Here is a 57,671-nt window from a genome sequence, read left to right on the forward strand (position 1 = left end):
ATAGTTTGAAGGAAGAAAACGACATTTATTCTAAAAACTGTTTTGAAATATGCTTCATGGGCTTAGAAACATTATAACAGTTAGGACATTCCCATTCTTTTGTTTTAGATTCTGCTATAAAAACATATACACCATCTAAAATTAATAAATCAGTAGCAATTAGATCTGGTAAATCAAGTAATTTTGTGATATTATAAGGTTGCATTTGGTCAAGCTCCTTTCTCTTTTTTTAAGTTGTGGTTACTTAAATAATTAGAGAAAGCTTGCCAAATGCATTTTTATTTTTTAAATTTACATATTTTTCTTCACAACATTAGTCAGAGACCCTCTTATTTTTTAAATAGATTAGTAATACTTTGCCAAATACTTTTCAACTTATCTTGCCAAGATTGCTTATCATGCTGAGACTGAATCAAAAAAGCCTTTAACTGTTCTTCTTCTTGGGGAGTGATATTTCTATTCACCTGTTTAAAATTTTCTGGAACAAAACTAACTTCCTCCCATTTCTCAATATTCAACTTTTTAACAATTTTATCACTACGCTTAATAACTTTAATTCCTCTACTTAACTGATAAATTACTTCAACTCGATTGGAATCTTTACTATGATAAATTTGCTCGACTTCAATTGCTTCTTTACTACCTTTTAGTTTATCTGTCATTTTTCGTTTTAACTCCTTTTGAAATAATTATCTTATGTATCCTAACTTACTATCTATTAAACACTAGCAAGATCAGTTTCAATATTATCAACTCTCCTAGCTAACTTATAAAAAGCTTACCAAATTACCTCTCTTAATCCCCTGCTTAAAGATCTTTTTTATTTCTTCTTTAATTAAATTATATTAAATAATTATCTATATGTAAATTAACATGAAGTTAGTTACCACTTACAATAATCTACCTAACACTAAGTTCAGCTAACCAAAAGAAAACAGACCCCCATCTATCAAGATAAGAGTCTGCTAATAATTAAATATTTTGTTTTAAAATATCACGTCTTACTTATTAACTCTTTAAAGTCTATTAAAGAAATATTTTTTCTAAATAAATTAGTAACAAATTGAACCAATTCTATTAATAATGTACTTCCTCCAGAGACTAATATTATTAACCCCCATTCTCCCCTACTTAATACAGTAGTATTAAATATTTCTTGTAAGAATGGTAGATGTAATACTAAATAATGCATCCCAAAGGAGAAAGCAACTGCTCCTAATAGATATATATTACTTAAGGGATTAATTCGTAGTAGACTATGCTCTTCTGAACGACAACTAAAGACAAAGAATAATTGGGCCATTACTAAGTTCGTAAAAGCTAAGGTTCTAGCTTTTAGCAACGAATCAGTAAATCTAATTCCAAATAAAAATACCAATACTGTTCCTAAAGCAATCAATACTCCTCGTGCACCTATTTTCCATTTTAGTCCATGAGCAAAGACACTCTCCTCTTTATCCCTTGGTTGCCTCTCCATGATATCATCATCAGCTGGGTCTACTCCTAGTGCTAAAGCTGGTAAACCATCAGTTACTAGATTGACCCACAAGATTTGAATTGGAAGCAATGGTAAAGGCAATCCTAACAATGAAGTTAAAAACATAGCCAATATCTCTCCAATGTTACAGGATAACAGATAACGAATGAACTTACGAATGTTATCATAAATTGCTCTACCTTCTTCTATTGCTGCTACAATTGTAGCAAAGTTATCATCAGCCAAGATCAATGCAGAAGCTTCTTTAGTAACATCAGTTCCTTTCTCACCCATTGCAATCCCAATGTCTGCTTCCTTAACTGCTGGAGCATCATTGACACCATCGCCAGTCATTGCTACTACATGACCCTTTTCTTGCAATATCTTTACAATTCGCAGTTTATCTTCTGGAGCCACACGAGCAAAGACAGCTATATCATCTATCTGCTCTTTTAGTTTTTGATCACTCATTTGAGAAAGTTCTTTTCCTGTTACTACCTGATCTCCCTTATTTAATAATTCTAACTGTTTTGCTATCGCCACTGCTGTATTCTTATGGTCACCAGTCACCATTTTAGGAATAATTCCAGCTTTCTTACAATCTATGATTGCACTCTTAACTTCATCTCGAGGAGGATCAATCATACCTACTAACCCTACAAAAATAATATTATTTTCATACTTCTCTAAATTGTTTTGATCTATATTACTACCTAATTTACGATAACCAACTGCTAATACTCTAAGTGCTTGATTAGCTAAGCCTTCATTTTGCCTAATTATCTTATTCTTAATCCTGGAAGTTAATTTTTTAACTTGACCATCTTCTATATAATTGCTGCATCGTTCTAATAAAACATCAGGAGCACCTTTAATAAACAGTTCATACTCCCCTCTTTTTTTACCAATAATAGACATTCTTTTGCGACTAGAACTGAATGGAACTTCTAACACCTTAGAAAATTCAGCTCTTAAATCTTCTTTTTTTAGTCCAACTTTATCCGCTGCTAGAAGTAAAGCTGCTTCTGTAGGATCACCAACCACTTCTTTTTTAGATTCTTCCCCTAAAACATAATCTTTCACTTCATTAATTTTTCCTGACAACGAACTCCCTCTTTTTAGCCTCGCATTATTGCAAATAGTACCAATCTCTAATATCCTCTTTAACCGTGGATTATCAAATCCTTCTACCTGGCAATTAAATAATTGATCAATAGTATATATTTGTTGAACGGTCATTTCATTTTTAGTTAGTGTTCCTGTTTTATCAGAACAGATTACAGTTGCACAACCTAGAGTCTCAACCGCTGGTAACTTTCTAATTATTGCATTTCTTTTAATCATTCTCTGTACACCAATTGCTAATGATAATGTTACAATTGCTGGTAAACCTTCAGGAATAGCTGCCACTGCTAAACTTACTCCTGCTAAGAACATCTTATAAATTGACTCACCTTTGATAACTCCTAAACCTACAACCGCTACACAAGCAATAAAACAGATTAGCACCAACCACTGCCCTAAGTCATTTAACCTTTCTTGTAATGGGGTTTTATTATCTTCAGATTGTTGTAGTAAATCTGCTATCTTACCCATTTCAGTATCAGTACCAGTTGCTGTAACAATCGCTTCAGCTCGCCCTTTAGTGACTATAGTTCCCATATGAATCATATTCTTTCTATCTCCAACTGCTACTTTTCCTTGTAAAGTAGTATTCTCCTTATTTACTGCCATTGATTCTCCAGTAAGTGATGCTTCATTAACCTTCAAGTTATTTTCTTTAATAATTCTTGCATCAGCAGGGATTTTATCTCCCATTTCTACTAAAATTATATCTCCTGGAACCAATTCTTGAGATGGAACCTCTTCAATTGAACCTTCCCGTAAAACTTTTGCTTGAGGTGCTGACAACTCTTTTAAAGCTTGCAATGATCTTTCCGCTCTAACTTCTTGGACAAACCCCATAATCGCATTTAGGATAACAATTGCTAAAATAGCAATTGCATCATCAAATTCTCCTAAAAACCCTGAAATAATAATTGCCCCGATCAAAACCAAGACCATGAAGTCTTTAAACTGTTCCAAAAAAAGACTCAAAACAGAGTAACCACTATTATCTGGAATCTTATTTAAACCAATTGTTTTTAATCTTTCCTCTACCTGGTTAGAATCCAAACCACTGTCTAGATAATTTATTCCAAATTTATTTTTTATTTGTTGAATTGTTATATTGTATAGGCTGTTGTTTGTCATTTATATCCCTCCTAATTATTTTAGATTTAACTAGTCTACTATAATTATCATTATTCAGTTTTTTTTCAAAAAATAACCTCCTAATTAATAAAAACATTTCATATCTGAAATTATAATTGAAAAAAAATAACTATCATGTTAGTATGAGGATAAGAAATTTAGGAAGGAGCTGTTACTATGGCATTAGATGGTATTACTTTAGCAGCAGTAAAGTCTGAACTTAGTAAAAAATTGATTAAAGGTAGAATTGATAAAATATATCAACCACAAAAGCACTTATTAACAATTAGACTTAGACAACCAGGAGAGAATATTAAACTCTTGATCTCTGCTAATCCACAAGAACCACGAATTCACATTACTGACCAGGAATTTGACAACCCTTTACAACCGCCTACTTTTTGTATGTTGCTTAGAAAGCATATACAATCCGGTAGGATCAAAGAAATTAAACAACCAGATTTTGAACGCATTTTAGAGATTACAATTCAATATAAAAATAATAACGGTGAATTAGAGGATAAAATCTTAGTTATAGAACTGATGGGACGACATAGTAATATAATATTACTAAAAGAAGATCGCCAAATTCTTGATAGTATCAAAAGAATAACATCAAATATGAGTCGCTATCGTGAAATACTTCCAGGCAAGAAATATCTACCACCTCCTGGACAAGACAAAAAAAATCCATTAACTACAAACCAACAAGAGTTCAAATCTGTTTTAGAAGAAAAGACGGGCCAACCCATCTATAAAACAATAATGAAGAGTTATCGTGGCATCGGGCCAACAATGGCAACCGAAATTGCTCATCGTAGTCCAGTAAATGAATACGATGATTTAACCAGTTATGCTCAAATTGAAGAACTTTGGCCCAGTTTTAGTGAAATTTTTGAGAAAGTTGGTACTGAAGAGTTTGAACCTACACTTATTTTAGATGAAGCAGGTAACTTTGAAGCCTATGCTGCCTTAGAGCTACAACAATTTGATGATCTAACTAAAGAAGAATTTAATTCCATCAATCAATTACTTAACTTTTATTTCGTAAACAGAATAACCCGAAAGAAGATCAATAATTTAACAAGAAAGATGGAGAATACCATTGAAAAAAATAAAGAAAATGCTTATAAGAAATATAGGCGAGTTAATGGTCAGCTCAAAGGAGCTTATAATGCAGATAAGTACCAATTAAAAGGGGAACTGATTACTGCTAATATTTATCAGTTAGAAAAAGGAATGAAAAAAGTTAAATTACAGAACTATTACTCAGAAAACAATGAAGAGCTGACAATTCAATTAGATCCTGAATTAAGTCCTGCTGAGAATGCTCAATATTATTTTAAAAAGTATGAAAAAGCAAAGAGAAGTATTAAATACCTCAAAAATGAAGTCAGAAAAGCTAAAAATGAAATTAATTATTTAAAACAAGTAGAAACTAATATTGAACAAGCAGAAACACTTACAGAGCTAAAAGAAATTTATCAAGAATTGGTTGACGAGGATTATATTAAAGAACAAAAATCAAATCAAAATAAAAAAGATAAGAAACTGCCTCCATTAAAATTTAAATCAACAGAAGGTCATGATATTTTAGTCGGTAGAAATAATCGCCAAAATGATAAGTTAACTAAAAAAATGGCCAATAATCAAGACCTGTGGTTTCACGTCAAAGAGATTCCTGGTTCTCATGTAATAGTTAGAAATCATACTAGAGACGAAATCCCTGAAGATACAATTCTAGAAGCAGCTCAAATCGCTGCTTTTTATAGTAAAGGAAGAGAATCTAGTAATGTCCCTGTTGATTATACTCAAGTTAAACATGTCAACAAACCAAAAGGGGCCAAACCAGGCATGGTTTACTATGAAAATCAGACTACTTTATATGTTGATCCTGATCAAGAATTAGTTGAGAGTTTGGAAGTAACTGATTAAAAAAGTTGCCTCCAGCAACTCAGTTTAAGTCTAAGATTGAGTTTAAGTAAAACAAACAAATATAAACTAGTAAAAGTTATTCACAACCTCTAAAAAGCATAATTTCCTTAATGATAAAAAAATAACAGGTAGGCTTCTAAGCCTACCTGTCAAAATCCATCTTCATTTCTAAACGCTCTTCTTCTTTTTCAATCTCCCACATATCAGATAAATCAATCTCAGACCAAATTGATTCCTCAATATTAATATGTAACTGCTCAACATCATTATCTAAAGCCAAATTAGAAGCATAAGCTAACAGTTGCTCTACTATTTGAGCTGGCAATTCTTCTTGAGCATAAATATAAACTGATCTCCCATTAAATAAGACTACCACTTCAAAATCATCGACTTTCACTTGGTGCACATATGGGCCAACATAATTTAAGAGCTCCTTTTGACCAGCTTTAAATGATTTTAACCAAGTATAATCCATTGCCCATGGACAACCAACTACTACATTTAAATCTTCTGGTCGCTCAGAAATAGTCAACTCTCCAACCTTTTCAACTTCTACCGTCTCTCTTTGAGCAACTATGTTAACTGATAATTGAGGCTCTTCTCTAATTTCTTTTAATCCTACTTTCTTATAAAGTCCTTTCGATTTATCAGTGTTAGGCCAGGTAATATAACCTTCATAACCTAACCCTTTCATAATAATAGCTGTATAGCGTACTAATTCTATTCCAAACTTTCTCCTCCTAAAATCATCATGTATCTCCAATCTAACTAAATAAACATATTCATCTGTAGATTCAGGTAAAATCAATTCGGCGTAACCAATCACAGCATCATCTAGTACAGCTACAAACATTCTGCCATTGACCTCTTTAATTAACTCAGCATGAAATTCACTTAAATCTTCATCTTTCCACCACAATTTAGGAGTAGTATCCTGATACATCTCATAAATTTTAGAGATATCATCCTCAGTTGCTTCACGTAACAATACCCTTCCCTCATTGGCATAAACATATTGTTGCATCAGCTCACCTCTTTTCATTAAATTAATATCTATTCTAAGCTTGATTAACTACTAGAAAAAAATAGTTTCCTTTAATATTCTTTCTAGATTAATCGCTTTTCACCTTCTTTTTCAGGAAAATTATTCAATCTACAAATATATTATATACACTTTCCTTGAAATTTATGTATAGAATAAAAAATGACTTACGCTCATAGTCTAAGGTTAAGTTTAAGTCTAAGTAAAAATTAAAACTTTATTCTTATATTTTTACTTAGACATTTAATGCTTGACTTAAGCTTAAACTCAACCTCAAACTTAAAAGGCCCCATCTCTGGGGCCAACAACCTTAAATATCTCTACTGCCTGGCTTATCTATCTTTAATCCTCTTGCACACATCGGACAGTCATCAGGCTCATAAGTCTTCACATCCACAGCCAACATTGCTTCAGTAGGAACCCCAAAATCAACCTGACCATTACTTCGATCTACTAAAGTACCTACCGCTGCCAGTTCAGCACCATTCTGTTCAATTACCTCAATTACTTCCCGTACAGACTTACCAGTCGTCAAGACATCATCCACCACTAAAATTTTATCATTAGGATTAATCTTAAATCCTCTTCGCAGAACCATCTCACCTTCTTCACGTTCAGTAAAGATAGTCTTTTGCTCCATTGCTAAACCAACCGCATAGGCAAGAGTAACCCCTCCCATCGCCGGGCCAACGACTAGATCTATATCTAACTCAGCAAATTTAGCAGCTAATCCCTCAGCTAACTTCTGAGCATGAATCGGATGCTGTAACACTTGAGCACACTGTAAATATTGATCACTGTGCAACCCTGAACTTAATTTAAAATGCCCTTCTTGTAAAACCCCAGTCTCTTTAAAAATCTCGATTACTTGTTCCTCTTTCATTTAACATCCCCCCCGCTTGATAGTTGACAGTTTACAGTGTACAGTTGACAGTTAAAATCAAAAATCTAACCCTTTATAATTAAGAGATATTAACTATCAGTTATATATAAACTGCCACTTAAAAGTTTAAGTTTAAGGCTAAGTCTAAGTTTAAGTAAAACCTAAGCCCTTATGCTTTTAACGGTTGGCTTAAACTTAAACTCAACCTCAACCTTAGACTTAAGCTATTTTTTTATGCTCTTTAACTATTCACTATTCACTATTCACTATTCATTATTAACTATTCACTGCTCTTTACTGCTTTCCCTACAATCTCATTTATATCTTGATAATCATGCTCGATTAAATACTCCTCTAGCCCCTTTAAAATCTCCATCGTAACTTCTGGATTGACAAAGTTAGCCGTGCCAACTGAGATAGCGTTGGCCCCTGCTAAAAAGAACTCAATTGCATCCTCAACAGTCGAAATACCTCCCATTCCAATCAGCGGAATGTCAACTGCCTGGGCTACTTGATAGACCATCCTGACTGCTACCGGTTTGATTGCTGGCCCTGATAGACCACCAACCTTATTAGCTAAAATAGGCTCTTGGCGTTCAATATCAATCTTCATTCCCAACAAAGTATTGATTAAAGAGATGATATCCGTTCCTGCTTCCTCTACAGCCTGAGCAATTTCAGTTATATCAACCACATTAGGAGATAATTTAGTGATCAACGGCAATGAAGTCTCTGCTCGAACTGCTTGGACCACTGAAGCTGCCATATCAGCCTCCGTACCAAATGCTAAACCACCTTTTTTAACATTAGGACAAGAGATATTAATCTCGATTGCACCGATCTCTGTCTCAGCCAACTTAGCAGCTAGTTTAGCATAATCCTCAACGGTATTTCCTGAAATATTAACAATCGTCTTAAACTCCTTATCCTTAATCCCAGGTAAAGTCTGCTCTATAAAGTGATCGACTCCAGGATTTTGCAGCCCAATAGCATTCAACATTCCAGCAGGTGTCTCGGCAATTCGAGGAGTAGGATTACCCTTTTTAGGTTGTAAGGTAGTTCCTTTGACCATTACTCCACCTAACTTATCTAAGTCAACATAATTCTTATATTCTAAACCAAAACCAAAGGTACCAGAGGCAGTCGTAACTGGATTTTGTAACTTTAACCCATTCAAATCAACTGCTAAATTTACCTTACTCATCAAAGATCACCTCCCGCAATGGAAAGACTGGGCCAGCTGTACAGGCCTGTTTATAAGTCCAACCATCCTTACCCTCTATCTTGACTTGACAAACACAGGATAGACATGCACCTGTACCACAACCCATTCGCTCTTCTAAGGAAGCTTGTCCAGGAACATTAAAGTCAATTGCCCAATCTCTAATAACCTTCATCATCGGTGTTGGCCCGCAGGTATAAATATAATCCATCTCCTGTTCTAATTCCTCTAAATAATCGGTTACGAAACCTTGCTTTCCTAAACTACCATCCATCGTGGCAACCTTCAGTTCAAGGTCAAATTCTTGAAAACTATCCAAATCTATTACTTCTTCTGCAGTCTCTGCTCCTAATAGTAAGATAACTTCCTTATTCGCTTCTATTAACTTATTGACCAGCGGGTACAAAGGAGCAATTCCAACTCCCCCTCCAATAACCAATACTCTGTTAGTATCTTCAGAAATACTAAATCCAGTTCCTAAGGGTCCCATAATATCTAATTGATCTCCTGGTTTTAAGTTAGATAATACCTTTGTCCCCCGGCCTACAACTCGATAGACAAGCGTTATCGTCTCTTCTTCGTGATTGATCCGATTGATGCTGATCGGCCTTCTTAATAATGGGTCAGAATTTCTCTCTTCAGCTATCCACTTAATATGTACAAATTGTCCAATTTTAGCCTGGGCTACTATCTCTGGTGCTTTAATTACCAACTTGAAATATCCTGGGCCAATCTTCTGCTGCTCAACAATCTCTCTAATTACTCGTTGTGCCATTGAGCTCCCCCCTTTTTTTTAGTTTACAGTTGACAATGTACAGTTGACAGTTAGAATTCAAAACCTTAAAACTCAAAACCTATAAAGATTTTTATGTTTATAAATTTAGCATGGTTTGATTTTAGATTTTTTCTCTCTACTGTCAACTGTAAACTGTACACTATACACTGCTTTTACACGTAGTCTTGTAATGCTTGAACAGTTGCCTCTGCACCTGTTTCTTTATTCTCCTGTAAGACTCGCAAGATTGCTTTCGTTGTGTCAAGTGAAGTCAAGCAAGGAATTCCCATCTCTACTGCATTCCTTCTAATCTGGAATCCATCCCTCGCTGGGACTTTACCTTTAGTCAGCGTATTAACCACTAAATCAACTTCATCTGCTTCTATCATATCAATTACATGTGGAGAACCTTCTGATACTTTCTTAACTTCCTCCACCTCTACTCCTACTTCTTGTAATACCTCAGCTGTTCCAGCAGTAGCTACAATCTCAAAACCGAGTTCAGCAAAATCTTTAATATAAGATATTGCTTCCTCTTTGTCCTTATCAGCAATCGTAGCTAAAATTCTACCTTCTTCAGGAATATCTATATCTGCTGCTACAAACCCTTTATATAGTGCCTTATTATAATCATGATCTAACCCTAAAACTTCACCTGTTGACTTCATCTCTGGCCCTAAGTTAGTATCGACCTTTCTTAATTTAGAGAAGGAGAAGACAGGTATCTTAACTGCTACATGATCCTGTTTTGGTAATAGACCTGTTGGATAACCTAAATCTTTTAACTTCTCCCCTAACATCGCTTTAGTTGCTAAATTAACCATCGGTATTCCTGTCACCTTACTCAAATAAGGAATTGTTCTACTTGAACGTGGATTGACCTCAATCACATAAATCTCGCCATCATGAAGAACATATTGAATATTAACCAATCCTTTGACATCTAGTGCTTGGGCCAACTTTCTTGTATACTCCTCTAGCTTGGCCTCTTGCTCAGCAGTCAATGTCTGAGCTGGATAGACAGCAATACTATCACCTGAATGGACACCAGCTCGCTCAATATGCTCCATAATCCCTGGAATAATTATCTCTTCTGCATCAGAAATAGCATCAACTTCGATCTCTTTTCCAATCATATACTTATCAACCAAGATTGGACGATCTGGCGAAACCTTGACTGCATTCTCCATATATTCTGCTAACTCTTGCTCATCATAGACAACCTCCATTGCTCTACCACCTAAGACATAGGAAGGACGTACTAAGACAGGATAACCTATTTCGTTAGCTATCTTAGCTGCTTCATCCATTGAAGTAGCTACATCACCGATTGGAGTAGGGATTTCTAACTCATTTAATAAGTTAATAAATTTGTCTCTATCTTCAGCAATATCGATTGCTTTGACTGATGTTCCTAGAATATTGACCCCTTCTTCTGCTAATGGCTTAGCTAGATTGACAGAAGTCTGCCCTCCAAACTGAACTACAACCCCTTCTGGTTGCTCTAAGTCAACGATATTCATTACATCTTCTTTAGCCAATGGCTCAAAGTACAACCTATCTGAAGTATCAAAGTCAGTACTTACCGTTTCTGGATTATTATTAACAATAATTGATTCATATCCTTTTTCATGTAATGCCCAAGCAGAGTGAACACTACAATAATCAAATTCTATCCCCTGACCAATTCGAATTGGCCCTGAACCAAGGACTAATACCTTCTTTTCATCCGTTACCTCTGATTCATTAGTTCGCTCATAAGTTGAATAATAATAAGGGGTCTCTGCTTCAAACTCAGCTGCACAAGTATCTACCATCTTATAAGCAGTCTCTATCCCATGCTCTTTGCGGAATTGATTAACTTCTTGCTCTGATTTATCGGTCAAGATTCCAATCTCCCTATCAGAAAATCCAAATCGCTTAACCTCTCTAATCAACTCTGGAGTTAAACCTTCCCCTTCCAATCTCCTCTCTAAGTCAATAATATTCTTCATCTTGACCAAGAAGAAGGTATTAATCTCTGTCAGTTGATGAATCTTTTCAATACTCCAATCTCGACCAAGTGCTTCAGCAATTACGAAAATTCTTCGATCATCTGCTACCTTTAACTTCTCTGTTAACTGTTCATCACTCCAACTTTCTACTTCCTCATGCTTCAATCCAGAAGCTCCCACTTCCAAAGAACGAACTGCTTTCAATAAAGAGGCTTCTATCGTTCGTTCAATCGCCATTACCTCTCCTGTTGCCTTCATCTGAGTTCCTAATTCTCGCTCTGCATAATGGAATTTATCAAAAGGCCAACGTGGAATCTTAGCTACTACATAATCAAGAGCAGGCTCAAAACAAGCTGTCGTCTTCTTAGTAATTGCATTTTCAATCTCATCTAGAGTATATCCCAAAGCAATCTTTGCTGACACCTTAGCAATTGGATAACCTGTCGCCTTAGAAGCTAAAGCACTAGAACGACTAACCCGTGGATTAACCTCAATAATATTATAATTAAAGCTCTCTGGGTCTAAAGCAAACTGAACATTACAACCGCCTTCAATCCCTAAAGCTCTAATAATCTTTAAAGAAGAAGAGCGTAACATCTGATACTCCTTATCAGTTAAGGTCTGACTAGGAGCAAAGACGATACTATCACCCGTATGAATCCCCACTGGATCGAAGTTCTCCATATTACAGACAGTAATACAATTGTTATTAGCATCTCTCATTACTTCATATTCAACTTCTTTCCATCCTTTAATACTCTTTTCAATCAAAATCTGTCCAATCAAACTATGCTTAAAACCACGTGCTGCAATCTCATCTAACTGGTCTGGATTATTGGCAACTCCACCACCAGTTCCTCCCATAGTATAACCTGGTCTTACAATTACTGGATAACCAATCTTGTTAGCAATCTTTTTGGCCTCACCAATTGTAGTTGCAGTCCGACTGGTCAAGATCGGCTCTCCAATCTCATCCATCAAGGCCTTAAATGTATCCCGATCCTCAGCCCGCTGAATCGTATCTAAAGGTGTTCCTAACAACTCTATCCCTAACTCTTCTAAAATACCATCCTCAGATAGATCAATCGCTAAATTCAACCCTGTCTGACCACCTAGAGTCGGTAATAAACCATCAGGTCTTTCTTTCTTTAAAATTTCTTTTATATATTTAACAGTCAACGGCTCAATATAGACTCTATCGGCCATATTCCGATCGGTCATAATTGTAGCAGGATTACTATTAATTAAGACTACTTCTAATCCTTCTTCCTTCAAAGCCCGACAAGCCTGACTTCCTGAATAATCAAATTCTGCTGCTTGTCCAATAATAATTGGCCCTGATCCAATAACCATTACCTTCTTTAAATCTTCTCTCTTTGGCATAATTAACCCCCTCAAAAAATCAGTTGCTAGTTAATAATTGATAATTGATAGTTAACTTCAAAATTCAAAACCTAACAAAGATTTTAACTGTAAATTGTCAATTGTCAACTGTCAATTGTTTTATAAGCTTTTCTCCATCAGTTCTATAAAGTGATCGAATAAATAGTGAGAATCTTCAGGTCCTGGTGCCGCCTCTGGATGATACTGGACAGAAAAGACCGGTAATTCTTTATGCTTCAATCCTTCTACTGTCTGATCATTAGCATTGATATGGGTTACTTCTAAATTTAATCCCTCTAATGATTCATCCTTTAAAGCAAAACCGTGATTTTGAGAAGTAATATAAACTCGATTTGTCTTTAAATCTTTAACTGGGTGATTGACACCTCGATGACCAAACTTCAATTTATAAGTATCTGCTCCACAGGCCAACCCTATGATCTGGTGACCTAAACAAATCCCAAAGATTGGAACTTCGCCCATCAATTCTTTAACTGTCTCTACCACATAAGGTGCATCCTTTGGATCTCCTGGCCCATTAGAAACCATAATTCCATCAGGATTAAAATCTAAAATCTCTTCTGCAGAAGTATCCGCAGGTACCACAGTTACTTCACAATCTCGCCCTGTTAAAGAACGAATTATATTCTTCTTCGCCCCACAATCGATCAAAACTACCTTATAATCTCCGTCTCCTACTTCATAAATCTCATCAGGAGTTACTTGGCTTACTAAATCTCGACCTGATAAACCAGGAGCTGCTTTTGCTTCTGCAATCAATTCTTCTTCTGATTTATCAGCAGTAGTAATAACCCCTTTCATTGTACCTTCAGTTCTTAATCTCTTCGTCAAAGCCCTAGTATCAATCCCTGATATTCCCACAATTCCAATTCTCTTTAAATACTCATCTATCTTCTCTTTGGCCCGCCAATTACTAGGTTGATTACAAAACTCCCTAACTACAAACCCATTAACATGAGAAGTATAAGATTCAACATCTTCATTCGTAACTCCATAATTTCCGATCATTGGATAAGTCATTGTTACAATCTCACCTTTATAAGAAGCATCGGTCAAAATCTCCTCATAACCAGTCATTCCAGTATTGAAGACAATCTCACCTTCAGCTTTATCCTCAACTCCAAAAGCTTGCCCTTTAAAAACGGTTCCATCTTCTAAAACCAACTTTGCTTCTCGCATTTGATAACCCCCTTCAGTTTAATAGCAGTGTACAGTTTACGGTTTACAGTTGACAGTTAAAGACCTTAAAACCTTAAAATTAAAATAACTCTAACTCTGTAGTATAATCCTTTTTAGAAATTTTAATTTTTTAAGCTTTTGATTTTTTCTATCTACTGTACACTGTTCATTGTACACTGTAAACTTATTTTTATACTACCCCCAAGCCAATTTGTCTGCTCCAGCTAAGGCTTGATTGATCGCTTCTTTCATCCCAACTACTGCTTCTTCAGCAGCCTGCTGGTAGTCGTTACTATATTGTTCTTCTTGATAAGCAAAGATAATTCCTCGTGAAGAATTGACAACAGCTCCATAGCCATCTTGGTTAAAAGCAGGTAAAACATCATCTGCTCCTCCACCCTGAGCACCATAGCCAGGTACTAAAAAGTAATTTTGAGGCATTAATTCTCTTAACCTCTCAGCTTCTTGAGGATAAGTAGCTCCCACTACAACTCCTACTGAACTATAACCTCGCTGCCCAATCAAATCCTCTCCCCACTCGACTACCAACTCAGCCAGTCTTTGATAAAGTTTAGCTCCTGTATTTAACTCTAGATCCTGTAACTCACCTGCAGAAGGATTAGAGGTCTTAACCAAGATAAAGATCCCCTTTAGATACTCTTCACAATTCTTTAGAAAAGGGCCAATCCCATCATGACCCAAATAAGGAGTTACAGTTAAAGCATCAGACCTTGCCTTCAATTTTTTATCTTCCCCGATCTCTTGCTGACCTAAATAAGCATCAGCATAAGCTTGAGCAGTTGAACCAATATCATTTCTCTTACCATCTGTTAAGACCAATAAATCCTGCTTCTTAGCATAATCAACCGTCTTCTCAAAAGCTTCAATTCCTGCTGAACCATACATTTCATAGAATGCTAACTGTGGCTTAACAACCGGAGCATGCTCCTTTATTGCATCAATAATCCCACAGTTAAATTCAAATAATGACCACGCAGCAGCCTCTATTGTCTCACCGCATCTCTCTACTGCTTCTTTCTTAATCTCTTCAGGAATCCTATCCAATCGAGGATCAAGCCCTACACAGACATGACTCTGCTTTTGATCTATTTTCCCCATTAATCTATCTGCAAAATTCATTATAACTAACTCCTTTACTTGTTATTAGTTATTAGTAACTTGTAATTTATGACTTGTGACTAATTTACTAATCACGATAAACTACCTCTCCATTAACGATTGTCAGTGCTGCTTTACCTCTCAATTCAGTTTGAGCAAATGGCGTATTCTTCCCCTTAGAAATAAATTCTTGAGGCTCTACTACCCACTCTTGCTCTAAATCTATTACAGTTAAATTGGCTTTAGCTCCTACTGCTAAATTCCCACCTGTCAAATTCAATCGCTGAGCAGGATTGATAGTCAACTTAGCCAATGCATCTTCCAAACTCAAAATACCAGGCTCTACTAACTCCGTCAATACCACTCCTAAAGCTGTTTCAATTCCTGAAATTCCAAAAGGAGCATAATCATATTCTACTCTCTTTTCCTCTATAGTATGAGGAGCATGGTCAGTAGCTATAATATCAATCGTTCCATCAGCCAACCCTTCTTTAATCGCTGCTACATCTGCTGCACTCCTTAAGGGAGGATTAACCTTAGTATTGGTATCAAATGAAGTAATCAATTCATCTGTTAGGGCAAAGTGATGGGGAGCTGCTTCACAACTTACATCGACCCCTCTACTCTTAGCCTGCCGAACCAATTCAACCGCTCCTGCAGTACTGATATGGGCAATATGTACTTTAGTTCCTAGCTCCTCCGCCAATAATATATCCCGAGCTACCATCACTTCTTCTGCACTAGCAGGAATCGGATTCAACCCTGTTATAGTTGAATAATAACCTTCATTAACTACACCATCTCCTGCTAAATTATCATCTTCACAGTGAGAAATCACTGTCAAATCAAAGTCCTGAGCATACTTTAGGGCCAACCTCATTAATTCCGCATTCATTACTGAATTGCCATCATCAGAGATAGCAACTACTCCTTCTTCATACATTAAACCAATCTCAGCTAACTCTTTCCCTTGGCTTCCTTTAGTAATTGCTCCGATCTGATAGACGTCAACTGCTGCTTCTTGTTTTGCCTTTGCTAGAACAGATTTAACCAATGATTGATTATCTATTACAGGATCGGTATTAGGCATCGCAGCAACTGCAGTAAAACCACCTTTAGCTGCAGCTTCAGTTCCAGTTTTGATAGTTTCTTTATGTCCAAAACCTGGCTCTCTTAAGTGAACATGAATATCTATTAAACCAGGACTAATTATCTTACCCTCGACATCAACAACCTTAGCATCAGCTACTTCTAAGTCAACTCCAATCTCTGCTATCTCTCCATCTATAATTAAAAGATCTGCTTGCTTTCTCTTACTCTCTGCTGGCTTAACAACTTCTCCACCTTTAAGTAATAGCTTTTTCATCTTTACTTCCTCCCCTAATTAAAAGGTATAATAAAGCCATCCTGACAGCTACCCCATTCGTTACCTGCTCTTCAATTACTGCTTGATTACTATCAGCCAGCTCTGCTGAAATCTCAATTCCCCGATTGATTGGCCCAGGATGCATTAGTGTTACATTATCACGGGCCAACTCTAAATGCTCCTTACGCAACCCATAAAATTTCACATACTCCCTAATTGTAGGAAAGAATCCTTTATCCTGCCTTTCTCGTTGAATTCTTAATAAATTAATCACATCTACATCTTTAACTCCTTCTTCTAAATCTGTATAGACTTCTACTCCTAACCTTTCAACCTCGACTGGTAATAAAGTCTTAGGTGCTATAACCCTTACTTCAGCTCCTAATTTATTCAACCCCCAGATATTAGAACGAGCGACCCGACTATGTTTAATATCTCCTACAATTGCAATCTTTTGGCCCGCAATCTTATCCCTTTTCTCCATAATCGTATACATATCTAATAAGGCTTGGGTCGGATGCTCATGAACACCATCACCAGCATTTAAAACAGGAATATTGATCTCTTCTGCCAATAACTTTGCTGCTCCTGGAATTCCATGCCTAATCACTACTGCATCTGCACCTAATGCTTGTAAAGTCTTAGCAGTATCAAGCAGACTCTCTCCTTTAACCACACTACTTTTCTTGACAGATAGTCCCATACTATCTGCACTCAGTCTTTTAGCAGCCAAACTGAATGATGAACTTGTTCTAGTACTTGGCTCATAAAAAAGATTAACCACTAATTTTCCTTGTAACGTCGGCACCTTCTTAATCGGTCTTGCTAAAACATCCTTCATAGATTTAGCTGTTTCCAAAATCAATTCAATCTCATCTTTACTTAACTCTTCTAAACCCAACAAACTTCTTCGCTCCCAGACCACCTTTAGCCACCTCCATTTTGTCAGTGTACAGTTTACGGTTTACAGTTGACAGTTAAAGACTTTAAAAACTGTACATTGTATTGTAATAAAGATTCGCTTTAACCACATATAAAACCGAGATTTAGCTTAATTTAATCCGTCTGATTCGGTAATAAGCGATTCAATACTATACCTACAATTGCACCCAGACCCATTCCTTGTAACTCTAAAACTTCAATCACATTAGCCGCTCTACTGACTGTTGCTATCCCATCAAGTTGTAAGAAGTTTACTACTTCTACGAAGTTAATACTAAATGAAATACCACTGATTCCAATCACTAAGATAGTCGATACAATTACTAAGTTACGATTATTACTTAAATCTACTTGATTCTCAATCAAAGTTCTTAAGCCGATTGCTGCAATCATTCCAAATAATAAGATTACAATTCCACCCATTACTGCTACAGGAATTGTCTGAATAATTGCTCCTACCTTCTGCACAAAACTGACTGCTATTACAATTACCGCAGCTAATTGAATGATTACTGGATTATGCACACCCGTAATTGCTAAGACTCCTATATTCTCACCATAAGTTGTATTAGGAGGACCTCCTGTTAATGAGGCAAATAAAGTAGCTACACCATCTCCTAACAAAGTTCGATGTAGACCAGGCTCTGTTAAGAAGTCTTTATCTGCAGTTTTAGCCAAAGCTAGAACATCCCCTAAATGCTCAACCATTGTTACTACTGCTACCGGTGCAATCAAAGCAATCGCTGAAATACCAGCTCCAATAGATTCAACCTCTAAAGCAGAAGTAAACTGAGGTAAAGCTAACCATTCTGCTTCAATAACTGGAGTAAGATCAACAATTCCGGTTATTAATCCAAGTAAATATCCACTCACAATCCCTATCAAAATTGGAATAACCTTAAACATACCCTTTCCTAAAACACTGACTGCTATCGTCACTGCTAAAGTAAAGATAGCTACTGGTAAGTGCTCAGTTGCCATATCCTTAGCAGTCGGGGCCAATCCTAGCCCAATCGTCATAATTACCGGGCCAACTACAACAGGTGGTAGATATTCATCAATAAAATCTACCCCTATCTTCTTAATCACACCTGCCATGACAATATAAATAATCCCTGCTACTAGACATCCCAATAAAGCTGCTGGTAAGCCATAACCTTCTTTTGCAGCAATGATTGGCCCGATGAAAGCAAAAGAAGAACCTAAGTAAGCTGGAACCTTTCTTTTCGTTATTAAGTGAAAGATTAATGTTCCACAACCGGAGGTAAATAAAGCAACTGCTGGATTTAAACCTGTCAAGCTCGGAACTAAGACTGTAGCTCCAAACATAGCAAATAAGTGCTGGATCGCTAAAACTATCATTTTACTAAAACCTAAATTATGTTCTTCAATCCTTTTAATCATTACTATTCCCCCTTAGCTAATAATTTATCATCTATATTAAGTTAATTGATAACCTAAGTTTAAGATTAAGTTTAAGATTAAGTTTAAGCCAACCATTAAAAACAGAAGGGGTTAGCTTTAGACTCAGACTTGAACTTAAACTTATTTATATACAAAAAGACCTCCCTTAGCCCAATTAGGCATAAAGGAGGTCAATAAACCCATAGAAGAATATCTATGTAGATCCACTAACTCCCTTTATTAGCCTCACAGGACTAACTTAAAAGGGATTTTTTATTTAATTTTTACCGACATACTCTTTTAAAGTTACAAGATCTTCTCCATCAACTTCTTCTAAATCAACACTGATAACCTCTTGCTTAGAAGTTGGTAAATTCTTACCAACATAATCAGCTCTAATTGGAAGCTCACGATGGCCTCGGTCAATCAAAATAGCCAATTGAATATTTTGCGGACGCCCTAAGTCCATTAAAGCATCTAAGGCAGAACGAACTGTTCGACCTGTATATAAAACATCATCTACAAGAATAATCTTTTTATCTGTAATATCGAATGGAATCTTGGTCTGATGGACAATTGGTTGATTGGCTATAGTAGTTAAATCATCTCGATAGAGTGTAATATCTAGAGTACCTGTCTTTACTTCTTCTCCTTCTATTTCTTGTAACTTAGCAGCAATTCTATTAGCTAATGGTACTCCTCGAGTTCTAATCCCAATCACCACTATATCATCAAGCCCTTCATTCTTCTCAATAATCTCATGAGAAATTCTCGTTAAGGCTCTCCTAATTCCATCTTGATCGATTAACTCTTTTTTTTCCTTTAGCTCCACTCCCGCTCCTCTCCTCTCCTTGCTCAAGTTCTAATAGAAAACTTATTCAACAAATTTTATTGATAAACAAAAAAACTCCTTTTCCAGCAAGGAGTTTGACTAAATTTATTTAGGAGTCAATAGATAAACTAATCCCTACCTAATGACTAAATTCCCCTTACTAGTCTCGCTGGACTAATTTAAAGGTCTTCAGATTCAGTTGTCATTAAAATCCTATCAGATAACTCCTAACTTGTCAAGAAATTTTATTAATTAGTTCTTATCATCTAATTTAGAGACTATTCTTTCCATATCATCCCAAATAGGTGCTGCAAATTCCTGCCACTCCTCTGTTCGAGGATGATAAAACCCTAATTTAGTTGAGTGTAGCAGTTGGCGGTTGGCCCCTAACTCATTTTCAACAGATCCATATAGTTGATCTCCAACTACTGGATGGCCCATATAATCCATATGTAATCTAATCTGATGAGTTCGACCGGTCTTGATCTCTACTTCTACTAAAGTATAATTTTGATATCTAGTCAGCACCTTAAACTTTGAAACTGCTTTCTTACTATTTTTACTGGTCACTGCCATCTTCTTTCTATCCTTAGGATCACGTCCAATAGCTGCATCTATCTTACCTTGATTGTATTTAACTTGCCCTTCTACCAATGCTTGGTATATCTTTTTGGTCTCTCTTCTTTCAAACTGTCGTACCAAATTAACGTGAGCTGTATCATTCTTAGCAGCTACAATTGCTCCTGACGTATCTTTATCTAAACGATGAACAATTCCAGGCCTAATCTCCCCATTGATTCCAGATAAATTATCACAATGATATAATAAAGCATGTACTAAAGTACCAGTTTGATAGTGAGGTGTCGGGTGCACTACTAAATCAGGCTGTTTATTGATTACTATTAAGTCCTGATCTTGATAAATAACTTCTAGCGGAATATCCTCAGCCTGTAACTCAACCTCTTTTGTTTGAGGGAAAGATAACTTTATCTCATCCCCTATTTGTACTTGGTAACTCTTCTTAACCTCTTTACCATTAACAGTAATCTGATTATCTTTTATTAACTCTTGGATGTAACTTCTTGATAAATCTTTATTTTGATTAGTTAAAAATTTATCAATCCGCAAATCAGCTTGATCAGCATTAACCTTAAAATCTCGTGTCTTAGACATAATACCACTCCATCTAATTCAAATATTATTTACCTTCAATTATCAATACCCAATAACTGAAAATAGAAACTGTCAGAACAATTGCCACATCTGCAACATTGAAGACAGGCCAGACTCTAAAATCAAAAAAATCAACAACATAACCCAATCTAACTCGATCAATTAAATTTCCTAATGCACCACCAATTCCTACTCCTAAAATAATACGATTAAACCTATTATCTACAGGCAATTCATTATAAAAGACAATCAATAAAATTATAGCTAATATAGTAACTATAATTAAAAAAGTTAATCGCCCCTGTAAAATTCCAAAAGCAGCCCCTTGATTGCGAATATAAGTTAAATGAAATATATCTTCAATTATTGGAATTGATTGATGTAAATTTAAATTTTCCATAATCAAGTACTTTGTACCCTGATCTAAAATCACCACTAAAATTAAACTAATTAAGACAGCCATTTCATTCACTCCAACCTTTAAAATTATTATTTCTTATCTAGTCTAAACTTATTATATTTTAGCATACTTGATATAAAAAAACAAGGAAGTAAGCAAGTGCCTACTCCCTATCATCCTTCCTTCTTTGACCTGTTAAGTGGGATTCTTCATCCTCAAACTGCTCTGTAAAATCACTTGCTTCTTGATCAATAATATCTTCACCCCAACCTACCAAACCTACTTCTTCATCGGCATTCAGGTAGCTATCATCATCATTATGTGCCCCAAGCAGATCTGATGGGGTATTTGAAGTTCCATATTGGGCCAACTCTTGCCAAGTATCCTCACCATCATAGATTACACTATCCTCATAATCCAAATTCATCTGCATCCTACCATGTAACTCTCCTAATAAGTCCTCTTCCATCGGTCGATCCGCATCATCGGGCACTCTTTCAACCTTTGCTTTACATTGATAACAAAAAGTACTATAGGGCATTACCTCCAAACGTTCCGGATCAATCTCTTGGTGGCAAGCATCACATAAACCATAATCCCCAGTTTCAATCTTTTCTAAAGCATCATCTATCATCTTAAGAATTATTCGATCATTATCCTTTAATCCTAAGTCCTTACTACGATCAAAGGTATCAGTTCCTCCATCAGCAGGGTGATTATCATAATTTGATAATTCTCCAGTCGAATCTCGCAGCTTATGATCCAATCCTTCATAACCTCTATTATCAAAATGATCTACTTCCTCTAATAATGCTTCCTTTTCCTCCATTAATTTCTGCTTATAATGACTTAAATTTTCCATTTCTCCCCCGCCTTAATTAATAATAGTAGTAACTTCATCTAACTCTTTTTGCGGTCTAACCTCTTCTTTATCACCTTCAGGATAACCAATTGTTACAAAGGCAAGTGGCACTAACTCTGCTGGCAACTCTAATACTTCTTTTACTTGTTGTTCATCAAAAGCTCCAACCCAACAACTTCCTAAATCATAGCCTTCAGCTGCTAATAACATATTTTCAATAGCAGCAGAGGTATCTTGCAGGGCATATAACTCTTCTCCTCGCTGACCATACTTAGCAGCTGATAAATCTGGATTAGTACAGATCACAACTACTACTGGTGCTTGAGTCATCCATTCCTGTCCATAAGCAATTTCAGTTAACTTTTCAATTTTAGCCTGATTTTTAACTACAAAAAATTCCCAAGGTTGAATATTTCCTGCACTCGGTGCCAAATGAGCTGCTTCTAATATCTTTTCTAGAGTTTCTTCTGGAACTTCTTTAGGTTTGTAAGCTCTAACACTTGCTCGATCCTTAATTGTTTGGATTACATCTTTAGTCATCTTAATACCTCCTTTACAAATGTTGTTGAACTATTCTAACCAGGTGTGCTATATACTCTCCAATCAAGGGAAGATTTAAATCAGCTAATCTATATAAAATTGACAAAAAGATTGCTCCTAGTAAAGTCAATCCAATTGCAATCCCAAACCCCCGGGCCAACCCAGCTACAAAATTAAAGTAGATCAATCGCTTAGGCGAATTAAACAATTCTATATATTCAGCCATCTGCATCTTTTCTGCATTTAGAATAAACTTCTCAATCAATCTTTCTAATCTATCGATGCTTCCTTCGTCTACTCTTTCTTTATCTTTAATTTCTTGGATTAAATCCCTAGAAGAATCTTCGTTCATTAATCTTCCCCCTTACTAAATATTAATTTATCCTAAAAGTAAGTTTAAAATACAAAAAAAAATAAAGTTGCCTGATGGCAACTCAGTTTAAGTCTAAGATTGAGTTTAAGTAAAACCAACAAATACAAACTGATAAAAGCTATCCAAAACCTCTAAAAATCATATTTTCCTAAAAAAAAGTTGCCTGACGGCAACTTTAGATTAAGTTTAAGGTTGAACTTAAGTCAACTCTTAAAGATATAATGTTTTAACTCTTATTCAACCTCAAACTTAGGCTCAAACTCAAAACTACTCTGTTTCAGGTTCATTTTTCAAAGCAATTAAAATCGGAACAAGTATAGCAGCTCCTATTCCTCCAGCAAAACCATTGTTATAAAGGTTCATTCCTCCATGTAGGCTACCTACATTCATTACCATTGACATGTGTACAATTCCTGCTAAAATTCCACACTTCCAACCAAATTCACCTGCTATTGGTGCTAAAGTTGTTCCAAAGAGCGCAGCCAATAAAGCTCCAGTGGAGTTAACTTCCCAAACTTGAAATAAAGTTGCTAAATAAACTCCTATAAATAATGGAACTATATTCTTAGCATGCTTTCCAAAAGCACCAAAACCAACGATTGTTAAAATACCACCGATTATTGGCCCGTTAATTTCACCTCCGACCAAAATTACATAACCAGTTGACATCAAACCAATAAGTCCCATATTTATTAAACTTAAACCAAAATTATGCGATGTAACAAAATCAGCTACTAATTGTCCTGGTACTTTTAAAACATCATCATATCCTTCTAAAGAACGACCATTAAATAAATACCCTAAAACAATCATTGAGATAAACATAATACCAAAATAAATACTGAGTTCAAAATTATAACCTTCAGCTGCAATCATTGTCGTAGGATTTTCAAAGCCAAACGCTCTAAAAAACGCCATAAATAAAGTACCTGTAACTCCCGCTGTAAAACCAATATTATAAAGGTTAAATCCTTGATGAAACTTGATTACATGATTAGCTAAAGGTGGTACAATAAAACCAGCCAAAATCCCACAAAAGATCCCTACAGCAATACCAGTTGTAGTCGGTAAATCATATCCAAAACTAACCTGACTAACTAATGGACCTAATGCAGTACCAAACAAAGCTGGTAAAATAAACTTACCAAAGCTTTCCTTTTGTACTCTTGAATAAAAATAAACCCCAATGAATATTGGCCAAATATTATAGATGTTCTTACCAAAGAAAGCAAATCCACCTACTGTCAATACAGCAGCCACTATCGTTCCATTCATCTTTATATCACTAATTTTAGCTAGATAAATAGAAACAATCATTAATAAACCGCTATTAAAGAAAGCTGCACCTACATTACCTATTTCCATATAGTCAGAGACTAATATACTAGGAGATACAGTCAACCTTTGAAAACCAACCCAAATTTCTTGTGGTGTGTTAAATAATAAACTTGATAACATCACTACAACAGCATAAGCCAACATTGTCACAAACTTACTTCTTTCCGTCTCTTCTAATTGCTTAGGAATTACTCCTTGTCTGACCCCTCCATCTGCTTGAAGATCTAAATCTACTGATTTTTGCATACCCACTCTACTCCCCTCTCATAATTTTATTTTATAAGCTCAATTATCTTTTTATTTTGTTCTACTCAGCTAATCAATTTTTATAAACCCCCTGACAAGTTTATAAAAATACTACTATAATTATATCAGTTAGCTAAAAAAATAAAAGAGCTTATTAATAATACTAAAATTCATATAATTCTGCGATATTATAATTAATACAATTTCAATATTGATAAAATTCAGATAATTCTAACGATAAAAATAAGTCCACTCTTTATATTATATTATATTAAATCAGTTTTATTATTGTTAAAATTCAGACAATTGAAAAAACAATGTTTTTATTTATTATACCTCTTTACCCTCTGCTTTGAGCTTTAGATATTTCTCATAAGCTTTTTTTATCTTTAAAAAATCCTTCCAAACTGGTAACTTCTTATTTTCATCCCATAATAAAGCAGCCGGATGAAAAGTAGGTAATAAATAGTAACTCCTTCGCTTAACCCATTGTCCTCTCATTCTGGTAATCTTAGCCTTAGGATTTAACAAACCTCTAGTAGCAGTAGAGCCTAAAGGAACTAAGATTTTAGGATCAACAAACTTTATCTCTTGAGCCAAAATCCATAAGCAAGTCTTCATTTCTGTCTCAGTTGGTTTTCTATTCTCAGGAGGACGACATTTAACTATATTACTAATATATACTTCATCCCTATCTATCCCTGCCTCAGTCAAAATCCTATTTAATAATTGACCTGCTCGCCCAACAAAAGGAATCCCTTGTCGGTCTTCATCAGCACCTGGCCCTTCTCCAACAAACATTAAATCTGCCTGGCGATTACCAACCCCAAAGACAACTTGCTTACACCCCGCTCTTAACCTGCAGCGTTGACAATTAAGTGCTATATCTTTTATCTCCTGTAATGACTCAAATTTATGTTCTGATTGTGACAATAACTGCTGTTTAGAATTAAATAGCATTTAATTTCCTCCTACAATCAAGCTAAGAAACTGGGGTACGGTTGTAATAAATTGTAAAGTTCAGCCTGCTTTTTATCTAAATTTTCGCCTAATAGCTCACCTCCCTCAACTACTTTATCTTCCTCATCTAATAAAAAATCTAATTTATTATATAATTGAACAAATTCTTCTTTTTCATTTAATAACTTATGCTGATAAAACAGCTTTCCTATCTTCAATAGTGAATTAATATTCTCTTTATTTAATTGAGCTAATTTTTCTTCTTTCTTATTTAATGATTTATTAAATCTTTCTTGTTGACCTTCTAATTCTTTCTTTAGGTCAGTTTGAAACTCAGCCAATTCATTCAACTTTAAATTCATCTCATTAATTCTTTCTCGCAAAGCAAAAATTCTACTCTGTAATTGGCTACAAATTTGTAAGTTATTAAGTACTAAAATCAAACTTTTTTTTATCTCAGCCGTTAATCGATCATCATATTTCAAAATCATTTTAGAGTAATTTCTAATTACTAAACAACCTAATGTCAAAAACAAATTTTTTATATCACAATCACTAATTTTTAGCTCCCTATATTTACCTACTACAGACATTATATCAACTCCCTTATTAAAATTCAAGGAGTTTCATAGAAAAAATTTTTATTGCTAGTTGTTATAGAAGAATCTTGTAATATATGTAAAACAACTATAAGCAAACTTTAATTATGAAACTCCTTGAACCAAGACACTTTATTAAATAAATTCAACAATTACACTCCAAAGACCTGCCAAAGAATCATCTTAACTAATTTAAAAAGAAAGCAGGTTTATTCTCATAAAAAACGAAGTTTATTAATTAGATAGCTTAAGGAGTGAAAACTATGACAAAAATTAAAGAAACATCAACACTAAAACAGTATAACTTAAATTATAGCAAAAAGTCAAATTTAATTGATGAAAAATCGAAAAAAAATTTAGTAGAAAATGCAACAGCTTCTGAATTAATAAATAAATTAAATTTAGAAAATAATAAATTAAATAAAGCTATCATCACGGAGTTATTAAAATTAAATTTACCTCTCAAAAAAGAGTTAGTTTCAGAATTAAATCAATTTTTAACTCAATTTGCAGAGTCAAATAATGAAAGTTTAACAGATAAGATTAAAACATTTCTGTTGTTGAAAGAACTTGAACTTCCTCTCAATATTAAATTTTATGATCTATTCAAAGAACAGACCAACTTAACAGCTAATTTAAAAGATAGCTTTGAAAAATTATTAATCCAATTAAATGAAACTGACTTAGATTTTGATTCTTTAGGGAAAGAGTTTAATAATTCAGAGAAAAGTATTGAAGCAATAATTGAAGATCTAAATTTCAATCCCACTCCAGAAGAAAAAGAATTATTATTGGAAATGAATAAATTCAATATAGAATTAACTGAAAATAATTTAACTACTATTAAAAATAATCTACAAGAAAATTCTACAGACCAATTATTGAAAAGAATGCTCTTTAGTAAAAATTTAGAAGATTTTTCAACTGATAATTTAACTAAACTAGTTCAGCAAATAGATTGGTCTCCTGATGATAATTTAATTGCTGGTTTTGAAAAGTTGATCAATTTAATGACTACTAGTCAAGCTGATATAAATTTCTCAAATATAATATCCCCAAACTTTAAAATAATACTCAAAGAAAACCCGGAATTATTGATAACATTAAAAGAAAATTTACCACAAGAACTTTATAATGACTTACAACAAGAGCTCAACTTATCTACAACAGAAGAAGTTAATATCTTAAGAGAAGAAACAAAAAATCTATTAGAAGAAACAGTCATTACTTCCGATAATCTAAGTTCTAAAAAGATATCAAATACAATTAATAAGCTTTCTTTAAATGATAATCAAACAACTAATTTATTGAAATTTCTATTTCAATTTAATCAATCTTCTCCAAAAGATATATCTGAAGGAGAAAAATTGCTTAAACAACTAACTAGCTTACAGGCTCTTAATCATTCAAATGATAATTTTTCAATCTTTTTACCATTGTTATTTCAAAATGATTTGAATTTAGCTCATATTAAAATCACTAAAGAAGCTAAAAAGGAAGCTAAAGAAGATAAAAATAATAATAGTAACCCTTTAAATTTTTCTATCAATTTTCAAACTGAACAACTTGGTCTAATTAAAGCAACCATCAAAATCAAAAATAAAAAAATTTGGGCCCAATTTAAGAGTGATCAAGCTAAAACTGTAGATTTAATTAATCAGCACTTAGATAAGTTCAAGACTAAATTGGAAGCTAATAACTATCAAGTAAGAGCACTAACTTGTAACTTAGCCACTGATAACTCAACTACATCCCAACAATTAAAATTAACAACTATCGATTTAAAAATCTAGGAGTGTGAATATAATGAGTTCTAATCAAAAAAATAGCTCAGAAGAAAAAGAAGCAGTAGCATTAAAATATGACCCACAACAAGATTCAGCTCCAACCTTAATCGCTAAAGGACGAAAAGATTTGGCCCAACAGATAATTAAACAGGCTAAAGAAGCTGATATCCCAATTACAGAAGATCAAGACCTTGTTAAAATCTTATTACAATTGAACTTAGGAGAAGAGATTCCTGAAGAATTATACCGAGTTGTAGCCGAAATACTCAGTTTTATTTATGATTTAGAAGATTTAGCATAATCACAATATTGAATTATTGGACACTCTGAACAGTTAGGATTTCTAGCTTTACATAGATTACGACCATGAAATATAAGCCAATGGTGAGCATCAGACCATAAATCTTTAGGGATAACCTCCATTAAGTCTTGCTCTACTTGATCTACTTTATCACTAGCAGCCAAACCAATCCGGTTTGACACCCTAAATACATGGGTATCAACTGCAATTGCATCTACCCCAAATACTGCACTTGCTACTACATTAGCTGTCTTACGCCCTACCCCTGATAGCTTCATTAACTCTTTTCTAGTCTGGGGAATCTGCCCTTCATAGTTGTCAAGTAACATCTGGCAGGTCTTAATAATATACTTACTCTTATTACGATACAGACCTACTCCCCTAATTTCAGTTGCTAATTCTTCTGGTGTTAAATTAGCAAAATCCTCTGGAGTCTGATACTTATTAAATAATTGTGCAGTAACCTTATTAACCTGTTTATCCGTTGATTGAGCAGATAGGATAACTGCAATTAATAATTCAAAAGGGTTGTTATAATTTAGTTCAGTCTCAGGTGCTGGATATTTTTCCTTTAAGATCTCTAATATCTCACAAGTTTCCTCAGTAGACTTTAATTCTTTCATTATTGTCTCCTTTCAGAGATAAAAAGAAGGCTATCATATGATAACCTTCTTTTATCTAATATTTTCATTTAGCATTTATTTAAAATTCTTCAACCAAATTAGCCATTTCTAAAGCTCCAACAGCAGCTTCCCAACCTTTGTTTCCAGCTTTAGTACCTGCTCGTTCAATAGCTTGTTCAATAGTATCAGTAGTGATTACCCCAAACATAACCGGTAACTCATCTTCTAAACTGACCTTAGCAATTCCTTTAGAAACTTCAGAACAGACATAATCAAAATGAGGTGTAGCTCCTCTAATTACAGCACCTAAACAGATAACAGCATCATACTTATCATTTTTAGCCATCTTTTTAGCAACCAATGGAATCTCAAAAGCTCCTGGAACCCATGCCACTTCAATATCATCCTCTTTAACACCATGCCGCTTTAATGCATCTAGAGCTCCACTCAATAACTTAGTAGAGATAAATTCATTAAACCTCCCCAATACAACTCCAAACTTTAACCCTTCTCCTAATAATTTTCCTTCATAAACTTTTCCTACTTTTTGCATCTTATTACCTCCTCTAGTTTATAAATCTATTTTAAAAATTATTCTCTAACATATGTCCTAACTTCTCTTTTTTCGTCTCTAAATAATGTTTATTTACTACGTTCGGTTCAACTTGATGTGGTACCCTCTTAGTTACCTCTAAACCATAACCTTCTAAACCTACTATTTTACGAGGGTTATTTGTCATCAACTGAATCTTAGTTAAACCTAGATCTGATAAAATTTGTGCTCCGACTCCATAATCCCTCATATCATCATCAAAACCAAGCTCTCGATTTGCTTCAACTGTATCCTTACCTTCATCTTGTAATTGATATGCCTTTAATTTATTAGCTAGGCCAATTCCTCTACCTTCTTGCCTCATATAAAGGACAACCCCTACTCCTTCGTCCTCAATCCTTTTTAAAGCCACTCCTAGCTGATCACGACAATCACATCTTAAAGATCCTAATACATCTCCTGTTAAACATTCTGAATGAACTCTAACTAAAACCTCTTCTGCATCTTCAATATCTCCTTTAATAATAGCTACATGGCATTTATCATCAACATCAGTCTCATATCCTATTGCTTCAAAATCACCAAACTTGCTCGGTAATTCAATCTCGGCTACACGATGAACTAAATTGTCTTTCTTAACTTTATATTCAATTAAATCTTTAATAGTAATCATCTTCAAATCATGTTCTTGAGCAAACTCCTTTAACTCTGGAACTCGAGCCATAGTACCATCATCGGACATAATCTCACAGATAACACCAGCAGGATATAAACCAGCCAATTTAGCTAAGTCTACTGCTGCTTCTGTATGACCAGCTCTTCTTAAAACTCCACCATCTTTAGCCTCTAAAGGAAAAATATGTCCAGGTCGAGCAAAATCAGTTGGTTTTGCTTCAGGATTGACGACCTCTTCAACAGTTTTGGCCCGCTCAAAAGCAGAGATTCCTGTTGTAGTATCTTTATGATCAATAGAAACTGTAAAAGCAGTCTCATGACTGTCAGTATTATTCTTTACCATTTGAGATAGTTCTAATTCTTCTACTCGCTCTTTTGTAGTCGGTAAACAAATAAGTCCCTTCCCATGAGTTGCCATGAAATTGATACTTTGTGGTGTTACTTTTTCAGCAGCCATCAATAAATCGCCTTCATTTTCTCGATCTTCATCATCAACAACTATAATCATCTTTCCTTCTTTAATATCTCCAATCGCTGCTTCAATTGAATGAAAATCCATTTCAATCACTCCTTAAGTTATTTGATATTTAATAGTAAACTGCACTTATGCAAATAAAAATCCTTTATCTTTTAACATATTAATATCTATATTAGAATCAGAACCTTCTTCCTCTTCTTCACTAAACTCCATCATCCTTTCCACATACTTCCCTATTAAATCAACTTCTAAATTAACCTTATTACCTACATTCTTTTTTCCTAAAATTGTAATTTGGGCAGTATGAGGGATTAAAGAAATATCAAACGTATTAGCTTCTAATTGAGCTACAGTCAAACTGACTCCGTCAATAGTAATAGAACCTTTAGGTATAATATATCTCAATAATTCCTTAGGAGGTGCTATAGTTACTACTACAGCATTATCTTCTCTCTTTTTTGCTCTAATACTCCCTACCCCATCTATATGACCTGAAACAAGGTGTCCTCCTAAACGATCTCCAACTCGCAATGCACGCTCTAAATTAACTTCATGCCCTATCTTCAAGTCTGCTAAACTAGAATTTCTTAACGTTTCAGGCATCACATCAACTGTAAACTCATTCTCTTTAAAGTCAGTTACAGTTAAACAGACACCATTTGTAGCAATACTATCTCCTAACTTTACATCTCCTAAAACCTTGTTAGCTTGAATAGTTAAAGCAATTGAATTGCTTCCATGTTCAATCTTTTTAATCTTTCCAATTTCCTCAACAATTCCAGTAAACATGCTTAACCTCCTTTTATACACCTAGTTCCTTATATTTAGGATAGCCTATTATTAAAAAATCATCACCACTTCTTTTAATCTTCGACTCTTCAATGCTAATCCCTGCTTTAATTTTATCCACTCCTGTACCAGCTACTACAGGTACTGCATCTTTTCCACCAATGATTTTAGGAGCAATAAAGTAATATAATTTATCAACAAGCTCAGCTTCCAAGAAGGAAGTATTTACCTGGCTTCCTCCTTCAACTAATACACTTATAATTTCTCTGTTTCCTAACTCCTTTAATAATTCTTCTAAATCAACCCTGTTTTCAGTCTCTACTTCAATTATCTCTACCCCAGCTTCTTGCAACTTTATTTTTTTAGATTGATCAGCTTTTTTTGTAGTAGCAATTATTGTAGGTGCTGAAGAGTTTTGAGTAACTAACTTAGCATCTAGTGGAATCTTTAATTCTTCATCTAACACAATTCTGGCAGGATCTTCACCACCTTCAGGAAGTCTAGTTGTTAATCGTGGATTGTCTGCTAAAACTGTACCTATTCCAACTAAAATTCCATCAACTCGATCCCTCAAACGATGAACAAATTCTCTAGATTCTTCTCCTGTGATCCATTTAGAATCTCCTTTTTTAGTAGCAATCCTTCCATCTAAAGTCATAGCATTCTTCAAGATCACAAATGGAGTATTGGTCTCCATATATTTGATATAATCTTCATTTAATTGGGCAGCTTCTTCTTTTAACAGACCTACTTCAGTCTCTACACCAGCAGCTTTTAACATCTCAATACCCTTACCTGCTACTTTAGGATTTGGATCTTGCATAGCTATAACCACCTTTTTGATCCCAGATTCAATAATAAATTTAGCACAAGGTGGTGTTTTGCCATAATGGGAACATGGTTCTAAAGTAACATACATTGTAGCTCCTTTAGCTTCTTGATCAACCTTCTTAAGTACATTAACCTCTGCATGAAGACTACCAGCATAATGGTGATAACCTGTTCCTATTATTTCCCCATCTTTGACAATTACTGCTCCAACTAAAGGGTTAGGGCTCGTTCTACCTACTGCTTTTTTAGCTAAATTTAACGCTACTTTCATATACTTCTCTTTTCCCACTACTTTCACCTTCCATTCCAATTTATGATCAATTAACAACTAATCCATTAATTTTGAATAATAAAAAAAGTTCTCAGAATTAAACTCCGAGAACTTTACATATCGAGTAGTAAGAATACTAAATCTAATCCTTCTTCTCACATCCAGACTATACTGTCGGTTTTGGAATCACACCAAATCAACTCATTGAGCTCGCGGACTATAACCGCCGGTTAGGAATTTCACCTGTTCCCGAAGAAGCTATTCTATTTTCCAATCTTATTATACTACGAATCCAAAAAGAAATCAACTAAAATTTAAGCTAAATTTGGTAATTAAAAAATTATCAGTTACTAGCTTTAATCTCTTTGATTGCTTGTCCTCTATCTTCAACTCCAAAAACTGCTGAACCTGCTACCAAAATGTTGGCCCCAGCCTTAACAGCATCTACTGCTGTCGTATTAGGTTTAATTCCTCCATCAACTTGAATATCAACTTCTAAACCTCGTTCTTCAATCTGAGCTCTTAACTGCTCAATTTTAGGTAATACTTCAGGAATAAAGCTCTGCCCACCAAAACCAGGATTAACTGTCATCAATAATACCATATCTAATTCATCGAGTACATATTCTAAAACAGACAAAGGAGTAGCTGGATTTAAGGCAACTGCTGCTTTGGCCCCTTCTTGTTTTATATTCTGGATTGTTCGATGTAAATGAGGGCAGGCTTCAGCATGAACAGTAATAATATCTGCTCCTGCTTTAGCAAAATCAGATATATAATGATCTGGATTTTCAATCATTAAATGGACATCTAATACTTGAGTTGTCTTATCTTGAATTCCATCTAAAACCAACGGGCCAATCGTAATATTAGGTACAAAATGACCATCCATTACATCAATATGTAAATATTCTGCTTCTTGTACAGTCTTGATCTCTTCTTCTAACTTGCTAAAATCTGCTGATAAAATTGATGGTGCTACTTTAATCATTTTAAATTCACCAACCCCTTTTTTTATTTTCAACTTCCTCTAAAAACTGCAAATAATTTTGATAACGATGTGTTGCAATCTCTTCGACTGCTACTGCTTCTTTAACTGCACACTGTGGTTCATGACTATGTGAACAAGGGCTAAACTTACATTGACCTAAATAATTGATAAATTCAGGAAAGAAATACTGTAACTTTTCAGTAGTAATAAAACTCAAATCAAGTGAACTAAAACCTGGAGTATCTGCTACCCAGCCTTGATTATCTAAGCTCAACAACTCAACATGTCTAGTTGTATGTCTACCTCTTTTTATCCTCTGACTTACTTCCCCTACTTTCAATTCTAAACCTGGTTGAATAGCATTTAACAAACTTGATTTACCTACTCCAGAAGGCCCTGCAAAGACAGATACATTATCTTTTAATACCTCTTTTAAAGCATTTAGACCTAGCTCTTCTTTAACACTTGTATAAATCACCCTATAGCCAACTTTTTGGTACGGAAGAAGGCGTTTCTTAGCCACTTCTAAAGATGCTAATTCAACTTTATTAATACAGATAGTTACTTCTAAATCAGCTACCTCTGCTAATACTAATAAGCGGTCTAATAATTTAAAATCTAAATCTGGCTCTAAAATAGCAAAAGTAATAATTACTTGATCAATGTTAGCAATTACAGGGCGAAATAAAGAATTCTTTCTCTCCAGCCTTTCTTCTACAACTCCACTCCCATCATCCAATAGATCAAACTTAACTAAATCACCAGTAACCACATCACAGTCTTCCTTCTTTAACCTCCCTCTAATCGTACAGCGATATACTTCCTTGCTTTCAAAATCATGTACAAAAAAATAGCCACCTAGTGCTTTTAAAACTCTTCCTTCTCTCATAACCACTCTCCCTTTTATGAATTAATTTAATCCATAGAGCTTAAGTTTAAGGCTAAGTCTGAGTCAAACATTGAAGAATAAACATTTCTTACTCAGCCTTAAACTTGAACTCAAACTCAAGCTATACTGTTCTTTCATAAACTACATTACCATCAAAATAAACTCTAATCCTTGCTGAACCTACAGTTATTACTTCCTCGCTAATTACATCACCAGCTTGGTGATCTTCCTCATAAACTACCCGTCTACCATTATTATCTTCAACCACAATCCTTACTTCACGATCAGGACCAGGTTGTATTGTAGTTCTAACTTCTGAAGTCTTTACCTCAGCCCCTTCAACATTTCTAATCCCTGAACTTACAATCAAATCTACTGTTGCTCCTTCTGTCAATTCCTCTCCAATTTCAGGATCTTGAGCTATAACTCTACCTTGACGATAATTCAAGCTCTCTCTTTCAATCACTCTTCCAATAATTAAATTTTGATCCTGTAATTTTTGTTCAGCCTCTTCTTGACGTAATCCAACTACTTCAGGAACAATTACTTGTTCAGGTTCTTTACCTTGACTGATCACTAAATCAACCTCAGTATCCATTTTCACCTCTTCTTCAGCCTCAGGATCTTGAGAAATAATCTCATCTTCAGGAATTTGATCACTATACTCATAATCCAGTTCTCCTACTTCTAGATTAAGCCGATTTAATTCAACTCTAGCTTCTCGTAAGGTGCTCCCAACTAGATCTGGAGCTTCAACCATTTGTGCTCCTTTACTGGTTACCACACTGATTACTCGATTTTCTTTAACCATCCTGTTAGGTTCAGGACTTTGTGAAATAATATGATCTTCAGCAATTTCATTGCTATAACTCTCATAATATACTTCTAAATTTAATCCCAACTCCTCTAATTGCTCCCGGGCCAAATCAACATGCTCACCCCTTAAGTTAGGCACTTCAACATCATCAACAGCCATATACCGGTCTAATAAATAATAACCTAAACCAACTACAGCTAAAAATAATACTAATATAATCCCTAATCCAGCTATTACTTTCTTTTTACTAGATCTTTTTGAATTTTTATTGGGTTCTTTATCTTTTTCTGTACTCATCTCTTTTGATCCTCCAGAATCTATTTTAATTACTTCTTGTTTATTAACCCCTCGCCGGTCAGCTTTAGAAATAACTTTAGTCTCTTGTTCTTCCTGCTTAGAAATGACCATTGTCTTTTGATTAGCAGTCTCTTGTTGGAGGTCAAGTTGATAGCTAACCTCCCTTAAATCTTTTAACATTTCAACAGCCGAATTATATCTTTCAGCAGGATCTTTTGCAATAGCCTTGAGAATAATATCAGCTAATTGTTGGGGCAAAGCAGGGTTGATCTCTTGAGGAAAAGTAGGCTCTTGCTCAATATGTTTCAACGCTACAGAAACAGAATTTTCCCCCTTAAAAGGAACCTCCGCTGTAACTAACTCATATAGAACAATCCCTAATGAATAAATATCAGATCTCATAGTAACCTTACTTCCCTTAGCTTGCTCTGGAGAAAGATAATGAGCCGACCCTACAATTGATTCAGTTTGAACTACAGTTGCTGAAGTTATTGCTTGAGCAATTCCAAAATCAGTTACTTTAGCTTTACCTTCAGAAGTCAATAAGATATTATGAGGTTTAATATCACAATGGACAATATTATTTCGATGTGCCGTAATCAAAGCTTGGCAGACCTCTTGTGCTATCTTAACTGCTTCTTCAAGTGGTAATTTTCCACTTTGTTTAACTTTTTCTTTTAAATTCTGTCCCTCTACATGCTCCATTATTATATACTGAAAATCTCCATCTTTAGCTATATCATAGATGTTAACTATATTTTGATGAGAAAAGCTAGCAACTGCCTGAGCTTCATGCCTAAACCTCTCTACAGCAGCTACATCATCAGCAAATTGAGGCTGTAAAATCTTAACCGCCACTTCTCTACTTAATAATTTATCCTGAGCCAAATAAACAACAGCCATTCCACCCGTGCCAATTTTTTCAAGTAATTCATATCTATTATTGAGCACTTTTCCAATCATAATGTCACCTCAAAATCTTTAACTTAATTCTACTGCATAAATAATTACAGTAATATTATCGCGACCGCCTGCTTGATTAGCTAGCTCAACTAATGTTTCAGCCCCCTGCTGTAGGTTACTCTGTTTGGCTAACACCTCTATTATTTGTTCTTCAGAAAGCATATTAGTCAATCCATCCGAACAAAGCAAAATTAAATCATCCTCTTCTAAGTTTACTTCAACCAAATCAAAATTTACATCTTCGTCTACTCCTAAAGCATTCGTCAACATATTTTTCTGGGGATGGTCTTCTGCCTCTTCTGAAGTAATAATCTTCTTCCTGATTAATTCTTCAACCATAGAGTGATCTTGAGTAATCTGAGACAGATCGCCATTTCTAAACAAATAAGCTCTACTATCGCCAATATGACCAATTGTTAATATTCTATCCTTGATAACCCCTAAAGTCAAGGTGGTTCCCATTCCATAATATTCCTCTTTCTCCTCACTTTTATGATAAATCTTTTGATTAGCCTGAGAGATTAAGCTTCTCATATTCTGTACTAGATTATCAACGCTAAATTGGTAGCTTTTAATCACTTCTATTGTTAAGGAACTGGCCAATTCACCACAATTATGACCACCCATACCATCTGCTACAGCCAACAGACTAAAATCTTCTTTAAGTAATACTAAGTAATCATCCTCATTTTCAACTCTAACCTTACCACGATCCGAAACTGCTCCATAATTCAAACTCATCACCTCTTTACTCCAGATTCAAAGAAAACTTTAATTTAACATTGCCAATGCTAATTATATCTTGATCAAACAGCTTCTTCTTTTTAACTAATTGATTGTTGACCCATAAACCATTCGTACTGTTTAAGTCTTTAATTAAATAGTAATGTTTTTTAGTAATTATTTGAGCATGCACCCTCGAAACACTAAGATCAGCTAAGACAATCTCATTCGTTTCTTGACGACCAATATTAGTTTCTATTGAATCAATAATAAATTCCTGTTGTTTGGACTCTTCATTAAGTAGTTTAAGAGAACATTTTCTACGAGAAACAGGGATTATTTTACGAGTAGAGTCTACTTCTTGATAATTATCATCCTTAAACTGTTCACTAGAGGTAAATATTTTAGTTCCATCATCTTTAGTATCTTGAATATTAGTATCAGTTTCATCTTTTATTCTTTCTTCCGAAAAAACAGCTTTAATCTTTTTACTTAATTTAGTTCGCAACCCCATATTCTTTTAATCCTCCTTGGCTTTCAATTGTCCACAAGCAGCATCAATATCCGCTCCACGCTCTCTTCTGACTGTCACAGCAATATTTTCCTTTTCTAATTCCATCTTAAAAGAGCTAATTGCTTCTTGACGAGGTTTGCTATACCCGATTTGTTCCACCTGATTAATTGGAATTAAATTAACATGGGCCAACATCCCAGTTAATAACGAAGCTAACTTCTGGGCTAAGTCCTTTGAATCATTGACCCCTCGTACTAAGGCATACTCAAAACTGACTCTTCGCCCAGTCTGCTTGGTATAATAATCACATGCTGCTAATAAGTCATCTAATGGATAACGTTGATTAATTGGCATCATCTGGCTCCGTAACTGATCAGTAGGAGCATGTAATGAAATAGCTAAGGTCAATTGGAGCTTTTCATCTGCTAACTGCTTAATCTCAGGAACCAAACCACAAGTAGATAAAGTAATCCTCCTACTACCAATATTAAGTCCAGCATCATGATTCATTAAATTGATAGCTTTTAAAACCTGGTCATAATTGGCTAATGGCTCTCCCATCCCCATCAAGACTACATTACTAATTCGCTCCTTTGTTAATCTTTCTACCATTAGAATTTGATTGACAATCTCTCCGGCAGTTAAATTACGACTTAACCCTTGTAGGCCTGTAGCACAGAAATTACATCCCATTGCACATCCAACCTGACTGGAAATACAAAGACTCCTTCTCCCATCCTGATTAGGCAGATAAACAGTCTCAATCTTTTCTCCATCTGTTAGTTGAAAAAGAAATTTTTCTGTTTTATCCTTAGAGTGTTGGCGATTAAGTACTGTAAACTCTTCTAGTTCAGCTACTTGTTGTAGCTGCTTTCTTAAATCCTTAGGTAGATTCTTCATTTCAGCAATCTTGCTTACTTTTTGATTATAAATCCAATTAAAGATCTGTTTAGCTCTAAAACTAGGCTGCTTTAAATCTACCATCAACTCCTCTAACTCTTCCATTGTCTTTCCAACTAATGCTATTGTATCTGTCATCACTTACTTCCCCTCATTTAATATTATAGTCATCCAACTTTAAAATAGAAATATTGAACCTAATTTTTCACTAATTTAGCTATAAAAAACCCTTCTAATAGCTCTTGATCAGGTAACAGTTGCAAATATCCATCACTTAAATAATCCTCTAATCCTAATTCTACCATCTGTTCTGTTAGATCAAACACTGAAAAAGAGGTGAATTCTTCTAAAAACTTAGCAATTACTTCTTGATTTTCTTGTTCAGTAAAGGTACAGGTACTGTAAACTAACTCCCCTCCAACTTTAAGAAATTTGGCTGCATTAGCTAATAACTCTAACTGTAACTGCTGTAACTCTTTTAAATCCTGAGGTTTTTTCTGCCATCTAATCTCTGGTTTTTTGGCCATAATTCCCAATCCAGAGCAAGGAGCATCAATCAATACCTGATCTACTTCTTCCTTAAAGCTGACCTCTCGACCATCTTGGCGGATAGTTTCAATATTATTAATTCCTAATCGTTCACAATTCTCTTCAATCAACTCCAACTTATGCTGATGAATATCGATTGCATAAACTTTCCCTTGATTATTCATCAATTGGGCCAAATGAGTCGCCTTCCCTCCTGGAGCTCCACAAAGATCTACTACTAGATTATCTTCAGTAGGTGCTAGTACATGACTTACTAACATTGAGCTAAACCCTTGTACCTGAAATTTACCCTCTTGAAAAGTAGTTAACCGCTCCATTGCTGAATAATCAGTCAATTCAACTGCTTCAGGTAACAAATCAATCTCTTCTGCACAAGCCCCTTCTGCTGCTAAATCAGCTAATAACTCTTCTCTTGTTACTTGTAATGTATTTGTTCTAACCACCGTTGGTGGAACTTGATTTAAGCTTTTACAGATCTTAATTGTCTTCTCTTTACCAAACCTTTTAACCCATCGTTCAACCAACCACTGTGGTTGAGAGTACTTATATCTAATATGTTGTACTGGCTGCTGTTGTAGATCAGGGTAATCTATCTCATCTAATTTACGAATAATATTTCTTAAAACACCATTAATAAACTTAACTGCTCCTCGATTACAGTGTCCTTTTGCCACCTCAACCGTTTCATTACAGGCAGCTGGAGCAGGAATTCGATCGAGAAATTTAATCTGATAAACTCCTAAACGTAAAGCATTCCGTACCCAAGGGGTCATCTCTTTAACTTTTCGATTGGCAACCTGATTAATAATCCAATCAAGGCTATTTCTCATTCTGATCGTCCCATAGATTAGTTGAGTAGCTAAACTTCGATCACGTTTATCTAACTGAGATTGATTCAATAAATTATTGACCACTAAGTTAGAGTAACCTTCTTCTTCATTAATACGATAAATTGCTTGTAAAGCTAGTTGGCGTGCATTATTCATCTTTAGCCTCCATTAATAATCATAATAGATTTTTAATTCTTTAGTACTTACAAATATTTTTTGCCTTCTGAACAGATTAAATCCAAAAAAAGAATTATTGTAATAATTTACCGGATGGATACTATCTATTATCACTCCTTCTACATTTGAAGCAGTAGTCAGCTTTTTTTGAACCCAGACACCTAATAGCGGGCCAATCAGATTCGATATTACTATTGCCACCAAAACATACAAAATTGTAAAACGGCCTGTTTGTACTAATAAAAATAAAAAAATAATCGCTGCTAAAGTATTAGCAACAGCTATACTGGTCCCACATCTTCTATGAACAACCAACCCTCTTTCTCCTCGTTGTAGACGGGCCAACCCTTCTTGAGCTGCCTGTTTAATAAAGAGAGGGTTGACAACTCCATTGATATAAAAACCATCCTCCTTAGCCCAACCTGACAAGGCTTGACAACCATATCTTTCTTCTAAGATATTGATTGTTGCATGTTCTAAAGCATGATTTTGTCTCAACCTCAAATTGGTAGCTATCTTGATAATCTGCTTAGGTACTAACAATAATGTAATAATCGAATCAATAGTAAACTTGTATGGTATAAAAATAATCGCAAAAAAAACAAAAGAAAGAATGGGGAATACTAAAAAAAATAATAAATAATAAACCATCTTTAATCAGTCCTTTATTCAAGCATTGTTAGTCATCACTTAACATGCCACGCATAATTAGTAATCTAATTAGATGGCCTATTGAGACTAACGTAGCCGCCACATAAGTCAATGCTGCTGCATTTAAAACCTTCTTAGTCCCTTTAACTTCTTCACGAGCTAGATATTGATTGCTCTGTAATAACCTCAGTGCTCGACTACTAGCATTAAATTCAACAGGTAATGTTACAATCTGAAATAAAACAGCAGCACTAAAAAAGATAATCCCAAGCGTAACTATAAATTCTGACCTAAAGAACATAAATCCAAAAATTGCTAACATTGGGCCAACACGTGAACCAAAATTAGCTGCTGGAAATAAAGAATGTCTAATATTTAAAGGTGCATAGTTAACAGCATGCTGAATTGCATGGCCAACTTCATGAGCTGCTACTCCTAATGATGCTAATGAATTACCATTATAGACCTCAGGCGATAACCTGACAGTCTTAGAGCGAGGGTCATAATGATCAGATAACTTCCCTCTAGTCTGCTGGACACTGACACCACGAACACCTTCCCGCTGCAAAATTTCGCGAGCAATATCTGCTCCAGTCTTGTTAGTTTTGGCCCTAACATCTAAGTATTTATTAAAGGTAGATTTAACCTTAAATTGAGCATACATTGCAATTAAGATCGCAGGAAGTACAATAATCATCGTTGGATCAAAAAAGAAAAATGGCATTTAGATCACCCCTCTTAATAGTTTACAGTTGATAGTTGACAGTTGACAGTTAAAAACATAATTAGAATCCTAAATTCAAAACCAGTCTAACCTGTAGATATAAGATTTTTCAAAGAGCTAAGCTTTTAAGATCTTGAATTTTAACTATACACTATCAATTATCAACTCTCAACTATCTTTTCCCCAATCGGTTCTTTAAAGATTAACTTTTCAACCGCTTTTTCTATCTTTTCCATCTCTACTCCTGTATTAACACAAGGGCCATTCGGTCTTAAATTCACCACTCCCATTACTGGCATCGGATAGACATCTTGAATTCCGGTACTTAAATCCCGTTCACAAGCAACAGCTATAATAGCTTTTGGTCTTGTTTCCTTAATAATCTTACGGGCCAACGTTCCTCCAGTTGCAATTGCTAGATTCAAGCCATACTTCTTTTGTAATCCAATCAGATCATCTACTTGGCAGCGACCACACCTTTGACAGTTATCAAGATCACTTGTTACCCTAAAATTACAATCTGCCAGTTGGATACAATGAGGTAATAAGATCAATATATCTTGAGCATTAACTTCAATATCCTCAGGATTAATCAATTGATTGCTCATCTTAATAAAAGAAGACTGAATCTCCTCCTTATCAAACCCTAAGAAAGCCCCTAGGTGAATAACAACCGGTAAAAAATAAGCAATTACTAATTTAATTGGTATGACTAGGGATTTTATCGGTCTTTGCAATCTAATCGTGAGCAAAATACCTATAATCCCCAATACTAAAATCAGAGAAACCACCGATAAAACAAGACTTATAATCAATAATACTCCATAACTTAGTAGATTAAAACCATAAAAATTTAAATACCAGATCCCACTTACTAAAACTCCTACTACAACCAGTGATAATAATAATAATCCAATAAATAGCCCTTTAGATTCTGTCATTACTAATCCCCTAACTTACTTCCTACTTCAATATCATACCCTAATAGATAATCTGTCGCTGACATCTTCTGTTTGCTAGCTGGTTGTAGTTTGGTTAATACTAATTGGCCTTGCCCTGTTTGCACAACAATTCCTAAATCATGATCCAGTTCAACGATAGTCCCTGGTTCTATTTTCTCATTTACCTTTTCTTGGTCAACTACTTGTGAGGCCCATAACTTTAAACGTTGGCCCTGGTAATAAGTATAAGCTCCTGGCCAGGGATTGAACCCTCTAATCAAATTCCAAATATCCTCTGCACTTTGGCCCCAATCAACCTCTCCTTCTTTCTTATCTACCTTATCAGCATAAGTTGCTGCTGCATGATCTTGCTCTTGATATGAAACGGAACCATCTGCAATAGCTACTAATGTTTCAACCAACAACTCTCCTCCAACTAAAGCTAATCTATCATGTAAACTACCAACGGTATCTTCAGCAGTAATCTCTACCTCCTGCTGTAAGATCATATCTCCCGTATCCATTCCTTGCTCTAATTTCATTGTCGTAACCCCTGTAATCTGATCTCCATTGATAATTGCCCGATGAATTGGAGCAGCTCCTCGATACTTAGGCAATAAAGATGAATGGACGTTAATACAACCATGCTCTGGTAAGTTTAAAACCTCTTCTGGTAAGATCTGTCCATAAGCAACAACAGCAATAACTTCTGGATCCCATTCTTTCAATTTATCTATTCCTTCTGAAATATCTTCTGGTTGAAAAACCTCTAAATCATATTCTAAAGCCTTCTTTTTGACAGAGGTCGGCTGTAATTTCTGACCTCGACCTTTCTTTCTATCAGGCTGACTGATTACTCCTTGCACCTCAATACCTTCTGCTTCTACTACTGCCTCCAATGCTGGAACAGCAAAATCAGGTGTTCCCATAAATACAATATCCATTATATCCCCTCCGAATTAACAGGTACTACTCTCCCTTAAATTAAAATCTAATATTACAATACTTAGCAAGCCATTGAATTTTTCTCTATCACATTTTAATTAACAATGCACAATTTACAATTAAATTCAAAATCATAAAACCACAAACACTTAAACCATCAATAGTTACAAGACATTCTGAGACTAAATAATCAGTCTTCCAATATTTCCTTTTAGCTGAGAAAACTCACAAAAACTGCAATTAATAATCAATAAATAACTTTCCAGCTAGATGATCAATTTCATGCTGTAAAACCCGGGCCAACAAGCCCTTACCTTCAATTTCTATCTCTTCGCCATCACGATTTAAAGCCTTAACCTTAACCTGATAGGCTCGTTCTACATCACCACTCTGCTCTGGGATACTCAAACAACCCTCTTGATCGATATATGTCCTATCTGAACTTTCTATAATTTCAGGATTGATCAACTCAACTACACCTTGACCGATATCTATCACAATAATCTGCTTAGAAATGCCTATCTGTGGAGCAGCTAAACCTACTCCTTGAGCATCATACATTGTTTCAACCATATCGTCAAGCAATTTACCTGTTTTATCTGTAATCTCTTCTACCTTCTTAGCTTCAGTTCGTAACACTGGATCTCCTAACTCTCTAATATTTAAAATTGCCATTTTCATCCCCCTCGGTATATAAATAGTTTACAATTTACAGTTGATAATTGACAGTTAAAACCTTAAAATCAAAACTACTCCAAACTTGTGAGTATAAGACCTTTTAGATGTCATGGTAAAAAATCTTACTCTTAGATTTTTTCTATCAACTGTACACTGTTCACTGTAAACTGTCAACTATATTGTGGCACAAAAGTGACACAATATCCTAACCCTAAATCATATTATAACATTCCTATTGGGTCAACATCAACACTTACTCGCACAGTTTCGACACTTTCTTCATCTCTCAACTGCTCTAAACTCTCTTCACTAACTTGCCGTAACTCCTCTAGTTCAGCCCCCTTCAAAATTAACTGCCATCTAAATTCACCTTTCAACTTACTTAAAGGTGCTGGAACTGGCCCAAGTAGCATTACCTCCTCACTATCTAGGTTATGCAAATCTGAATTAATAATTACCCCTAATTGATTGGCAATCTTAATTACTCTCTCTTCCTCTTCACCAGCTACAATAATATTGATCAAATGGCTATAAGGTGGATACAGACAGCCCTTTCTCTGTTCTATTTCATAATCATAAAAACTCTCATAATCATGCTCCTTAGCCAACTGAATACTATAATGCTCAGGAGTATAACTTTGCACTACCACCTCTCCTGCTTTATCACCACGACCTGTTCTTCCTGCAACCTGAGTCAATAACTGAAAGGTTCGCTCCCCAGCTCTAAAATCAGGAAAGTTCAAAGAGGTATCAGCAGTAATTACTCCTACTAAGGTTACATTTGCAAAATCATGTCCCTTAGCCACCATCTGTGTCCCTAGTAAAATATCAGCCTTTCCTCTTTTAAAATCTGATAGGATCTGTTGATAAGCTCCCTTTCGTCGAGTCGTATCAACATCCATCCTTAAGGTATTAGCTTCAGGAAATAACTCTCCTAACTGCTCCTCTACCTTTTGCGTTCCTAAGCCAAAATACTTGATATATCTACTTTCACACGCAGGACAAATATCAGGGTTCCTTTCTTTATGATCACAATAATGGCATTGTAATAAATTAGATTGAGCATGATAGGTCAAGGATACATCACAAGCTTCACATTCCATAACATGTCCACATTCTCTACACTGCACAAAAGTAGAAAATCCTCGCCGATTAAGAAAGATGATACTCTGTTCATTTCGCTCTAGCGTTCGGGCCAACTTCTCTTGCAATAGCTTACTGAACATACTCCTATTCTCAGCTTTTAACTCTTCTCTCATATCTACCACTTCTACCGGTGGCAAAGGTCGATCATCGATCCTTGTTGGCAATTCCAACAATTGATAATCACCAGTTTGAGCTCGATAATAAGCCTCTAAAGAAGGAGTAGCAGTTCCCAAAACAGTTACTGCCCCATTAAGCTCTGCTCTCTTAACTGCTACCTCCCTAGCATGATACTTCGGGTGATCCCCTTGCTTATAGCTTGTCTCATGCTCCTCATCGATAATAATTATCCCTAAATCTTCAAACGGAGCAAAGACAGCTGAACGAGCTCCCACTGCTATCTTAACTTCTCCAGCCTTAATCTTTCTCCATTCATCAAACCTCTCTCCAGTCGATAATTGACTATGTAAAACTGCTACTTCTTCTCCAAATCTACCTTTAAAGCGAGCAATTGTTTGGGGAGTTAAAGATATCTCAGGAACTAAAACAATTGCTTGTTGACCACGTGCTAAAGCTTCAGCAATCACCTGCAAATAAACTTCCGTCTTGCCACTGCCCGTAATCCCCTTCAATAAAAAAGTTTTAGCATTAGCTTCGGCTAATGCAGTAGAAATCTCCTTAATTGCTACTTTTTGTTCAATAGTTGGCTCTAACGGCTCTGTTTGAACAAAGTCAGTAGCTCGATAAGGATTCCGCTTTACCTCCAACCATTGATAAGAGATTAATCCTTTCTCTTTCAACCTCCTGACAGTTCCAGATGTTGTATCAACCTCTGTTGCCAACTCAGTCATAATTAAGTTAGCATTAGGGTGCTCAACCAAATAAGACAAAACGGCTGCTTGCTTAGGAGCTCTACTTTGAATCTGTTCAATTATCTGTTCTGTCTCCTCTAGTGATTGGGCCAACCGTACAACACGCTTAGTCTTGACTTTCTGCTCCCCGCTAGGAACGATTGCTTTCAACGCAGTAATTAAATAACATTGATAATAATTAGCCATCCAACGAGCCACTTTTAATAATTCCTCGTTAAATAATCTATAAGGACTAACTACTTCTAAAATAGGCTTTGTCTCAAAATCAACTTGACCAGTTTCTCCTAATACATAACCTTCTATCCTTCGGTTCCCAAATGGAACCTTTACTTTATGGCCAACTCTTAAATTTCCTTTTAATTCTTCAGGTAAATGATAAGTAAAAGGTTTGTTAACCTGCTTGACCGGTAAATCAACTGCTACCTTAACATAATTTTCCATGATTATCCCACCTAGCACCAACTAAATTTCTCCATATGATAAGCTATGTTTATCAGTATTATTATTCAAGACCTAGCTTTATATTCCTCTATTCAATTTACAGTTGACAGTGAACAGTTGACGGTTAACAGTAAAGACCTTAAAATTATAAAATCAAAACCAATCTAAACCCTTAGATATAAATGATTTCAGAAGTCTTTGCCTTTAATGTTTTGAATTTCAACTGTAAACCGTCAACTGTCAACTCAAAAAGGATCCCTGCTTAAGCAGAGATCCTTTCGATCGATCAAATGAAATTTTATAACTCTAAAAGTTCAATCTTTTCTCCTTCTTGATCAATAAAGACTACCTGCTCTACTCCTTCTAGCTCTTCCTCTTCCAATTCCACAAGATCATGTGGATAAGTAATCGCTTGCGTTACCATATCTGAAGGACCTGGCCCTACTGCCTTAACGACCACGATTAAAGCATCATCTGCTCGTCTAACTTGATTAATCTGAATACCATAACCTCCAGTTGGTCGCTCTCCTAAGCTTGCATAAACTGTTGGCCCGTGATCAAAATCAACATCTTCAAACCCTCTTAGTTCATCACCTTCTTGCTCATCGATCAATAAAAATTGACTATCCTCAGGGTACTCATCCCGCTGCCATTCACCTGTCAACTCATCAGGTGCTTCATAAATCACATCCCCTGCTTCAAGCAACCGTTCATTACAACCAACAACTAATAGCATCACTAATGCTAATAAAATTGCCAACTTTAATTTCATCTAAATCTTCCCCTTCTACATAAAATAATTTACAATGTACAATTTAGAATTTACAATTAAAGACTAAGCCTTTAAGTTTTTTTAATTGTTCATTGTACATTGTGTCAATTGTTCATTGTGAAGCTTATAACTTCACTTCAAGATTAGTTTCACTCAACCTTAAGCTTAAACTTAACCTCTTCTCTATCATTATAACATTAGTCTCTTTAAAATGCAGTGGAAATTATTATTTAATTTGGTTGAGATCATAAGGAGTCCGTTGATAAACATAATAGTTAAGCCAGTTAGAAAATAATAAATTAGCATGTGATCTCCACTCTACAGTCGGCTTTTGAGTTGGATCATCATCAGGAAAGTAATTTTTCGGAATTTGAATCTCGAGTCCTTTAGCTAAATCACGCTCATACTCCCCTTTTAAAGTAAGTCGATCATATTCAGAATGGCCGGTTACAAAGATCTGTCTTCCATCTTTAGTCGCCACAAGATAAGCTCCCGCCTGCTCCGATTCAGCTAAAATTTCAAGTTCAGATACTTGCTCTATATCCTCTTTTCTTACTTCAGTATGGCGAGAATGCGGTGCCTTAAATCGATCATCAAACCCTCGTAGAAGCTTAACTTTATCCTTATTTATTTGGTGATCAAAGACACCAAACATCTTTTGTTCTAACGGATACTTAGGAATTCCAAAGTGATGATAAAGGCCTGCTTGAGCTCCCCAACAGATATGCAAAGTTGAAGTAACATTATTCAACTTCCAATCCATTATTTCTTGTAATTCTTCCCAATAATCAACCTCTTCAAAGGGAAGATGTTCAACTGGTGCTCCTGTAATAATCATTCCATCAAACTTCTGCTCTTTAATCTGATCAAATGTCTTATAAAATGTACTCAAATGCTGCTGAGAAGTATTTTGAGATTTATGGGTTGCTGACTGTAAAAAGACAATATCTACCTGTAAAGGCGTATTTCCTAACAACCGAAGCAATTGAGTTTCAGTAACCTTTTTTAGTGGCATCAAATTCAAAATTAAGATTTTAAGAGCTCTAATATCCTGACTATACGCTCTTGATTCTTTCATTACAAAGATATTTTCTTCTTCTAGAATCTTCGTTGCTGGTAAATTATCCGGAATATTGATTGGCATGACTACTCACTCCTCTTTTTATATAAACTAAAAAAACCTCTTCTGTTAAGAAGAGATTTATATTAACTCTTCTTATCTTCCAATACCTGATAGGTATTGCTGGATTTAGCACCTTCCTTAATTAAAAAGAGGTTGCCGGGCTTCATTGGGCCAATCCCTCCACCACTCTCGATAAGACTATATTTTTAGTTTTAATTATACTAACACATATTAATAAAGTTGTCAAACTCCTATCTTTCTCTACAGTGTGCAATACCATAAATTCCAAAAACAAAATTTCTACTTTATCTGTTGATCTAGATATTTACTAAAGTTTATGATAAAATGATTTACGGCCTTGTTTGATTAAACTTATACTAGTCAATTTATTCAAACAATCAACCATTGCTAAAACAAATTTTCCAATCACAGGGAGGAAGTAATCGACTATGAAAAAAATTATTATATTCTGTTCAGTTCTTTTATTTATAATGATGCCATCATCTATTCTTGCCCAAGAACAAGTCAGTTCTCAAACGGTACGAGGAAGAATTATTGAAATCGTCCAAGGGCCAACTGAGGAAGAGCAAAGTTATGTAGCTGATGTTCAACAAATTAAAGTTGAAATAACCCAAGGGGAGTTTAGAGGAGAAAAAGTAACGACCAATCATACTCTATCTGGCAACCCTGCTAGAGACTTTTACTATAATGAAGGAGATCGAGTATTGTTATGGGTTGAATCACAAGATGGAGCAATTACAAGAAGCTTAGTTCGAGAAGTGATTCGAGATCATTACCTAGGCTATTTAGCCCTCTTTTTCGTCTTCTCTCTTATTTTAGTAGGAGGACGACAGGGCTTAAAGACAGTGCTAACCTTAAGTATTACCGGTTTTCTTGTTCTCAAAGTACTTTTACCCCTCATCTTAGAAGGGTATCCACCTATTTTGACTACAATTATTATAACTTCTATCATTGTATCTATTAGCTTATTCATTACTAGTGGCTTTACTCGTAAAACATTAGCAGCTATTATCGGTACAATGGGTGGTGTTGTAGTCGCAGGAGTACTTGCCTGGTGGATGTCTTCTGCAACTAGATTGACTGGATTAAGTGGTGAAGAATCTCAAATGTTGATGTATATTCCGCAAGGAACCGACTTTGACTTTAGGGGGCTCTTATTTGCAGGAATGATCATCGGAGCTATGGGGGCTGTACTAGATATAGGAATGTCTATAGCCTCTACTATAGATGAGGTCAAACGGGCCAACCCTTCTATCAGTACTAAAGATTTGATTAAATCAGGACTAAATGTGGGAAGAGATATCATGGGTACCATGTCCAATACCTTAATCCTAGCCTATACAGGTGCTTCTATGTCATTATTATTAGTCATAATAGCCAATGAAATTCCTTTATCTAGAATTACCAATATGGATTCTATAGCAACAGAAATCGTTAGAGTTTTAGCTGGAAGTATCGGCTTAATCTATGCAATACCGATTACAGCTATCACTGCTGGCTTGCTTTATAGACAAGTAGATTTTTCAACAACAAACAATACTGACCAAACTAATAATCTGTAATAAATTTAAAACAAATAATCAACCTAATTTTCCTCCTTAAAGTAGAGATACAGTCACTAGTAATTAGTAACTAGTGACTAGTGACCAGTTACTAGTAAAAAAAACAACCAATATTAATTATACTTTAAACTTGAATATCTATATGTAAGGCTAACTTTAAGGAGGATTTTATAAAAAGTAAATTAACTAGTGAAAATATCAGTCGAAGATTCTTCAGGAATAGACATAAAGAGGATACCTATATTTTCTCCTGCATCACTTTTGATTGGTGCATAAGCAGTCTGATGCATTTCACCTAATATATCTGCTCTTCCATAATACTCTTTACCTTCTTCTAATACCATTGTTGTTATCTCATCCTTCCCTGAAGTTCCATCCGCTCTGACATTATCTATTCTAAGATTAGTAGCAACACTCATATAACCAGCAAAAATAGTAACTATAGCCCCTGTTACTTTTCCAATCTGATCAACAAGTTGATAATTTTTATTAATCAAAGTCTCCCCTTTATATAATTTATCTTCTTTTAATGACCAAGAACCTGGTACTTCTTCTTCTAATATTTCTTTTGCTAATTTAAATTTAGCTTTTAGAGTGGCAGATATCTTGGGCTCTACTAGATCCTGTAACTTCTGAGCCATCACCGTTAAGTTTTCAGAAGAATCTGATACTTCTTGAGACATCTCTGTTACCTGCTGAGAGGAATCCATGATTTGGTTTGTATTTTCAGCTAGATGCTGACTTGATATAGCAGTCTGTTCAATCTGATTAGAAGTCTCTTCAATGTAGTTTTTGATCTCTACAAAGACCTCTTCTGCTTCTTCTGCTATTGCCTTCCCCTCTTTAGCTTTAAGTTCAACTTTCTTAATTGAATCTAAAGCAGCTTTAGATTTATCTTGAGTTTCAGTGATTAATTGTTCAATATTTTCAGTAGCTTGAGCTGTCTCTGTAGCCAACACCCTAATCTCATCTGCTACAACTGCAAAACCAGCACCATCTGTACTAGAGTTGGCCCTAGCTGCTTCAATAGCTGCATTTAAGGCTAATAGATTGGTCTGTTCTGCTATATTATTTATCAGTTCAACAATCTTACCTACCGCTTTTGAATTCTGAGCTAATTGATTAATACTCTCTACTGTATCTTTAACGAGATAATTAATTCCTTCTATACTATCTATTGTATCATTAATATTTTCGCTACCAAGTTGAGCCTGAGCAGTTGTCTGTTGAGCAAAACTGCTTACTTCTTGAATACTTGCCGAAATTTGTTGAATACTAGCTGACATTTCACCAATAGATTGATCAGTTTCTTCTATAGTCGTATTTCCTGCTTCAGCCGAAGCAGATAGCTCTTCACTATATGAAGATAAATCTTTGATCTCACTTAATAATTTGGTTAAGAGCTCTTTTTGTTCTCGAACAATCCAATTAATATTCTTAGCCAACTCTCCTAATTGATCTTTTCTATCCTCCTCTAATTCTACTGTCAAATCACCCGTTGCTACCCTTTGAATTCCTCTTTCTATTCTGTTTAACCTTCTAAATAAAAATCTGTTCAAATAAATAGCTAATCCTAACAACGAGGTAATTAGTCCTAAATTTAAAGCCACTAACTTTATATTATCTATCAGTAATACATTAAACATCCCCAATAACATAGCAATTGTAATAATCAAATTCACCTTACTCTTTAAAGAAAGAGAATCTTTCATTATTTTTAATAACCTCCCATAAAAACTATAAAGATATAATATTATCTTCTATCCAATTACCCTCACTTAAGTATAAATAACTCTACAGCATTAAATATTTAATGCCGTAGAGTTATGTGTAATCGTACTTTTCCTAGTGACTTTGATAGTCAGCTCTTAATTGTTGTTCTTTAGCTCCACAATCCACTCCAAAATGCTCTGATTCTATCCCATAAGCTAGTAGTTTCTTCTTGTTCTACACTTAAATCATACTCATATAGGCCCCAATCATCTTCTTCACCTACATAATCAATATAAGCTGCTTCACTATTAGTCATATGCTCTGTAGCATTTGGATAAGATCTGAATACTACTCTTCCCTCAGTCTCTACAGGTGCAATTGACCAGTAATCTGTTACTTCTGGATCAGCTCCACCAGTCTCTTGAATATAATCAATAATTACTTCTCGATTTTCTTCAGTCCCTTGATAAACAACTTCAGCATCATTTAAGTGGTCTCCACCACCTGAAGCCCGATAATTATTTGTAACTGCTAAAAACTCCATGTCTGCAGTTAATGGTTCTCCTTCATAAGTTGCATCTACAATTCGCTCTCCTATAGGCTGTGTTACATCAATTTCATATTCAATTCCTGCAATCTGATCAAAATTGAAACCTCTAAATCCATAATCTAATAATACTTGATCTTCAGTTTCTGATGGATCAATTTGATTAAAGTTTTCTGCTGATCTCTCTAACCAATCTATTACCTCTTCTCCATCTACTTTCACAACTTGTAAAGTATTATCGTAAATATAGATCTCTGCAACATCTCTAACTGCTATTCCACCTTCAGATACATCTGTGAAATAGTCTGCTCCATGACGTCCAGCTTTAAATGGAGCTGCTGCTGAAAGAACTGGTAAATCAGAGTACTCAGTCTCTTCAAAGTAGTTGTCAGCAAACCATAATTGAGCATCATTAACTAACTGAACTACTTTATTATCCTTAACTCTTGAGAAGAAAGTATTTAAGTTAGCAAAAGTTTCTCCAACATCTGTATTTACATAGTCAACTGTTGCTTCATGCTTTTCTTGTACAGATTCAGTAATCTCTTGCTCTAACTTTACATCTCCATCAACAGCTGTTACTTCAGACTGGCTATCTACAATTTGCCATCCATTACTATCATTAGTTAGACTTAAGTTAATAGCTCCTAAGTGGCTACCCCATGCTCCTGGCATTACTGCAGGCACACCATTAATCGTTCCTTGCTCAATATCAACTCCATCAATACCTTCATAATCATTGCTTGGGAATCTTCTATGCTCATGCCCTAATAACATTGCATCAATACCTTCAACTTGGCTTAAATGATAAGCAGCATTCTCACTAGCTCCTTCACTTTCATCGATTCCTGTATGAGCAACAGCAAGAATAATATCTGCTCCCTCTGCTTTCATTTCTGGTACAAATTTTTCAGCTGTTTCTACTATCTCTCTTGCTTCTACCTCTCCTTCTAAATGAAGCTTATCCCACACCATAATTTGTGGTGGCACAAAACCAATTACTCCAACATTGATCTCTTCACCATCAACTTCACGCTCTAAAATCTTATAAGGTGTAAAGTAGTTTTCATCTGTTCCAGCTTCATAAACGTTAGCATTAACCAATGGAAATTCAGCATCACTATAAGCACGTTCTAAGAATTCTAATCCAAAGTTGAATTCATGGTTACCTGTTATTGCAGCATCATAACCAATCATATTCATAGAATCAATTGTTGCATGTACTTCACCATCTTGAATTGGGTCTACTACAGCCTCTATATTTCCTAATAAACTCCCTTGGATTAAATCTCCTGTATCGAACAATAGAGTATTATCATTGTTGGCCCTCATTTGATCGATTAATGTTGCTGTCTTTACTAATCCATAGCTATCAACTTCATTATCATTTAGATAATCATGAGGCATAATATAGGAATGAATATCCGTAGTACTCATAATCGTCAATTCATGAAGTTCACCTTCTTGGGCACTAACCTCTGGTAATACAGCCATAGAAAAAGCCAACATAAACGCTAGAGTAAGAATACCTATTTTACTAATTATTTTTGCTTTCATCATCTTCCTCCTCTTTAATTTTAAAATAGTTTGATAGTAGCATTTGTTTCCAGTTAGACGTCTAACGACTACCTCTAAAAAAATAAAACCATATCAATAATAAGCTCATATGTCCCTTATGTTCTTATACTTATTAATCTTTATCCTAAACAAATTTTATCATACTTTTTTAATATCTACAAGTAGTTTTCAGAAGTTTTTTATAATATAAACTACTCTACACTCTATTAATCAAAATCAAACGTAGGGTAATTCATAGTCAGTATATTCTTTATTCCTCTTCGCCTTCTATCTTCTCCACTTCCTGAGCTGCTGTTTTGAATTCCTTGATTCCTTTTCCTACAGCTTCACCTATCTCTGGTAATTTACTAGGGCCAAAGATCACAAGTGCAATCACTAAAATCAAAATCAACTCCGGTGCTCCTAATCCAAACATATTTCTCCTCCTTTCTTATTTAGTGCTCTCAACTAAATTTAATCCTATCACTACAGTACTTCGCAGATAACTAAGTTTCTCTGCACTCCCGTCTTAGTGTACAATTTACAATGTCAGTTGACAATTAAATTCAAAACCACACAATCAAAATACTAAAAAATCAATGTCTAGGGACTAAAAACTGACTGCCTCTTTGGATTTCTAACAGTTTCTTTTAGCTGAGAATACTCTTATTATTTATAAATTTGCTAAGTCTATCTTATAAACTCCCATTCCATTCTCATCTATTTCTAATTGTTCTACCTTTCCTTTAAGGCTATCTACAATTTCCTTTTCAGCTTCTGGATGCGAACGGAAGGTTACTGTTCCAGCAGTCTCAACCGGCTTAATCCTCCAGTTGTTCGTTGGTTCAGGGCTAATTGGTTCATTTTCTTCAATATATTGGACTATCATTTCTCGATTCACCTCACCTGCTGGAGCATAAACTGGGTCAACTTGAGGAACATGTCCTCCTCCACCACCTGCACGATAATCATTAGTAACTACTAAAAATTCTTGGTCTGTAGTTAAAGGTGATCCTTCATAAGTAACATTGACAATTCTTTCTCCCACAGGTTGAGTAACATCAATTTCATATTCAATTCCATCAATTACATCATAGTTAAAGGCAGAGAATTCACCATTTAGTAACTCTTGTGTCGCAGTAAAGTTCGGATCGATTTGATTAAAGTTCTCAGCACTTTTCTCCAACCATTCAATCACTTCTTCTCCATTCAACTTCATAACCCTAATTTGATTATCATAGATATAAATATCCGTTACATCACCAATCGTTACATTACCAGCAAACACTTCAGTAAAGTACTCTGCATCCTGACGTCCAGCTTGGAAAGGAGCAGCTGCTGATAAGATCGGTAAATTAGAGTACTCTCCATTAGCAAAGGTTCTTTCTGCCCACCAGATTTGAGCATCATTGACAATTTGAGTTACTGGTGAATCTGCAACTCGAGAGAAGTAGGATGTAATACCAATCTCAGTTGCTCCAATTGGAGTTCTTACGTATTCAATAGTCTTTTGATGAACATCTTGAGCCATCTCTTCAATCTCAGGATGCGAAGCAACACTTTCGTCAATCTTTCTTAATCGAACCTTAGCATCTTTTACTTCCCAATCTCCATTATTATTAACTAAATCTAAATCGATAGCACCTAAAGCACCACCCCAGGAGCCAGCCATTATCGTTGGTACACCATGAATAATTCCTAATTCATTATCTAACTTCTCTATTCCATCATAATCACCTGGCATATAATTATGATCATGGCCTAAGATCATAGCATCAATTCCATCAACTTGGGCCAAATAAAGAGCAGCATCTTCTCGAGCATCATCAGAATCCTTTGGAGCATCCTCTATACCTGTATGGGCCAACGCAATTACAATATCAGATTTCTCTTTAACTTCTGGTACATACTTTTCTGCTTGCTCTACAATATCCTTTATTTCTAACTTCCCTTCAACATGATCTCTACCCCATAGCATAGTTTGAGGTGGCAAGAAACCAATAATTCCCACTTTAAGAACTTCACCATCAACTTCTTGTTCAATAATTGTATATGGTTCTACATAAAACTCATCAGGATTATCAGCTAATTTAATATTAGCAGCCAACCAAGGAAAATCAGAACCATCTCTAGCTAATTCAAAGAAATCCATTCCATAATCTTGTAGTTCATGATTACCCATAGTTATTGCTTCATACCCCATATGGTTCAATACCTCAACAATTGTTTGAGTTTCTCCCTCTTCTAGAGGTTCAACTTGATATTCATAATTACCAATTAAGCTCCCTTGAATCGTATCTCCAGCCGAAAGAAGCATTGTATTATCTTGTTCTTTTCTTTCCTCTTCAATTAAGGTAAATACCTTAGAAAGACCAATTGTTTCATTAGGTGCATCAGCCATATAATCATAAGGTAGAATATACTGATGTTCATCAGTTGTAGTTAATAAAGTTAATTGATGTTCACTCTTTACTGGGCCAGATGACATAGCATTAGCAGTATTACTACTTAAATTAAATCCAAGCCCAGTAATAAATGTCCCTGCCAATACTTGACCTGTTCCAACTAAAAAGTCCCTTCGAGATAACCTCTTTTCCCCTTTTTTCTTATCTTTTTTAGACATTTTATCAATCCTCCTTAAAATTTCAAAATTTTATTTTATACATCTTTAAATATAATCATCTTCACTATTTAACTCTGCTTAACTTTATATTTCAAATATTTTGATTATTAAAAACAAAACCTCAGAAGTCAAATGTCATATGTAAGATGTCAGACAACTCTATCTAAAAAAAGAGCTTCCAACTAATCAATCTTAACCTAATAGTATTGTTCTACACGAATCGGCAAATTCCTTTATGTATATAGAATTTATTTTCAAATTGTATATTATAAGCTTGTTGAACAATTAAAATTTCATCTATCTTTTCAGGTTCTTAAAGGCTAATCATTCAACAAGCCCTATAAAACTAACAAAAAATTAGGATAGATCTTCTTCAGAGAATGCTCCCCATAATAATTCACTAGCTTTTTTAGTAATCGTCTCTCCATCTAAATTAGTCATAATCACATCAATCTCTGAACCAAACTCTAAAATAACCTGTCGACAGGCACCACAAGGACTACAAGCCCTCTCTGTATCTGCTATGATAGCGATTGCTTCAAACTCTTTATCTCCTTCAGAAACAGCCTTATAAATAGCCGTTCTTTCAGCACAATTAGTCAATCCATAGGAAGAATTCTCAACATTACATCCTGTATAGATCTCCCCATCTGTAGTTAATAAGGCAGCACCAACCTTAAAGTTTGAGTAAGGAACATGAGCTTTTTCTCGTGCTTGTTTAGCTTCTGCAATTAACTTCTCTTTTAGATTCTGATCCATCTAATCACCTCCCAATTCAATTGACAATTCACAATTAAATTCAAACAATCAAAATACTGAAAGATTCAATATTTATTTTAACTGAAAGTACTCAAATTTATTGATTTCTACTATTGATTAGATTCAGAAAATTAACCTTTTAAGAAAATTAAAAATAACAATTCTAATAACATAATAGATACATAAAACCTAGATTTTATTAAAACCTAGGTTTTATGCCTATTTATATTACATGAAAAGTCCAGCAATAGTAGCTGTAGTATAAGTTGCTAATGTTCCGGCAATTAATGCCTTAACACCTAAACTAGCAATTAAACCTTTTC

Annotated in this window: 52 protein-coding genes and 2 riboswitches (1 of these 54 running past the window's edge); of the genes, 4 read left to right on the top strand and 48 right to left on the bottom strand. The window is 35.0% G+C overall.

What is annotated here, in order from left to right:
• Positions 1-25 precede the first annotated feature (25 nt).
• The 3 genes from MWH28_RS10455 to MWH28_RS10465 all read right to left on the bottom strand — a co-directional run bounded on the left by MWH28_RS10455 (position 26) and on the right by MWH28_RS10465 (position 3,730).
• Positions 26-205: a hypothetical protein gene (locus tag MWH28_RS10455; protein WP_248619321.1), complete on the bottom strand. Its 180-nt coding sequence runs from the start codon at positions 203-205 to the stop codon at positions 26-28.
• Positions 206-329: 124 nt separating this feature from the next.
• The gene (locus MWH28_RS10460; RefSeq protein ID WP_248619322.1) at positions 330-662 is read right to left on the bottom strand and encodes a hypothetical protein; all 333 of its coding nucleotides are present in this window, start codon (positions 660-662) and stop codon (positions 330-332) included.
• 332 nt (positions 663-994) lie between these two features.
• Positions 995-3,730: a calcium-translocating P-type ATPase, SERCA-type gene (locus MWH28_RS10465; protein ID WP_248619323.1), complete on the bottom strand. Its 2,736-nt coding sequence runs from the start codon at positions 3,728-3,730 to the stop codon at positions 995-997.
• 177 nt (positions 3,731-3,907) lie between these two features.
• Between MWH28_RS10465 and MWH28_RS10470 the strand changes: the two genes are divergently transcribed.
• A complete protein-coding gene (locus tag MWH28_RS10470) occupies positions 3,908-5,665 on the top strand; it encodes an Rqc2 family fibronectin-binding protein (RefSeq protein ID WP_248619324.1) in 1,758 nt (585 codons plus the stop codon).
• A gap of 142 nt (positions 5,666-5,807) precedes the next feature.
• Here MWH28_RS10470 and MWH28_RS10475 read toward each other — a convergent pair whose 3' ends face one another.
• The 19 genes from MWH28_RS10475 to MWH28_RS10565 form a co-directional block, all read right to left on the bottom strand.
• Positions 5,808-6,689 carry a GNAT family N-acetyltransferase gene (locus tag MWH28_RS10475; RefSeq protein ID WP_248619325.1) on the bottom strand — a complete coding sequence of 294 codons (882 nt, stop codon included), beginning with the start codon at positions 6,687-6,689 and terminating at the stop codon, positions 5,808-5,810.
• 328 nt (positions 6,690-7,017) lie between these two features.
• Complete coding sequence (pyrE, locus tag MWH28_RS10480) at positions 7,018-7,590, bottom strand: orotate phosphoribosyltransferase (protein ID WP_248619326.1); 573 nt, start codon at positions 7,588-7,590, stop codon at positions 7,018-7,020.
• A 280-nt stretch (positions 7,591-7,870) separates the two neighbouring features.
• Positions 7,871-8,794, bottom strand: coding sequence for a dihydroorotate dehydrogenase (locus MWH28_RS10485; RefSeq protein WP_248619327.1), 924 nt, complete (start codon positions 8,792-8,794; stop codon positions 7,871-7,873).
• Positions 8,787-9,587 (bottom strand): dihydroorotate dehydrogenase electron transfer subunit, encoded by an 801-nt coding sequence (locus MWH28_RS10490; RefSeq protein ID WP_248619328.1) that lies wholly within the window; start codon positions 9,585-9,587, stop codon positions 8,787-8,789. Before MWH28_RS10490 ends, MWH28_RS10485 begins: the two co-directional genes overlap by 8 nt.
• A 173-nt stretch (positions 9,588-9,760) precedes the next feature.
• Positions 9,761-12,964: a carbamoyl-phosphate synthase large subunit gene (gene carB / locus MWH28_RS10495; protein ID WP_248619329.1), complete on the bottom strand. Its 3,204-nt coding sequence runs from the start codon at positions 12,962-12,964 to the stop codon at positions 9,761-9,763.
• Positions 12,965-13,084: 120 nt separating this feature from the next.
• Complete coding sequence (gene carA, locus MWH28_RS10500; RefSeq protein ID WP_248619330.1) at positions 13,085-14,164, bottom strand: glutamine-hydrolyzing carbamoyl-phosphate synthase small subunit; 1,080 nt, start codon at positions 14,162-14,164, stop codon at positions 13,085-13,087.
• Positions 14,165-14,359: 195 nt separating this feature from the next.
• Positions 14,360-15,304 carry an orotidine-5'-phosphate decarboxylase gene (pyrF, locus tag MWH28_RS10505; RefSeq protein ID WP_248619331.1) on the bottom strand — a complete coding sequence of 315 codons (945 nt, stop codon included), beginning with the start codon at positions 15,302-15,304 and terminating at the stop codon, positions 14,360-14,362.
• Between the two features lie 67 nt (positions 15,305-15,371).
• Positions 15,372-16,649: a dihydroorotase gene (locus MWH28_RS10510; RefSeq protein ID WP_248619332.1), complete on the bottom strand. Its 1,278-nt coding sequence runs from the start codon at positions 16,647-16,649 to the stop codon at positions 15,372-15,374.
• Positions 16,630-17,574 (bottom strand): aspartate carbamoyltransferase catalytic subunit, encoded by a 945-nt coding sequence (locus MWH28_RS10515; RefSeq protein ID WP_248619333.1) that lies wholly within the window; start codon positions 17,572-17,574, stop codon positions 16,630-16,632. Before MWH28_RS10515 ends, MWH28_RS10510 begins: the two co-directional genes overlap by 20 nt.
• 131 nt (positions 17,575-17,705) lie before the next feature.
• Positions 17,706-18,995, bottom strand: coding sequence for a uracil-xanthine permease family protein (locus MWH28_RS10520; protein ID WP_248619334.1), 1,290 nt, complete (start codon positions 18,993-18,995; stop codon positions 17,706-17,708).
• Positions 18,996-19,272: 277 nt separating this feature from the next.
• Positions 19,273-19,827 carry a bifunctional pyr operon transcriptional regulator/uracil phosphoribosyltransferase PyrR gene (pyrR, locus tag MWH28_RS10525; protein ID WP_248619335.1) on the bottom strand — a complete coding sequence of 185 codons (555 nt, stop codon included), beginning with the start codon at positions 19,825-19,827 and terminating at the stop codon, positions 19,273-19,275.
• Between the two features lie 252 nt (positions 19,828-20,079).
• Complete coding sequence (locus MWH28_RS10530; protein WP_248619336.1) at positions 20,080-21,000, bottom strand: RluA family pseudouridine synthase; 921 nt, start codon at positions 20,998-21,000, stop codon at positions 20,080-20,082.
• A gap of 25 nt (positions 21,001-21,025) precedes the next feature.
• The gene (lspA, locus tag MWH28_RS10535; RefSeq protein ID WP_248619337.1) at positions 21,026-21,463 is read right to left on the bottom strand and encodes a signal peptidase II; all 438 of its coding nucleotides are present in this window, start codon (positions 21,461-21,463) and stop codon (positions 21,026-21,028) included.
• Positions 21,464-21,563: 100 nt separating this feature from the next.
• The gene (locus MWH28_RS10540) at positions 21,564-22,262 is read right to left on the bottom strand and encodes a TraR/DksA C4-type zinc finger protein (RefSeq protein WP_248619338.1); all 699 of its coding nucleotides are present in this window, start codon (positions 22,260-22,262) and stop codon (positions 21,564-21,566) included.
• 12 nt (positions 22,263-22,274) lie between these two features.
• On the bottom strand, positions 22,275-22,802 hold the full coding sequence (locus tag MWH28_RS10545; RefSeq protein ID WP_248619339.1) for a nitroreductase family protein: 528 nt from the start codon (positions 22,800-22,802) through the stop codon (positions 22,275-22,277).
• Between the two features lie 13 nt (positions 22,803-22,815).
• Positions 22,816-23,154 (bottom strand): DUF5665 domain-containing protein, encoded by a 339-nt coding sequence (locus tag MWH28_RS10550; RefSeq protein ID WP_248619340.1) that lies wholly within the window; start codon positions 23,152-23,154, stop codon positions 22,816-22,818.
• Between the two features lie 288 nt (positions 23,155-23,442).
• Complete coding sequence (locus tag MWH28_RS10555) at positions 23,443-24,759, bottom strand: DUF1576 domain-containing protein (RefSeq protein ID WP_248619341.1); 1,317 nt, start codon at positions 24,757-24,759, stop codon at positions 23,443-23,445.
• A gap of 330 nt (positions 24,760-25,089) precedes the next feature.
• Positions 25,090-25,719: a uracil-DNA glycosylase gene (locus MWH28_RS10560; RefSeq protein ID WP_248619342.1), complete on the bottom strand. Its 630-nt coding sequence runs from the start codon at positions 25,717-25,719 to the stop codon at positions 25,090-25,092.
• 17 nt (positions 25,720-25,736) lie between these two features.
• Entirely contained in the window at positions 25,737-26,312 is a 576-nt protein-coding gene (locus MWH28_RS10565) for a coiled-coil domain-containing protein (protein ID WP_248619343.1), read from the bottom strand.
• Positions 26,313-26,581: 269 nt separating this feature from the next.
• Between MWH28_RS10565 and fliK the strand changes: the two genes are divergently transcribed.
• Positions 26,582-28,111 carry a flagellar hook-length control protein FliK gene (fliK, locus tag MWH28_RS10570; protein WP_248619344.1) on the top strand — a complete coding sequence of 510 codons (1,530 nt, stop codon included), beginning with the start codon at positions 26,582-26,584 and terminating at the stop codon, positions 28,109-28,111.
• A gap of 13 nt (positions 28,112-28,124) precedes the next feature.
• On the top strand, positions 28,125-28,406 hold the full coding sequence (locus tag MWH28_RS10575) for an EscU/YscU/HrcU family type III secretion system export apparatus switch protein (RefSeq protein ID WP_248619345.1): 282 nt from the start codon (positions 28,125-28,127) through the stop codon (positions 28,404-28,406).
• On the opposite strand, the gene nth is transcribed toward MWH28_RS10575, so the two are convergent.
• The 20 genes from nth to metA all read right to left on the bottom strand — a co-directional run bounded on the left by nth (position 28,382) and on the right by metA (position 48,587).
• Complete coding sequence (gene nth, locus MWH28_RS10580) at positions 28,382-29,029, bottom strand: endonuclease III (RefSeq protein WP_248619346.1); 648 nt, start codon at positions 29,027-29,029, stop codon at positions 28,382-28,384. The genes MWH28_RS10575 and nth overlap by 25 nt on opposite strands.
• Before the next feature lie 79 nt (positions 29,030-29,108).
• Positions 29,109-29,582 (bottom strand): 6,7-dimethyl-8-ribityllumazine synthase, encoded by a 474-nt coding sequence (ribH, locus tag MWH28_RS10585; protein ID WP_248619347.1) that lies wholly within the window; start codon positions 29,580-29,582, stop codon positions 29,109-29,111.
• A gap of 31 nt (positions 29,583-29,613) precedes the next feature.
• Positions 29,614-30,816, bottom strand: coding sequence for a bifunctional 3,4-dihydroxy-2-butanone-4-phosphate synthase/GTP cyclohydrolase II (locus tag MWH28_RS10590; RefSeq protein WP_248619348.1), 1,203 nt, complete (start codon positions 30,814-30,816; stop codon positions 29,614-29,616).
• 45 nt (positions 30,817-30,861) lie between these two features.
• A complete protein-coding gene (locus MWH28_RS10595) occupies positions 30,862-31,524 on the bottom strand; it encodes a riboflavin synthase (protein WP_248619349.1) in 663 nt (220 codons plus the stop codon).
• A 13-nt stretch (positions 31,525-31,537) separates the two neighbouring features.
• Positions 31,538-32,644 carry a bifunctional diaminohydroxyphosphoribosylaminopyrimidine deaminase/5-amino-6-(5-phosphoribosylamino)uracil reductase RibD gene (gene ribD, locus MWH28_RS10600; protein WP_248619350.1) on the bottom strand — a complete coding sequence of 369 codons (1,107 nt, stop codon included), beginning with the start codon at positions 32,642-32,644 and terminating at the stop codon, positions 31,538-31,540.
• A gap of 127 nt (positions 32,645-32,771) precedes the next feature.
• Positions 32,772-32,887, bottom strand: a riboswitch (FMN riboswitch).
• Positions 32,888-32,969: 82 nt separating this feature from the next.
• Entirely contained in the window at positions 32,970-33,617 is a 648-nt protein-coding gene (rpe, locus tag MWH28_RS10605; protein ID WP_248619351.1) for a ribulose-phosphate 3-epimerase, read from the bottom strand.
• A gap of 7 nt (positions 33,618-33,624) precedes the next feature.
• Positions 33,625-34,506: a ribosome small subunit-dependent GTPase A gene (gene rsgA / locus MWH28_RS10610; RefSeq protein WP_248619352.1), complete on the bottom strand. Its 882-nt coding sequence runs from the start codon at positions 34,504-34,506 to the stop codon at positions 33,625-33,627.
• A 121-nt stretch (positions 34,507-34,627) separates the two neighbouring features.
• Positions 34,628-36,583, bottom strand: coding sequence for a Stk1 family PASTA domain-containing Ser/Thr kinase (gene pknB, locus MWH28_RS10615; protein WP_248619353.1), 1,956 nt, complete (start codon positions 36,581-36,583; stop codon positions 34,628-34,630).
• A gap of 18 nt (positions 36,584-36,601) precedes the next feature.
• Entirely contained in the window at positions 36,602-37,324 is a 723-nt protein-coding gene (locus MWH28_RS10620; RefSeq protein ID WP_248619354.1) for a Stp1/IreP family PP2C-type Ser/Thr phosphatase, read from the bottom strand.
• A 7-nt stretch (positions 37,325-37,331) separates the two neighbouring features.
• Positions 37,332-37,820, bottom strand: a complete 489-nt coding sequence (locus MWH28_RS10625; protein WP_248619355.1) for an FHA domain-containing protein — start codon at positions 37,818-37,820, stop codon at positions 37,332-37,334.
• A gap of 6 nt (positions 37,821-37,826) precedes the next feature.
• Entirely contained in the window at positions 37,827-38,858 is a 1,032-nt protein-coding gene (gene rlmN / locus MWH28_RS10630) for a dual-specificity RNA methyltransferase RlmN (protein WP_248619356.1), read from the bottom strand.
• 59 nt (positions 38,859-38,917) lie between these two features.
• Entirely contained in the window at positions 38,918-40,255 is a 1,338-nt protein-coding gene (gene rsmB, locus MWH28_RS10635; RefSeq protein WP_248619357.1) for a 16S rRNA (cytosine(967)-C(5))-methyltransferase RsmB, read from the bottom strand.
• Between the two features lie 12 nt (positions 40,256-40,267).
• Positions 40,268-40,927, bottom strand: coding sequence for a DUF6391 domain-containing protein (locus tag MWH28_RS10640; RefSeq protein ID WP_248619358.1), 660 nt, complete (start codon positions 40,925-40,927; stop codon positions 40,268-40,270).
• A 28-nt stretch (positions 40,928-40,955) separates the two neighbouring features.
• The gene (locus tag MWH28_RS10645) at positions 40,956-41,651 is read right to left on the bottom strand and encodes a zinc metallopeptidase (protein WP_248619359.1); all 696 of its coding nucleotides are present in this window, start codon (positions 41,649-41,651) and stop codon (positions 40,956-40,958) included.
• Positions 41,652-41,812: 161 nt separating this feature from the next.
• The gene (locus MWH28_RS10650; RefSeq protein WP_248619360.1) at positions 41,813-42,592 is read right to left on the bottom strand and encodes a DUF116 domain-containing protein; all 780 of its coding nucleotides are present in this window, start codon (positions 42,590-42,592) and stop codon (positions 41,813-41,815) included.
• A 2-nt stretch (positions 42,593-42,594) separates the two neighbouring features.
• Positions 42,595-43,536: a methionyl-tRNA formyltransferase gene (gene fmt, locus MWH28_RS10655; RefSeq protein ID WP_248619361.1), complete on the bottom strand. Its 942-nt coding sequence runs from the start codon at positions 43,534-43,536 to the stop codon at positions 42,595-42,597.
• 241 nt (positions 43,537-43,777) lie between these two features.
• Positions 43,778-44,212: a peptide deformylase gene (gene def, locus MWH28_RS10660; protein WP_248619362.1), complete on the bottom strand. Its 435-nt coding sequence runs from the start codon at positions 44,210-44,212 to the stop codon at positions 43,778-43,780.
• Positions 44,213-44,436: 224 nt separating this feature from the next.
• On the bottom strand, positions 44,437-46,671 hold the full coding sequence (priA, locus tag MWH28_RS10665) for a primosomal protein N' (RefSeq protein WP_248619363.1): 2,235 nt from the start codon (positions 46,669-46,671) through the stop codon (positions 44,437-44,439).
• Between the two features lie 298 nt (positions 46,672-46,969).
• Complete coding sequence (locus MWH28_RS10670; protein ID WP_248619364.1) at positions 46,970-47,443, bottom strand: protease complex subunit PrcB family protein; 474 nt, start codon at positions 47,441-47,443, stop codon at positions 46,970-46,972.
• Positions 47,444-47,669: 226 nt separating this feature from the next.
• Positions 47,670-48,587, bottom strand: a complete 918-nt coding sequence (gene metA, locus MWH28_RS10675) for a homoserine O-acetyltransferase MetA (RefSeq protein ID WP_248619365.1) — start codon at positions 48,585-48,587, stop codon at positions 47,670-47,672.
• A 69-nt stretch (positions 48,588-48,656) separates the two neighbouring features.
• Positions 48,657-48,765: riboswitch (SAM riboswitch) on the bottom strand.
• Between the two features lie 250 nt (positions 48,766-49,015).
• Between metA and MWH28_RS10680 the strand changes: the two genes are divergently transcribed.
• Positions 49,016-50,149 carry a YibE/F family protein gene (locus MWH28_RS10680; protein WP_248619366.1) on the top strand — a complete coding sequence of 378 codons (1,134 nt, stop codon included), beginning with the start codon at positions 49,016-49,018 and terminating at the stop codon, positions 50,147-50,149.
• A gap of 182 nt (positions 50,150-50,331) precedes the next feature.
• On the opposite strand, the gene MWH28_RS10685 is transcribed toward MWH28_RS10680, so the two are convergent.
• The 6 genes from MWH28_RS10685 to MWH28_RS10710 form a co-directional block, all read right to left on the bottom strand.
• A complete protein-coding gene (locus MWH28_RS10685; protein WP_248619367.1) occupies positions 50,332-51,861 on the bottom strand; it encodes a methyl-accepting chemotaxis protein in 1,530 nt (509 codons plus the stop codon).
• A 170-nt stretch (positions 51,862-52,031) separates the two neighbouring features.
• Positions 52,032-53,966, bottom strand: coding sequence for a bifunctional 2',3'-cyclic-nucleotide 2'-phosphodiesterase/3'-nucleotidase (locus tag MWH28_RS10690; RefSeq protein WP_248619368.1), 1,935 nt, complete (start codon positions 53,964-53,966; stop codon positions 52,032-52,034).
• Positions 53,967-54,237: 271 nt separating this feature from the next.
• On the bottom strand, positions 54,238-54,402 hold the full coding sequence (gene tatA / locus MWH28_RS10695) for a twin-arginine translocase TatA/TatE family subunit (protein ID WP_248619369.1): 165 nt from the start codon (positions 54,400-54,402) through the stop codon (positions 54,238-54,240).
• Positions 54,403-54,639: 237 nt separating this feature from the next.
• A complete protein-coding gene (locus MWH28_RS10700) occupies positions 54,640-56,589 on the bottom strand; it encodes a bifunctional 2',3'-cyclic-nucleotide 2'-phosphodiesterase/3'-nucleotidase (protein WP_248619370.1) in 1,950 nt (649 codons plus the stop codon).
• Between the two features lie 357 nt (positions 56,590-56,946).
• Complete coding sequence (locus tag MWH28_RS10705) at positions 56,947-57,348, bottom strand: cytidine deaminase (RefSeq protein ID WP_248619371.1); 402 nt, start codon at positions 57,346-57,348, stop codon at positions 56,947-56,949.
• Between the two features lie 228 nt (positions 57,349-57,576).
• Positions 57,577-57,671 carry the final stretch of a NupC/NupG family nucleoside CNT transporter gene (locus MWH28_RS10710; protein WP_248619372.1) on the bottom strand. 1,096 nt of this gene lie beyond the right edge of the window, so the window shows 95 of its 1,191 coding nt (coding positions 1,097-1,191); its start codon lies off the right edge, out of view; its stop codon occupies positions 57,577-57,579.

Source organism: Natroniella sulfidigena, from assembly GCF_023223645.1.
GTDB lineage: Bacteria > Bacillota > Halanaerobiia > Halobacteroidales > Halobacteroidaceae > Natroniella > Natroniella sulfidigena.

Coding starts and splice junctions, on each gene's coding strand:
- MWH28_RS10455 (WP_248619321.1), bottom strand. CDS start 205: ATGCAACCTTATAATATCACAAAATTACTTGATTTACCAGATCTAATT.
- MWH28_RS10460 (WP_248619322.1), bottom strand. CDS start 662: ATGACAGATAAACTAAAAGGTAGTAAAGAAGCAATTGAAGTCGAGCAA.
- MWH28_RS10465 (WP_248619323.1), bottom strand. CDS start 3,730: ATGACAAACAACAGCCTATACAATATAACAATTCAACAAATAAAAAAT.
- MWH28_RS10470 (WP_248619324.1), top strand. CDS start 3,908: ATGGCATTAGATGGTATTACTTTAGCAGCAGTAAAGTCTGAACTTAGT.
- MWH28_RS10475 (WP_248619325.1), bottom strand. CDS start 6,689: ATGCAACAATATGTTTATGCCAATGAGGGAAGGGTATTGTTACGTGAA.
- pyrE (WP_248619326.1), bottom strand. CDS start 7,590: ATGAAAGAGGAACAAGTAATCGAGATTTTTAAAGAGACTGGGGTTTTA.
- MWH28_RS10485 (WP_248619327.1), bottom strand. CDS start 8,794: ATGAGTAAGGTAAATTTAGCAGTTGATTTGAATGGGTTAAAGTTACAA.
- MWH28_RS10490 (WP_248619328.1), bottom strand. CDS start 9,587: ATGGCACAACGAGTAATTAGAGAGATTGTTGAGCAGCAGAAGATTGGC.
- carB (WP_248619329.1), bottom strand. CDS start 12,964: ATGCCAAAGAGAGAAGATTTAAAGAAGGTAATGGTTATTGGATCAGGG.
- carA (WP_248619330.1), bottom strand. CDS start 14,164: ATGCGAGAAGCAAAGTTGGTTTTAGAAGATGGAACCGTTTTTAAAGGG.
- pyrF (WP_248619331.1), bottom strand. CDS start 15,304: ATGAATTTTGCAGATAGATTAATGGGGAAAATAGATCAAAAGCAGAGT.
- MWH28_RS10510 (WP_248619332.1), bottom strand. CDS start 16,649: ATGAAAAAGCTATTACTTAAAGGTGGAGAAGTTGTTAAGCCAGCAGAG.
- MWH28_RS10520 (WP_248619334.1), bottom strand. CDS start 18,995: ATGATTAAAAGGATTGAAGAACATAATTTAGGTTTTAGTAAAATGATA.
- MWH28_RS10530 (WP_248619336.1), bottom strand. CDS start 21,000: ATGTCTAAGACACGAGATTTTAAGGTTAATGCTGATCAAGCTGATTTG.
- lspA (WP_248619337.1), bottom strand. CDS start 21,463: ATGGCTGTCTTAATTAGTTTAATTTTAGTGGTGATTTTAGATCAGGGT.
- MWH28_RS10540 (WP_248619338.1), bottom strand. CDS start 22,262: ATGGAAAATTTAAGTCATTATAAGCAGAAATTAATGGAGGAAAAGGAA.
- MWH28_RS10545 (WP_248619339.1), bottom strand. CDS start 22,802: ATGACTAAAGATGTAATCCAAACAATTAAGGATCGAGCAAGTGTTAGA.
- MWH28_RS10550 (WP_248619340.1), bottom strand. CDS start 23,154: ATGAACGAAGATTCTTCTAGGGATTTAATCCAAGAAATTAAAGATAAA.
- MWH28_RS10555 (WP_248619341.1), bottom strand. CDS start 24,759: ATGCAAAAATCAGTAGATTTAGATCTTCAAGCAGATGGAGGGGTCAGA.
- MWH28_RS10560 (WP_248619342.1), bottom strand. CDS start 25,719: ATGCTATTTAATTCTAAACAGCAGTTATTGTCACAATCAGAACATAAA.
- MWH28_RS10565 (WP_248619343.1), bottom strand. CDS start 26,312: ATGTCTGTAGTAGGTAAATATAGGGAGCTAAAAATTAGTGATTGTGAT.
- fliK (WP_248619344.1), top strand. CDS start 26,582: ATGACAAAAATTAAAGAAACATCAACACTAAAACAGTATAACTTAAAT.
- MWH28_RS10575 (WP_248619345.1), top strand. CDS start 28,125: ATGAGTTCTAATCAAAAAAATAGCTCAGAAGAAAAAGAAGCAGTAGCA.
- nth (WP_248619346.1), bottom strand. CDS start 29,029: ATGAAAGAATTAAAGTCTACTGAGGAAACTTGTGAGATATTAGAGATC.
- ribH (WP_248619347.1), bottom strand. CDS start 29,582: ATGCAAAAAGTAGGAAAAGTTTATGAAGGAAAATTATTAGGAGAAGGG.
- MWH28_RS10590 (WP_248619348.1), bottom strand. CDS start 30,816: ATGGATTTTCATTCAATTGAAGCAGCGATTGGAGATATTAAAGAAGGA.
- MWH28_RS10595 (WP_248619349.1), bottom strand. CDS start 31,524: ATGTTTACTGGAATTGTTGAGGAAATTGGAAAGATTAAAAAGATTGAA.
- rpe (WP_248619351.1), bottom strand. CDS start 33,617: ATGATTAAAGTAGCACCATCAATTTTATCAGCAGATTTTAGCAAGTTA.
- rsgA (WP_248619352.1), bottom strand. CDS start 34,506: ATGAGAGAAGGAAGAGTTTTAAAAGCACTAGGTGGCTATTTTTTTGTA.
- pknB (WP_248619353.1), bottom strand. CDS start 36,583: ATGATTGGAAAAGTGCTCAATAATAGATATGAATTACTTGAAAAAATT.
- MWH28_RS10620 (WP_248619354.1), bottom strand. CDS start 37,324: ATGAGTTTGAATTATGGAGCAGTTTCGGATCGTGGTAAGGTTAGAGTT.
- MWH28_RS10625 (WP_248619355.1), bottom strand. CDS start 37,820: ATGGGGTTGCGAACTAAATTAAGTAAAAAGATTAAAGCTGTTTTTTCG.
- rlmN (WP_248619356.1), bottom strand. CDS start 38,858: ATGACAGATACAATAGCATTAGTTGGAAAGACAATGGAAGAGTTAGAG.
- rsmB (WP_248619357.1), bottom strand. CDS start 40,255: ATGAATAATGCACGCCAACTAGCTTTACAAGCAATTTATCGTATTAAT.
- MWH28_RS10640 (WP_248619358.1), bottom strand. CDS start 40,927: ATGGTTTATTATTTATTATTTTTTTTAGTATTCCCCATTCTTTCTTTT.
- MWH28_RS10645 (WP_248619359.1), bottom strand. CDS start 41,651: ATGCCATTTTTCTTTTTTGATCCAACGATGATTATTGTACTTCCTGCG.
- MWH28_RS10650 (WP_248619360.1), bottom strand. CDS start 42,592: ATGACAGAATCTAAAGGGCTATTTATTGGATTATTATTATTATCACTG.
- fmt (WP_248619361.1), bottom strand. CDS start 43,536: ATGGATATTGTATTTATGGGAACACCTGATTTTGCTGTTCCAGCATTG.
- def (WP_248619362.1), bottom strand. CDS start 44,212: ATGGCAATTTTAAATATTAGAGAGTTAGGAGATCCAGTGTTACGAACT.
- priA (WP_248619363.1), bottom strand. CDS start 46,671: ATGGAAAATTATGTTAAGGTAGCAGTTGATTTACCGGTCAAGCAGGTT.
- MWH28_RS10670 (WP_248619364.1), bottom strand. CDS start 47,443: ATGAAATTAAAGTTGGCAATTTTATTAGCATTAGTGATGCTATTAGTT.
- metA (WP_248619365.1), bottom strand. CDS start 48,587: ATGCCAATCAATATTCCGGATAATTTACCAGCAACGAAGATTCTAGAA.
- MWH28_RS10680 (WP_248619366.1), top strand. CDS start 49,016: ATGAAAAAAATTATTATATTCTGTTCAGTTCTTTTATTTATAATGATG.
- MWH28_RS10685 (WP_248619367.1), bottom strand. CDS start 51,861: ATGAAAGATTCTCTTTCTTTAAAGAGTAAGGTGAATTTGATTATTACA.
- MWH28_RS10690 (WP_248619368.1), bottom strand. CDS start 53,966: ATGAAAGCAAAAATAATTAGTAAAATAGGTATTCTTACTCTAGCGTTT.
- tatA (WP_248619369.1), bottom strand. CDS start 54,402: ATGTTTGGATTAGGAGCACCGGAGTTGATTTTGATTTTAGTGATTGCA.
- MWH28_RS10700 (WP_248619370.1), bottom strand. CDS start 56,589: ATGTCTAAAAAAGATAAGAAAAAAGGGGAAAAGAGGTTATCTCGAAGG.
- MWH28_RS10705 (WP_248619371.1), bottom strand. CDS start 57,348: ATGGATCAGAATCTAAAAGAGAAGTTAATTGCAGAAGCTAAACAAGCA.